40 protein-coding genes (1 of these 40 only partly in view) are annotated in these 57,671 nt (G+C 40.2%); 23 read left to right on the forward strand and 17 right to left on the reverse strand.

Translation table 11 applies throughout. The features are described from left to right. Positions 1-4: 4 nt before the first annotated feature. The 3 genes from F565_RS0106450 to F565_RS21275 all read left to right on the forward strand — a co-directional run bounded on the left by F565_RS0106450 (position 5) and on the right by F565_RS21275 (position 3,304). Positions 5-1,087, forward strand: a complete 1,083-nt coding sequence (locus tag F565_RS0106450; RefSeq protein WP_020212384.1) for a sensor histidine kinase — start codon at positions 5-7, stop codon at positions 1,085-1,087. After that, positions 1,084-1,764 carry a LytR/AlgR family response regulator transcription factor gene (locus tag F565_RS0106455; protein WP_020212385.1) on the forward strand — a complete coding sequence of 227 codons (681 nt, stop codon included), beginning with the start codon at positions 1,084-1,086 and terminating at the stop codon, positions 1,762-1,764. The genes F565_RS0106450 and F565_RS0106455 overlap by 4 nt, the downstream gene beginning before the upstream one ends. Before the next feature lie 145 nt (positions 1,765-1,909). Continuing rightward, the gene (locus F565_RS21275) at positions 1,910-3,304 is read left to right on the forward strand and encodes a M43 family zinc metalloprotease (protein ID WP_020212386.1); all 1,395 of its coding nucleotides are present in this window, start codon (positions 1,910-1,912) and stop codon (positions 3,302-3,304) included. 140 nt (positions 3,305-3,444) lie between these two features. Here the strand turns inward: F565_RS21275 and F565_RS0106465 are convergent, their stop codons facing one another. The 3 genes from F565_RS0106465 to F565_RS0106475 all read right to left on the reverse strand — a co-directional run bounded on the left by F565_RS0106465 (position 3,445) and on the right by F565_RS0106475 (position 7,357). Further along, positions 3,445-5,541 (reverse strand): glycoside hydrolase family 97 protein, encoded by a 2,097-nt coding sequence (locus F565_RS0106465; RefSeq protein WP_020212387.1) that lies wholly within the window; start codon positions 5,539-5,541, stop codon positions 3,445-3,447. Between the two features lie 303 nt (positions 5,542-5,844). Then, a complete protein-coding gene (locus tag F565_RS0106470) occupies positions 5,845-6,642 on the reverse strand; it encodes an alpha/beta fold hydrolase (RefSeq protein WP_020212388.1) in 798 nt (265 codons plus the stop codon). A gap of 1 nt (position 6,643) precedes the next feature. Beyond that, the gene (locus F565_RS0106475) at positions 6,644-7,357 is read right to left on the reverse strand and encodes a pyridoxine 5'-phosphate synthase (RefSeq protein WP_020212389.1); all 714 of its coding nucleotides are present in this window, start codon (positions 7,355-7,357) and stop codon (positions 6,644-6,646) included. Positions 7,358-7,457: 100 nt separating this feature from the next. On the opposite strand from F565_RS0106475, the gene F565_RS0106480 reads away from it, so the two are divergent. The 8 genes from F565_RS0106480 (at position 7,458) to F565_RS21285 (ending at position 16,853) form a co-directional block, all read left to right on the forward strand. Next, complete coding sequence (locus tag F565_RS0106480) at positions 7,458-8,117, forward strand: CBS domain-containing protein (protein ID WP_020212390.1); 660 nt, start codon at positions 7,458-7,460, stop codon at positions 8,115-8,117. A 5-nt stretch (positions 8,118-8,122) separates the two neighbouring features. Beyond that, positions 8,123-9,007 carry an NAD kinase gene (locus tag F565_RS0106485; protein ID WP_020212391.1) on the forward strand — a complete coding sequence of 295 codons (885 nt, stop codon included), beginning with the start codon at positions 8,123-8,125 and terminating at the stop codon, positions 9,005-9,007. A gap of 157 nt (positions 9,008-9,164) precedes the next feature. Continuing rightward, on the forward strand, positions 9,165-9,851 hold the full coding sequence (gene porG, locus F565_RS0106490; protein ID WP_020212392.1) for a type IX secretion system protein PorG: 687 nt from the start codon (positions 9,165-9,167) through the stop codon (positions 9,849-9,851). Between the two features lie 3 nt (positions 9,852-9,854). After that, complete coding sequence (locus tag F565_RS0106495; protein ID WP_020212393.1) at positions 9,855-10,595, forward strand: undecaprenyl pyrophosphate synthase; 741 nt, start codon at positions 9,855-9,857, stop codon at positions 10,593-10,595. Then, positions 10,528-13,260, forward strand: a complete 2,733-nt coding sequence (locus tag F565_RS0106500) for a BamA/OMP85 family outer membrane protein (RefSeq protein WP_020212394.1) — start codon at positions 10,528-10,530, stop codon at positions 13,258-13,260. Before F565_RS0106495 ends, F565_RS0106500 begins: the two co-directional genes overlap by 68 nt. Positions 13,261-13,298: 38 nt before the next feature. Next, positions 13,299-14,435: an OmpH family outer membrane protein gene (locus F565_RS21280; RefSeq protein ID WP_020212395.1), complete on the forward strand. Its 1,137-nt coding sequence runs from the start codon at positions 13,299-13,301 to the stop codon at positions 14,433-14,435. 39 nt (positions 14,436-14,474) lie between these two features. After that, positions 14,475-14,984, forward strand: a complete 510-nt coding sequence (locus F565_RS0106510) for an OmpH/Skp family outer membrane protein (RefSeq protein ID WP_020212396.1) — start codon at positions 14,475-14,477, stop codon at positions 14,982-14,984. A gap of 267 nt (positions 14,985-15,251) precedes the next feature. Next, positions 15,252-16,853, forward strand: a complete 1,602-nt coding sequence (locus tag F565_RS21285) for an ELWxxDGT repeat protein (protein WP_020212398.1) — start codon at positions 15,252-15,254, stop codon at positions 16,851-16,853. A 72-nt stretch (positions 16,854-16,925) separates the two neighbouring features. On the opposite strand, the gene F565_RS0106520 is transcribed toward F565_RS21285, so the two are convergent. The 4 genes from F565_RS0106520 to lacZ form a co-directional block, all read right to left on the reverse strand. Next, on the reverse strand, positions 16,926-18,860 hold the full coding sequence (locus F565_RS0106520) for a glycoside hydrolase family 43 protein (protein WP_020212399.1): 1,935 nt from the start codon (positions 18,858-18,860) through the stop codon (positions 16,926-16,928). A gap of 6 nt (positions 18,861-18,866) precedes the next feature. Next, the gene (locus tag F565_RS0106525; RefSeq protein WP_020212400.1) at positions 18,867-21,470 is read right to left on the reverse strand and encodes an alpha-L-arabinofuranosidase C-terminal domain-containing protein; all 2,604 of its coding nucleotides are present in this window, start codon (positions 21,468-21,470) and stop codon (positions 18,867-18,869) included. A 57-nt stretch (positions 21,471-21,527) separates the two neighbouring features. Continuing rightward, a complete protein-coding gene (locus F565_RS0106530) occupies positions 21,528-23,930 on the reverse strand; it encodes a glycoside hydrolase family 31 protein (RefSeq protein ID WP_020212401.1) in 2,403 nt (800 codons plus the stop codon). Positions 23,931-24,150: 220 nt separating this feature from the next. After that, positions 24,151-27,276, reverse strand: coding sequence for a beta-galactosidase, LacZ type (gene lacZ, locus F565_RS0106535; protein ID WP_020212402.1), 3,126 nt, complete (start codon positions 27,274-27,276; stop codon positions 24,151-24,153). A 455-nt stretch (positions 27,277-27,731) separates the two neighbouring features. On the opposite strand from lacZ, the gene mgrA reads away from it, so the two are divergent. Further along, positions 27,732-28,724 carry an L-glyceraldehyde 3-phosphate reductase gene (gene mgrA / locus F565_RS0106540; protein WP_020212403.1) on the forward strand — a complete coding sequence of 331 codons (993 nt, stop codon included), beginning with the start codon at positions 27,732-27,734 and terminating at the stop codon, positions 28,722-28,724. Between the two features lie 700 nt (positions 28,725-29,424). On the opposite strand, the gene odhB is transcribed toward mgrA, so the two are convergent. Continuing rightward, positions 29,425-30,690, reverse strand: a complete 1,266-nt coding sequence (odhB, locus tag F565_RS0106550; RefSeq protein ID WP_020212405.1) for a 2-oxoglutarate dehydrogenase complex dihydrolipoyllysine-residue succinyltransferase — start codon at positions 30,688-30,690, stop codon at positions 29,425-29,427. A gap of 51 nt (positions 30,691-30,741) precedes the next feature. Further along, the gene (locus F565_RS0106555; protein ID WP_020212406.1) at positions 30,742-33,552 is read right to left on the reverse strand and encodes a 2-oxoglutarate dehydrogenase E1 component; all 2,811 of its coding nucleotides are present in this window, start codon (positions 33,550-33,552) and stop codon (positions 30,742-30,744) included. 115 nt (positions 33,553-33,667) lie between these two features. Between F565_RS0106555 and F565_RS0106560 the strand changes: the two genes are divergently transcribed. Then, entirely contained in the window at positions 33,668-34,219 is a 552-nt protein-coding gene (locus F565_RS0106560) for a hypothetical protein (RefSeq protein ID WP_020212407.1), read from the forward strand. A gap of 199 nt (positions 34,220-34,418) precedes the next feature. Here F565_RS0106560 and F565_RS0106565 read toward each other — a convergent pair whose 3' ends face one another. Together F565_RS0106565 and F565_RS0106570 are read right to left on the reverse strand one after the other, a co-directional pair. Continuing rightward, the gene (locus tag F565_RS0106565) at positions 34,419-34,772 is read right to left on the reverse strand and encodes a hypothetical protein (RefSeq protein ID WP_020212408.1); all 354 of its coding nucleotides are present in this window, start codon (positions 34,770-34,772) and stop codon (positions 34,419-34,421) included. A 39-nt stretch (positions 34,773-34,811) separates the two neighbouring features. After that, the gene (locus F565_RS0106570; protein ID WP_020212409.1) at positions 34,812-35,786 is read right to left on the reverse strand and encodes a polyprenyl synthetase family protein; all 975 of its coding nucleotides are present in this window, start codon (positions 35,784-35,786) and stop codon (positions 34,812-34,814) included. Positions 35,787-35,934: 148 nt separating this feature from the next. Here F565_RS0106570 and F565_RS0106575 point away from each other — a divergent pair, with 148 nt between their 5' ends. The 9 genes from F565_RS0106575 (at position 35,935) to F565_RS0106615 (ending at position 48,795) form a co-directional block, all read left to right on the forward strand. Next, positions 35,935-36,549, forward strand: a complete 615-nt coding sequence (locus tag F565_RS0106575) for a TetR/AcrR family transcriptional regulator (protein ID WP_020212410.1) — start codon at positions 35,935-35,937, stop codon at positions 36,547-36,549. Positions 36,550-36,624: 75 nt separating this feature from the next. After that, positions 36,625-37,221: a TetR/AcrR family transcriptional regulator gene (locus tag F565_RS0106580; protein WP_020212411.1), complete on the forward strand. Its 597-nt coding sequence runs from the start codon at positions 36,625-36,627 to the stop codon at positions 37,219-37,221. Between the two features lie 35 nt (positions 37,222-37,256). Beyond that, the gene (locus tag F565_RS0106585) at positions 37,257-38,633 is read left to right on the forward strand and encodes a TolC family protein (protein WP_231559601.1); all 1,377 of its coding nucleotides are present in this window, start codon (positions 37,257-37,259) and stop codon (positions 38,631-38,633) included. 7 nt (positions 38,634-38,640) lie between these two features. After that, on the forward strand, positions 38,641-39,702 hold the full coding sequence (locus F565_RS0106590) for an efflux RND transporter periplasmic adaptor subunit (RefSeq protein ID WP_020212413.1): 1,062 nt from the start codon (positions 38,641-38,643) through the stop codon (positions 39,700-39,702). 63 nt (positions 39,703-39,765) lie between these two features. After that, a complete protein-coding gene (locus tag F565_RS0106595; RefSeq protein WP_020212414.1) occupies positions 39,766-42,936 on the forward strand; it encodes an efflux RND transporter permease subunit in 3,171 nt (1,056 codons plus the stop codon). Between the two features lie 127 nt (positions 42,937-43,063). Continuing rightward, positions 43,064-44,056 carry a hypothetical protein gene (locus F565_RS0106600; RefSeq protein WP_020212415.1) on the forward strand — a complete coding sequence of 331 codons (993 nt, stop codon included), beginning with the start codon at positions 43,064-43,066 and terminating at the stop codon, positions 44,054-44,056. 278 nt (positions 44,057-44,334) lie between these two features. Further along, positions 44,335-46,818 carry a TonB-dependent receptor gene (locus F565_RS0106605; RefSeq protein ID WP_020212416.1) on the forward strand — a complete coding sequence of 828 codons (2,484 nt, stop codon included), beginning with the start codon at positions 44,335-44,337 and terminating at the stop codon, positions 46,816-46,818. 61 nt (positions 46,819-46,879) lie between these two features. Continuing rightward, entirely contained in the window at positions 46,880-47,614 is a 735-nt protein-coding gene (locus F565_RS0106610; protein WP_020212417.1) for a DUF4198 domain-containing protein, read from the forward strand. A gap of 11 nt (positions 47,615-47,625) precedes the next feature. Beyond that, positions 47,626-48,795, forward strand: a complete 1,170-nt coding sequence (locus tag F565_RS0106615) for a PepSY-associated TM helix domain-containing protein (RefSeq protein WP_020212418.1) — start codon at positions 47,626-47,628, stop codon at positions 48,793-48,795. 89 nt (positions 48,796-48,884) lie between these two features. On the opposite strand, the gene F565_RS0106620 is transcribed toward F565_RS0106615, so the two are convergent. The 6 genes from F565_RS0106620 to F565_RS0106655 all read right to left on the reverse strand — a co-directional run bounded on the left by F565_RS0106620 (position 48,885) and on the right by F565_RS0106655 (position 56,734). Then, positions 48,885-49,232, reverse strand: a complete 348-nt coding sequence (locus F565_RS0106620) for a toxin-antitoxin system YwqK family antitoxin (protein WP_020212419.1) — start codon at positions 49,230-49,232, stop codon at positions 48,885-48,887. A gap of 218 nt (positions 49,233-49,450) precedes the next feature. Further along, a complete protein-coding gene (locus F565_RS0106625; RefSeq protein WP_026299922.1) occupies positions 49,451-51,061 on the reverse strand; it encodes a Na+/H+ antiporter in 1,611 nt (536 codons plus the stop codon). Between the two features lie 332 nt (positions 51,062-51,393). Continuing rightward, positions 51,394-53,064 (reverse strand): sodium:solute symporter family transporter, encoded by a 1,671-nt coding sequence (locus F565_RS0106640; RefSeq protein WP_020212423.1) that lies wholly within the window; start codon positions 53,062-53,064, stop codon positions 51,394-51,396. 130 nt (positions 53,065-53,194) lie between these two features. Then, a complete protein-coding gene (locus F565_RS0106645) occupies positions 53,195-54,244 on the reverse strand; it encodes a UDP-glucose--hexose-1-phosphate uridylyltransferase (protein ID WP_020212424.1) in 1,050 nt (349 codons plus the stop codon). After that, on the reverse strand, positions 54,231-55,415 hold the full coding sequence (gene galK / locus F565_RS0106650; RefSeq protein ID WP_020212425.1) for a galactokinase: 1,185 nt from the start codon (positions 55,413-55,415) through the stop codon (positions 54,231-54,233). The genes F565_RS0106645 and galK overlap by 14 nt, the downstream gene beginning before the upstream one ends. A gap of 263 nt (positions 55,416-55,678) precedes the next feature. Continuing rightward, positions 55,679-56,734, reverse strand: a complete 1,056-nt coding sequence (locus tag F565_RS0106655; protein ID WP_020212426.1) for an aldose epimerase family protein — start codon at positions 56,732-56,734, stop codon at positions 55,679-55,681. A gap of 103 nt (positions 56,735-56,837) precedes the next feature. On the opposite strand from F565_RS0106655, the gene F565_RS0106660 reads away from it, so the two are divergent. Continuing rightward, positions 56,838-57,671, forward strand: the 5' portion of a protein-coding gene (locus F565_RS0106660) for a GntR family transcriptional regulator (RefSeq protein ID WP_020212427.1). It continues 165 nt past the right edge of the window; 834 of the gene's 999 nt are visible here — the first part of the coding sequence; the start codon lies at positions 56,838-56,840; its stop codon lies off the right edge, out of view.

The following is a 57,671-nucleotide window of genomic DNA, read 5'->3' on the forward strand; positions in this document are numbered from 1 at the left end:
GCAAATGGCAACAAAACCACAAAACTACGTACTGCATATATTAGGATGCCTCTTATTTATAAGCATTCCCATACTTTCATCTCCTGATCTTGATTCAAACAGAGAACTGTTCGATCTTGCCCCTTTTCGCAGTAACTTCCTGGCATACCTGCTATTGCTTGGTTTTTTTTACTGCAATTACCTGTACCTTATACCGCGTTTTTATTTTACCCACAAATACCTTCTTTTTTTTATAGGCATTGCCCTTTGCTTTGTTGCGGTTTCTTTTTTGCCAAACCTGCTCATGCCCGACATGCGTGATGTTATACCCATGCCCAATATACACAGCATACCCTCTACCGACGATATACCGGGAGGTATGACACCCGATGGTATAAGACCTAACGGGGCTACACGCTTTTTCTTTTTGCCCTCTATGCAGGGTGGCTCGCTATTGCAGTTTTTACTGGTATTTTCTCTATCCTTTTTTTTGAGGGTAAACCAGCGCCTGGCCCATATACAAAGCGAAAAACTTAAAACAGAGGTATCTTACCTACGCGCCCAGATAAATCCGCACTTTTTGTTTAACACCCTTAACAGCCTGTATGCTCTGGCACTCGAAAAATCGGATGCAGCGCCCGAAGCTATTTTAAAATTATCGTCTATGATGCGCTACGTTGTTACAGAGAGTGGCCGCGACCGTGTAGCGCTCGACAATGAAATTAATTACATTAAAAATTACATTAACCTGCAACAGCTTCGCATGGATGGCAACATCCCTTTTACCTTTACCGTTACAGGCAATACTGCAGGCAAAAATATTTCGCCTCTACTGCTTATACCTTTTATAGAAAATGCTTTTAAGTATGGGCTTAACCCCGAAGAAAACAGTAATATTGCTATACATATAAATATTACAGATGTACAACTGGAGCTTAAAGTAAAGAACAACAATGTAAACATAAGCCTGCCACCCGACGAGGAAAGCGGCCACGGCATTACCAACACCCGCCAGCGGCTTGAATTCTTATACCCTGAAAAGCATAAATTGCATATCTTTGATGTAGAAGAATATTATGAAGTACAACTAATACTTACCCTGGTATGATAAAAGCAATAGCAATAGACGATGAGCCACTTGCGCTAAAAATTATTGCACACTTTTGCAGCCAGGTAGACTATATTTTGCTTGAGAAAACGTTTACCAAAACCGACGAGGCATTACAGCACCTTACAAAATTTCCTGCCGACCTCCTTTTTCTGGATATACAAATGCCGGGAAAGAATGGCCTGGATTTTTACCGCATGCTCGGCCCCGAGGTTATGGTTATTTTTACAACTGCCTATAGCGAATATGCTGTAGAAGGGTTTAATGTTAATGCTGTTGATTATTTATTAAAACCTTTTTCTTTTGAACGTTTTTTAAGCGCAGTAGAGAAAGCTTTAAAAGAAAAAAAATCGCGGCAGTTAACACCTGCAAATAACCATTTGCTTATTCGTGCCGATTACAAACTGCACCGCCTGGAGCTGGACGATATATTGCTTATAGAAGGCTTGGACGATTATATACGTATACACCTTAAAGGTAAAAGCCCCATAACTGCAAGGCTTTCTATGAAAAGTATACTGGAAAAACTGCCATCGCCCGATTTCATCCGCGTACACAGGTCGTATATTATACCCGTTAAAAAAGTTAAAAGCCTTTACAATAAAACCATACAGATAGAAGATTTCGTAATTCCTGTAGGCGACACCTATAAAGATAGTGTGAACAGGCATTTTTAGCATCTATGCTTCACAGCAACAGATTGTTAAGCAAACATTTAACAACTTATGCCGTCCTGATTATTAATTTAACTCAAAACTTTTTTTCTTTGGGTTGAATTATAATAACTTGCGAGACTTTTTATTAAACTTTTATCAACCCAAAATGAAAAACAATACTCTTTGCAAAACTTTTTTGTTTGCAATGCTTTTCTCAGCAACCTGCTTTACATCTAATGCACAGGAACTACCCAAGGTTTTTGGCAGGACCGTTAAAAGTGTAAATCCTGAAAATGGACAAATACGCTGTGCATCTGCCGAATATGAAGAATACCAGCAGGAACATAACTCTAAAAAAGACACCCGCGCGCAATTTGAAAACTGGCTTGCAAAAAAAATACAGGAGCGCAAGGCACAACGCAGCACTGCAAATGTTGCAGAGGTAATAACAATACCTGTAGTAGTACACGTTATACACAATGGTGATGCTTTAGGAGTTAACGAAAACATTCCTGACGGGCAGGTTCAGTCTCAAATAGAGGTACTTAACCAGGATTACAGAAGAATGGCAGGCACTAACGGATACAATTCTCTTGCTGTGGGTGCAGATGTAGAAATAGAATTTTGCCTTGCACAAACAGATCCTGATGGTAACCTTACAAATGGTATTGACAGGATACGCAGGACATCTGCTACTTACAATAGTATTGAAATTTTTGATAGTTCTGTAAAGCCTGCTACCTCCTGGGATCCTGAACAATACATGAATATATGGACATGTTCTTTTGGAGGCAGCAGCAGCGGCCTTTTAGGGTATGCACAATTCCCTGACTCTTCGGGCCTTGGCGGCTTAGACGAGATAGGTGGTAATGAAGGTACAGATGGCGTAGTTATAGGATACCAGTATTTTGGGTCGGAAGATATATTCCCGGAAGGTAATTATGGCTCAGATAGTAACCAGAACCGCTATGGCCGTACTGCAACACACGAAGTGGGCCACTTTCTGGGTTTAAGGCACATTTGGGGAGATAATGATGATTGCAGGGTTAACACAACAGATTCATTTAAAGATTACTGCCCTGACACACCTGCTGCAAGCGAAGAGCATTATAACTGCCAGACTTATAATTCATGCCCTACGGCTCCCGGAAATGACATGAAAGAAAACTATATGGATTACACTAACGACCTTTGTTTGAATATTTTTACTCAAAATCAAAAAACAAGGATACGTACCGTAATGGAAAACTCTCCCCGCAGGGCATCCCTTGTTACTTCTACAGCATGCCAGGCTCCTACAGGTGGCGTTAATAAATATAAATTACAGGGATTAAAGGTATTCCCTAACCCTGCACAAGGCGAACTTACAATAGATATACCTAACGGCGACCTGCCGGACAGTTATACTATTTACAATAGCGTAGGCCAGACTGTAAGTACTGCAAAAATAAACTCTAATGCTAACCTTACCATTAATACCGGTAACTACAGTAACGGCGTATATTTTATTAAAGTTAATAAAGGCAGCGAGTCTAAAACACTTAAGTTTATTAAAAACTAAATTAGTTTTTGTCATAATTTAAAAAAGCGGGATTCTAATAAGATTCCCGCTTTTTTTTATAGAATAATACATGATAATAAAACAAAAAAACCGGCAGCGAACTTAATCCCTGCCGATTTCTATTTTTAAACTAAGTATAATTATTTAATGCTTATTGCAGCGCCACCACCCGGAGCGAGCTTTTGGGTAAGCTTAGTCTTGCTTGTAACTTTTATAGTGCGTATGGCATAGCTCTGTGGGTTTTTGTCAAAACTTGCATCGGCGCCGTCGGCATAAATGGTTGCTGTAAAGGTTTTACCTTTAGGCAGGAAATCAAAATTTATGGTTGCTGTACGCGCATTCTCATCGGTAATTGCCCCTACATACCATTCATCTTTTCCTTTCGCTTTACGCGCCATGGTAATATAATCGCCGGGTTCAGCCTCAAGCACGTAGGTAGCATCCCAGTCTACCGCTACATCTTTAATAAACTGAAAGGCATCCATAAATTTATTATACGTTTCAGGCAGGTCGGCAGCCATTTGTAACGGGCTGTACATAGTTACATATAATGCTAACTGCTTTACTAATGTTGTATGCACATAACTGCTATTTTCAGGGTTATAAGCGTTTATCCTTGTCTGGAAAATACCGGGGGTATAATCCATAGGCCCACCCATTAAACGTGTAAATGGCAATATGGTAGTATGGTCTGGGTTATTACCACCAAAAGATTCATACTCTGTACCACGCGCAGCTTCATTACCTATAAGGTTAGGATAAGTACGCGCCAGGCCTGTGGGACGCACTGCCTCGTGGGCATTAACCATAATTTTATATTTGGCAGCCTCTGTAACAGCGTACAGATAATGGTTAACCATGAACTGACCGTAATGGTATTCGCCACGCGGAATGATATCGCCCACGTAACCACTTTTTACGGCATTGTAACCGTTATCTGCCATAAACTGGTAGGCTTTATCAAGGTGCCTTTCGTAATTACGTACAGATCCTGATGTTTCGTGGTGCATGATCATTTTAATACCTTTAGATGCCGCATAACGGTGCAGTTCCTGTACATCAAAATCAGGGTAAGGCGTAACAAAATCAAACACATAGTCTTTAGATTTGCCAAACCAGTCTTCCCAGCCTTCGTTCCAGCCTTCTACCAGTACGCCATCAAAACCATTTTTTGCAGCAAAGTCTATATATTCTTTTACATGCGCCGTGTTTGCCGCATGCTTGCCGTTAGGTTTTGTTTTGCTGTAATCAAGATCGCCAAGGTGTACATTAGTAAGGTCATTATAAGCCCAGGTACTTTTGCCTGTTATCATTTCCCACCACACGCCTACATATTTTACAGGTTTTATCCACGATACATCCTTAAATTTAGTAGGCTCGTTAAGGTTAAGAATAGTTTTAGACAGCAGGATATCGCCGGCCTTATCGCTAACGATTACAGTTCTCCACGGCGATTGTGCCGATGCCTGTATGTAACCCTTGTTACCTACAGCATCAGGTGTAAGCCACGACTCTAACACCATATTCTTATCATCCAGGTTAAGCGAAAGGCATGAATAATCTACCAGTGCTGCCTCATGAATGTTTATGTATAATCCGTCTTTACTTTTTAGCATTAGCGGGGTTTGCAGGCCGGTAGGCGAAAAAGTTTCCTGAGAAGCGTTTGGCGTTACAGCAGTTTTCATTTTGCCGCGTACTTCGCTAAGATTAGATGTTGTAGTACTGTATTCCTGTGTATCATAATCGCCCGGAAGCCAAAATGCTTTATGGTCTCCTGCAAGGGCAAACTGTGTACGCTCTTCTTTTATAATAAAATAGTTAAGGTCTTTTTGCTCAGGAAATTCATACCTAAAGCCAAGGCCATCGTTAAACACCCTGAAACGTATACGTATGTACCTCCCGCCTACAGCTTTTTGGCTGAGTGTAACAAGCAGCTCGTTATAATTATTACGAATGCTTTTTTGCTCGCCCCATACCGGCGCCCAGGTTTCATCAAACGTAGCAGTTTCGGTTTTATCTATAGCAAAACCATCAAGCATGGCAGGTATATCTTTAGTATCTATACCCAGCTTACTGGTTTTAATAACGGGTTTATTTTTATACGTTAAAGCATACACAGGCTCACCTTTAGCCGATAACGAAAACGTAAGGGACACGTTCTTATCCGGAGATGTTACCTGCTGGGCATGCAAAGACATTCCGGCAAATAATATCAGGGCCGATAATAGTTTTTTCATGAGGTTTGGGTTTAATTATTACGTTATAGTGGCAATAAAATTACCCAATTATAGAGTATAAAAATAATGAATTAGCAATTCTGCTTTTATACAACGTTTGCGTGTTGACAACTTTATTTTTTTGAAGCGAATATTTTGTGAATTGTAAAGATTTTACCTGAGCGCGAATTTCACTAATTATTTAATCTTTTACCACATAGGCACATAGTTATTACAACGTTAGTTGGCATAGAATAAATTTAAACATAGATTATTGAAGCGGAGCTTCATCTATGTAATCTATTGTAGACTTTAAAAAGCAAACTAAGCTATGTCTCTATGTGGTAAAATTTTCAAATTAGCTTTCAAAAAATCAAGTGTAAAATCTAAAAACTCTTTAGGATTTTCGGCATGCACCCAGTGCCCGGAGTTACTTATCGTTTTAAAATCTGCATTGGTAAAAACAGATTTTATAAAATCTATATCTTCATCTTTAATGTATTTTGACTTGTCGCCACGAAGAAAAAGCGTTGGCCCGTCATAGTGGCTACCCTCAGGAACTGCTTGCCCAATATTATCTATAGACGCATTAAAAGCAGCAAGGTTAAACCTGAAATCAAGCTGGCCCGGTTCTTTCCAGTACAGGTTCTTCATGAGGAACTGGCGTGTACCTGCATCTTTAATATATTCAGATAGCGTAGCCTCCACAGCAGCGCGATCCGGTTTTACTGAAAAATCTACCGCGTTAAGCGCAGCTAATTCGGTTTGATGGTGCGGTGCATAGTATTTAGGGCCTATATCTGCCACTACAAGCTTGTCCAGTTTTTCGGGATGCTGTACCGCAAAGAACATTGCAGCCTTACCTCCCATAGAGTGGCCTATAATATCTACTACGCCTAAATTATTTCCGTCAATATATTCAATAAGGTCCTGCACCATGGCATCATACGTAAAAACATCCGAATGAAAACTCTTACCATGGTTACGCATATCTATGGCATGCACCTGGTAACCCTGTGCAGCATATTGCCCGCCAAGTGTTTTCCAGTTATCGCCCATACCCATAAAACCGTGAATTATAAGTAGTGGCTTTCCTTCCCCTTCTATTCTTGAATGCAGCATATTATTTTAATTTTTGCAGGTACATATTTACAACATTATCCAGCCCTAAGTACAACGCTTCGGCTATAAGCGCATGCCCTATAGATACCTCCAGCAACCCGGGGATATTTTGTTTAAAGAACTGAATGTTATCAAGGCTAAGATCGTGCCCGGCATTAAGGCCTATATGCAGTTGCTCTGCAAGCACGGCCGCCTGTGTATACGGTTTTATACCGTCATAATTACCCAGGCCGTATTGGTGTGCAAAGGCTTCGGTGTACAGTTCTATCCTGTCGGCACCCACTTCTTTTGCCCCTTCCACCATTTTAAGGTTTGGGTCTACAAAAACTGATGTACGTATGCCGTTATTCTTAAACTCCTGTATTACTTCTGTTAAAAAGCTTTTGTGCTTTATCGTGTCCCATCCTGCATTGCTTGTTATGGCATCGTCGGCATCGGGCACCAGGGTAACCTGAGTGGGTTTTGTTTCCATTACAAGGTCCATAAAACTTTGTATGGGGTTGCCCTCTATATTATATTCGGTGTACACAACAGGCACAAGGTTGCGGGCATCCTGATACCTTATATGCCTTTCGTCCGGGCGTGGGTGTATGGTAACGCCCTGCGCCCCAAATTTTTGAACATCTGCTGCCACCTTTAGCAGGTTAGGCACATCGCCTCCTCTTGAATTTCTTAAAGTGGCTATTTTATTTATATTTACGCTTAGCTTGGCCATATTGTTTGCAAAATGTTATTTCAATCACAAAAATACAAAGTAAATAAAGGGTAGTCTCCTTATTTTTGATTATTTTGCATAATATTTAGTTGCATCCCCCATGACAGAAATTACAGACTTTTTAAATACTAATATTAAGGCACTGAGGACCACCGACTCTGTTGCCGATGCTCAGGACCTTTTTGCCGAGTACCCTTTTTCTCATTTTCCGGTGCTGGAAGATGGTGTTTACATAGGCTGTGCCGATGCCGAGGATACCGAACTGATGGATATAGAAAAAACCATAGGCGATATGCGTTACAGCTTCGACAGGTTTTTTGTGCGCGACACAACTATATGGCTTGATGTTTTAGAGGTTTTTGCTAAGAACGAAACTAATTTAGTTCCCGTGCTTAGCGACGAAAACAAGTATTTGGGCTATTATGAAATTACCGATATTATTAAGTTTTTTGACCAGACTCCTTTTCTTAAAGAGCAGGGCGGTATACTGGTTGTAGAGAAAGGCGCTCTGGAATACAGCATGAGCGAAGTTGCACAGATTGTAGAGAGTAATAACGGCAGGCTGTTGGGCCTTTTTATATCTGAAGCCAGCATGCATAAAGTGCAGATAACCGTAAAAATAAGCATGGGCGGGCTAAGCGAAATCATCCAGACGTTTAGGCGCTACAACTACGACATTATAACAGAGCATCAGGAAGATGCCTACATGAATACGCTTAAAGACCGATCTGATTATCTTGATAAATACCTCAATATCTAACAAACATGAAAATTGCTGTTTACGGCCAATATTACAAAGATAATACAGACGATATTATAGAAAAGCTGTTGCGCGTTTTTGACAGCTATAACCCTGAAATTGTTTTTGAAAGTAATTTTTACAACGTACTAAACGAAAAAGGCCTGCTCGACAAGCCTTTTAGTGTTTTTACAGGGCACGAAGAACTGGATGAGGGTTACAGCATGTTTATAAGCATAGGCGGAGACGGCACTATGCTGCGTGCCGCCACGCTGGTGCGCAATAAAAACATTCCTATTATAGGTATTAATGCAGGCCGCCTTGGTTTTCTTGCCACTATACAGGAGGAAAATATAGAAACACTGCTGCCGCTTATTTTTGAAAATAATTACAAAATATCTCCGCGAACCTTGCTTACCATAGATTATGAAGGCAAAGACCCGGAAATGCATGACTTAGATTATGCCCTTAACGAGGTAACCGTAAGCCGCAAAGACACCACCTCGATGATTACCATAGAAACCCGCCTTAATGGCGAATATTTAAACTCTTACTGGGCAGACGGGCTTATAATATCTACCCCTACCGGCTCTACAGGATACTCTCTTAGCTGTGGCGGCCCGGTGCTTATGCCCGATGTAAACAGCCTGGTTATAACTCCCATAGCCCCACACAACCTTAATGCCCGCCCACTGGTTATACCCGATGATACCGAGATAGAACTACGCGTAAGCAGCCGCGAAGAGCAACACCTTATATCGCTCGATTCGCGCATAGTATCTGTAGCGGTAGAAACGGTACTGCGCATTAAAAAAGGTGGCTTTAAAATAAACCTGGTAGAATTTCCGCAGGAAAAATTCCTGGTTACCCTTCGTAAAAAGCTTTTATGGGGTGAAGATAAACGAAATTAATTTTACCATTTTTCCCTCTGCCTGCATACTACATTTAAACTTCTTCCGTTTTCAAGTCTATATATTTTGCATTTGTGCAATTTATAGCCGGTAAAATGTCTAATTGTAAGGCAATTTAGAAATCTATATTGCTATATTTGCAGCCAATTTTCGTTTAATGAAGCGTATATTCCTTGTTTTACTATTAATAGCAACGTCTTTTATGGCTGATGCCCAGATAAATGAGCTGGGTATTTTTGCCGGTGGGGCTAACTATGTGGGCGATGTGGGTTCTACAAACTACATTGCCCCTAAAGACCTTGCACTGGGAGTGCTGTATAAATGGAACCGCAGCCCGCGCCATTCCTGGAGGGCTTCGTTTACGTATGCCCGCATAAGCGGAGACGATGCCGACTCTAATGTTGAGGGTCGTAAGCAGCGCGACAATAAATTTAAAAATACTGTAAAAGAATTTTCTGCCGGTATGGAGTTTAATTTTTTCGATTTTAACCTTCACGAGTCAGGATTTAAGGTTACACCGTATATTTACAGCGGCCTTAGCTACTTTTGGTATGATGAAAAATACATAGACAATAACCGCGAAGCCACAGATTATGATAATGGCAGCAGCCTTGCCATACCCATGACAGTAGGTGTTAAGGCACATATAGCCCAGGACTTAGTGTTAGGGTTTGAGGTAGGCGCTCGTTACACATTTACAGATAACCTTGATGCCAGCAACCCGAGCGACAACGCTTATGCAGGCAGGCGTTTTGGTAATCTTGACAGTAATGACTGGTATGTATTTACCGGTTTTACCTTAACATATACCTTTACTAATAAACCTTGTTACTGTTCGCAATAATTTATGGATATAACAACTACTATAAATACCGATAACCTGCCAAGACACCTGGCTATAATTATGGACGGCAATGGCCGATGGGCCAAGCAGCAGGGTATGCTACGTGCTTTTGGGCACGAAAACGGTGTTAAATCAGTAAGGGTTACTGTAGAGGCATGCGCAAAACTGGGCATTGGGTACCTTACCCTTTATGCTTTTTCTACAGAAAACTGGAACAGGCCCAAGCTGGAGGTAGATGCATTAATGAGCATCCTCATGAATTCCCTTAAAAAGGAAATTCCTACCATGCAAAAAAATAACATAAGGCTTAATGCCATAGGCAACACGGCATTGCTGCCCGACAGGGCCCGCAAGCAGTTGCTGGATGTTATAGAACAAACCAAAACCAATACCGGAATGACCCTTACCCTGGCATTAAGCTACGGTAGCCGGGAAGAAATAATCGCTGCAATAAAACAAATTAGCGAGAAAGTAAAAAACAACCAATTAAACGTAGCTGATATCAGCGAGTCTTTAGTTACAAGCCACTTATATACCCACGACCTGCCCGATGCCGACCTTGTAATACGCACAAGCGGTGAGCATCGTATAAGTAACTTCCTGCTATGGCAGGCAGCTTATGCAGAGTTGTACTTTACAGATGTTTTGTGGCCGGACTTTAGAGAAAAAGACCTGCATGATGCAATTATCAACTACCAAAAAAGAGAACGTAGATTTGGAAAAACCAGTGAACAAATTAAATAACACAAAGATGCTTTATAAGAGCATTGTATTGCTTTTTGGCCTTTTTATTACTACTGGTGCTTTGGCACAAAATGGTAGCAGGCTTGAGTCCGGCTCTTATGTTTTAGCAGAAATATCCGTAACAGGAAAAATGAGCTATAACGAGCAAACCGTTATACAATTTACCGGGCTTGAAAAAGGCCAGGCTATAAATGTACCCGGCGAAGAAATAAGTGCTGCCATAAAAAAGCTATGGAGACTGGGTCTTTTTAGCGACGTAAACTTTTATGTAAATGAAATTAAAGGTGATAGTATTTACCTGGAGCTTGCCATTAATGAGCTGCCAAAGCTTAGCGATGTAAAACTGCAGGGTGTTAAAAAAGGTAAAAGCGAAAGCCTTATAAAAGATACAGGCCTTACAAAAGGCAAAATTGTAAACGAAAACCTGCTTACAACTACTAAAAACTATATAGAAAACAAATACAAAAAAGATGGTTTTTATAATACTAAAGTAGCTATAAACGTAGTACCGGATAGTACTAACACTGTGAAAATGGTTGTTAATATAGATAAAGGTAAAAAAGTAAGGATAAGTTCGATAAACTTTACAGGCAATCAGCAAATATCGTCGGGCAAGCTTAAAAAAGCCATGAAAGATACTAAGGTTAAGGCATTCCCTAACCCGTTGCGCATCTTTAAACCGTCTAAATTTATTGCAGATAAGTATAAGGAAGACCTTGGTAAAGTAATAGATAAGTTTAAAGAAAAAGGATATCGCGATGCCCGTGTTATTGAAGATACTGTTGTATACAACCCTAAAAAAAATACGGTAGCCATAGACATTAAGGTAGAAGAAGGCCACAAATATTATTTTGGCGATATAAAATACATTGGTAATACCGTTTACACCAACCAGCAGCTTAACCTTATACTTGGTATTAAAAAAGGTGAGGTTTATAACGGTGTAATGCTACAAAAAAGGATTGCCGACCCTTCTAAGCCTGATGGTGAAGACTTGACTAACCTATATCAAAATAATGGTTACCTGTTCTCTAACATTAATGCCGTAGAGGTAAAAACAGCGAATGACACAATTGATTTTGAAATTCGTGTTGTAGAAGGCCCTATTGCTTATTTCAACAAAATATCTGTAGTAGGTAATGATAAAACTAACGACCGTGTTATTTACCGTGAGTTAAGAACAAGGCCGGGACAAAAATGGAATAAAGAAGATGTTGTAGGTACCATTCGCGAGCTTGGTGCATTAGGCTTCTTTGATGCTGAGGCTATTCGCCCGGATGTTAAAAATGCAGATCCTGCATCGGGTACCGTGGATGTAGAGTGGCATGTGGCAGAGAAAGGATCGAGCCAGATAGAACTACAGGGTGGTTATGGCGGTGGTGGCTTTATAGGTACGCTGGGGCTTTCTTTCAACAACTTCTCTACAAGAAACATGTTTAAGAAAAGCGCCTATACCCCACTACCTATGGGAGATGGCCAAAAACTGGCACTACGCCTTCAGGGTAGTACCTATTTCCAGACCTACAGCCTCTCTTTTACAGAGCCTTGGTTTGGCGGCAGGAAACCCATCCAGATGTTTACGTCATTGTCTCAAAGTAAGCAATTTTCTTACAACTACTCGAGCAGGGATGTAGACAGGAACAAAAGTTTTACGATATCATCTATAACCGTAGGGGTATCTAAGAGGTTAAGCGACCCGGATTATTACATGAGGTTATCGCATTCACTTACATTTCAGTACTACGACTTAAATAATTATAACGTAGGATTGTTTACCTTTGGTAATGGTGTATCTAAAAACCTTGCCTATACATTAGAGCTTACAAGGGACAACAGGGGCCGAAACCCTATTTACCCTACCTACGGTTCGTTATTTAGTGCAAGTTTCAGGACAACATTCCCTTACTCGTTTGTAAACGGTATAAATTATGAAGCAATTAAAAATGAGCAGGCTTACAAGTTAAGCAACGAAACCGGAGCTCCTATTACAGGAACTAATGGCGAGTCTATCTCTACAGGAGAATATATTGATGCTAACGGTAATGGTGTAGGCAACAATTTTGAAGCAGCCGCACTAAACCAGTCTAAATATGACCAGAAAAGGTTTAACTGGCTGGAGTACTGGAAAGCTAAGTTTAAAGGAGACTGGTATACAAAACTTGCAGGGCAGCCACAACACGAGCTTGTATTGCGCTCACTGGCAGAGTTTGGTTTTATGGGTGCTTATAATAACGCAAGGGGCCTTGTACCATTCGAACGATTTTATGTGGGTGGAGACGGTATGGCTAACTACGCGCTCGATGGCCGTGAGGTTATTCAGTTAAGGGGTTACCCTAACCAGTCGTTAAGCCCGGTAGATGCAAACGGAACACAAATTGGGGCAACAATTTATAACAAATTTTCGTTAGAGTTGCGTTACCCTATTACATTAAAACCGCAGGCATCTATATTTGCACTAACGTTCCTGGAGGCAGGATCATCTTACGATGGGTTTAAAAATTACAATCCATTCCAGCTTAAGCGCTCGGCGGGCTTTGGCCTTAGGGTGTTCATGCCGGCCTTTGGTTTGCTTGGTATAGATTTTGGTTATGGCTTTGATCCGCTTCCCGGGTATCAGCAAAAAAATGGCTGGGAAACACATTTTATCATAGGCCAGCAGTTTTAAAAAATTTGGCATGATATTTTCTAATACGTAAAATAGTTATGAAGAGATATTTAGTTGTACTACTTACCGTTTTTGTAAGCCTTATGGCAAATGCCCAGGGACGTGGCATTAAAATTGCCTATATAGATATGGAATACATCCTGGACAAAGTGCCGGATTATGCCGAAGCAAAAAGCCAGCTTGAGCAAAAAGCGGCAAAGTGGAAGCAGGAAATGGATGTAAAGCGCAACGATATTACAAAGCTTAAGGAAAGCCTGCAGGCAGAAAAAGCCTTGTTGACTAAAGAGCTTATAGAAGAACGTGAAGAAGAAATAGCGTTTCAGGAAAAAGAACTTATAGACTACCAGGAAAAAAGGTTTGGCCCTAAAGGCGACCTTATTACCCAAAAGTCGGTTATGGTGAAACCAATCCAGGACCAGGTTTTTAATATTGTTCAGGATCTTGCCGAAGTGAGGAAATACGATTTTGTGTTCGACAAATCGTCAGACCTTACATTGCTTTTCGCGGCTAATAAATATGATATAAGCGACCTTATTGTAAAAAGGCTGAGCAGGACTGCTAAACGTGAAAAACTAAGCAGTAAAGAAGTTAAGAAACTTGAGGAGCAGGAAAAACAGGAAGAGGAAGATTCTGACCCGGATAAGATAGATAAAGCCAAAAAGCTTGAAGCCAAAAAAGAAGCGCGCCAAAAAGCGATAGACGACAGGAAAGCTGCCGCTGATGCTAAAAGAGCTGCTGCATTAGAAAAGCGTGACCAGTTAAGGGCAGAAAATGCTGCCAAAAGAAATGGAACAACTGCCCCTAAAACAACTCCTGCCAAAACAGAAGGTAAAGCTGCAGATACCCCTCCAACAGATGGCGACGATGATACTCCTGCCACGGCTGCAACTGCAAACAAATCTGCTAAAACAGAAGAGGCAAAAACAGAAGCGTCTGAGAAAAATGCTGAAGCTGCCGCTAAGAGGCAAAAAGCTGCCGAAGATGCAAAAGCAGAACGCGAAAGAAAACTCGAAGAACGCAGAAAAGCTATAGAAGACCGTAAAAAACAGGTTCAGGAACAAAGAGAAGCTGCACAAAAAGCACGGGAAGAAAAATTAAAGGCTAAAAACGGCACACCCGCTACAACTGAGCCAGAAGCAACACCATCTCCCACTAACACCCAGGGAGAGGATTAAACTAAAAACAAAAATTAATATTTTAAAACCTTGAATGTGATGAAACAATTGAAATCTTTATTAATCGCTGCATTATTATTTGCCGGAGTTAACCAGGCTGCACATGCACAGGCAAAAGTAGCGCACATTAATGTAAGTGACCTTATGGCTGCAATGCCCGATATGAAGGCTGCACAGGCACAACTTGAAAAAGTGACTAAAACGTACGATACAGAGTACAATACAATGGTTGAAGAGTTTAGGAAAAAAGTAGGTCAGTATGAAAAAGAAGCTTCTACTGTTACTGATGCTGTAAACGATACACGCAGCAAAGAAGTTCAGGATATGCAAAAAAGAATACAGGATTACCAACAAAATGCTTCAAAAGAGCTTCAGGCTAAACAAGAGGCTATTTACAAACCTATTCTTGAAAAATCAAGGCTTGCTATACAAAAAGTAGCTAAAGCTAAAGGATACCAGTATGTACTTGACGCTTCTACAGGAAGTGGTGTATTAGTAGCTGATGGCCCGGATTTAATAGCTGACGTTAAAAAAGAGCTTGGTTTTTAATCAGCACTTTTAAAATTATAAAGAACTGGCTGCCTTAACGGGCAGCCAGTTTTTTTATACCCCATACTTAGTGAAACTGTACAAACATTTTGAAAATTAAAAACCAACATTTTAAGTCGATAATGTTATTTTTAAACAAACAGATAGCTACTTCCGGCTAATTAAAGTATTTTTAGCAAAAACACCAAAACAATAAATTAATCATTGACTTTGGGCGTATTTTACCTTATTATCATCATCAAAAAGAATTTTAAACCAATTTTAAGTATGAAAAGAAAAATTACTACGCTACTTCTTTTAGTAACAACAGGTTACTTTGCACAGGCACAAACCGGAGCACAATTAGTTAAAGACATTAATACCTTTGGTGACTCCGGAACATTAGAACTTACAGAGGTTAATGGAAAACTATACTTTACGGCTAATGATAATGTACACGGCAGTGAGTTATGGGTAACAGATGGTACCGAAGCAGGAACATCTTTAGTTAAAGATGTATACACAGGCCCAACAGATGGATCTGTTACAGAAATTACCGCCCTTGGCGAAAAATTCGTATTCTCGGCAGGTGACGAAGCAAGCGGTTTAGAACTATGGGTAAGCGACGGTACAGAGGCCGGAACAACAGTACTTAAAGATATTAATCCCGGAGCTGGCAGCAGCGTGCCGCTATACTTTAAAAAGATAGGCGATAAAGTAGTGTTTCAGGCAAATGACGGTACGTCCGGATATGAACTTTGGGTAACCGATGGTACAGCAGCCGGTACTGTATTGCTTAAAGATATTAATGCCACAGCAGATTCTTATCCTTATGGCTTTACAGAATATAATGGCAAATTATATTTTCAGGCAGATAATGGTACCGATGGTATTGAATTTTGGGCTACTGACGGTACAGAGGCCGGAACTACACTTATAAAAGATATTACAACTTTAGAAGGCGGCTCTAACCCACGCGGGTTTGCAGTATATAATAATCAACTTTATTTTAGGGCCGATGATGAAAGAGGCGACGAAATATGGGTAAGCGATGGCACTGAGGCCGGTACGATTTTTTTTAAAGACATAAACCCAACAGAAGGTGAAGGCAGCCGTGCCAATGAATTTACAGAGGCCGGCGGTAAATTATTCTTTAGGGCTAATAATGGTGTTAACGGTAACGAGCTATGGGTAACAGACGGAACCGCAGACGGTACGGTAATGGTAGCAGATATTTATCCCGGCATTGATGAGTCGTTCCCCGGTGCTATAACTGCCTTTAATGGTAAAGTATATTTTCAGGCAACGGATGGTGTGCATGGTGTAGAATTGTGGTCATCTGACGGTACAGCGGCAGGAACATCGCTGGTTAAAGATATCAGGACTGTAAACTCTTCACTACCTAATTATTTTTTTGCATTTCATGACAAGCTGTACTTTACAGCTAATGATGGCACAAATGGTTTTGAACTATGGGAAACTGATGGCACTGCAGATGGCACTATAAAACCTATTACAAGCCGTAATGTGGTGGACCCACTTTACTATATACCTTTTTTTAAAATATTTAATGATGAGCTTTATTTTAAGGCAAATTATACTTTTTACGGATTTGAGCTTTATAAACTAACCGAGGCATTAGTTGGTATAGATGGTGTTGTATCTTCTAAATTTAAAGTATACCCTAACCCGGCAACAGATAGAGTAACTATACAGCTAAAAGATGCTGCTTTAACATCTGTATCTATAATTTCTATTACCGGAGAAAAAGTTCTGGAAAGCAAAGGGGCAACAACAATAGATATTTCGCAGTTAAGCAGCGGCATGTATATTATGAAAATAGAGAACGATAAAAATGAGATTTTCTATAACAAAATAGTAAAGAAATAAACCTCATTACTATAAATATCAAAGGCTGCCTTAACCGGGCAGCCTTTAATTTTAACTAACTCTAACTCAACTTTATTTTTTTACCGGCTGTATACCTTCAAGAGTAGGTTTAACGGTAATTATGTTACCTTTCTTATCAAAGTAAAGCCTGTCTATACATACCTCCCTGTTATATCCTGCAGCTTCGCCCAGTTTATAACCATTAGGATATGCAAACCTATGGTATACAATATACCACTCGTCTTTACCGGGAACCTGCACAACAGAATTGTGGCCCGTACCAAAAAGCATTTTATCGGCATCCTGCTTTAAAACAATATTGTCTTTAGGAATAGTAAATTTACCAAGTGGCGATTTTGCCGTTGCATACCTTACTTTATAGTTAGGGCTGCGGGTATCGTCTTCACTCCACATAAAATAATACACACCATTACGATATATTACGTAAGTACCTTCACGAAAAGTAGCATCGGGCTTAAGCAGTGTAAGTGTTTTTTTGTTTATAGATATCATGTCGTCGTTAAGCTCTACCCCTGCCATGTGGCCATTGCCCCAGTACAGGTAGCTTTTGTTTGTTTTAGGGTCAGTAAAAACATCAGGGTCTATTTCCTGACCTCCTTTTACACCTTCCGGCGCCGAATCAATCAAAGCTTTTCCGCTATCCTTAAATGGCCCTGTCGGGCTATCGGCTACAGCAACACCAATTTTTTGGGCAGCAGTAAAGTAGTAGAAATACTTATAAACACCATTTATTTTTTTCTCTACAATACATGGTGCCCATGCATTGCGGTTAGCCCAGCTAACGTCTTTTTTAAGGTCTAAAATTACACCCTCATCTTTCCAGTCGGTAAGATCGTCAGATGAAAATACTTTAAAGTAATAACCACCCCAACCATCAAAACCATCGCTTGTAGGGTATATATAGTACTTACCCGTATTGTTAGAGTATAAAACTTCAGGATCGGCATAATGGCCCGGCAGCGCTGGATTGTTATTCAGGGCAGGAAAATCTTTTGGCGTGCCCCACTTTTTCATAAGCGCTTTAAGTTCACTGCGGGTTACAGGCATAATAGTACCATGGCGTGGTTTAAAATCCATTGTAACCTGGTTATCTATAACCGTAAAATGGTTAAGGTCGCTGCTTTTTGTAAACTGATATGCTCCTTTTTTATACACATCGTACATCAGGATATATTCGTCAGAGTTATTCAGCTTAAACACGCCTGCACCTTCTACACTTTCCGGAGTTTGCTGTTTGTAATCATCGCTCTCCTCCCATTTGCCAGAAGTAAGATTTTTTGTAGTGGCAACTTTAATACCCGGCTTATCGGTTTCTGTTTTATAAAAAAGGTGGTAAACACCATCTTTTTCTATAATGTCACCATCTATACAAGGCACTTTAGATTTTGGAATGAACAACTCTTTTGGAGCCGCTTCAAGCGCAGTAAAATCAGCATTTGCGTATGCATAATAAATTTTGTCAGGGTCGTTGCCATGCTTCATAGAAAAGTACACCATGTACTTTCCGGCAGCGGCATCATAAATAGTTTGTGGTGCCCATACCCTTTTCAGGTTTTCATTGCCCGGAAATGCAGTCTGGATATTTACTACAGACGATTTCCAGTTAACAAGGTCGGTTGATTTTAGCAACACCATGGCACGGTTAGAATCCCACCCTTTAGATGATGTCATATCGGTTACCACCATGTAAAATGTTTTACCGTCGTGCCCACGAAGTATGTGCGGATCGCGCACCCCGCCTGTTGAACTTATATTTTTAGAATCTATAACGGGTTGGTTACCATTTAAGGCCTTATAGTTGTAACCATCTAAACTAATGCCAAATTTTATAGCCTCGTCTTTTACGTCATTACCTGTAAAGTAAGTGAACAGGTAGCCCACGTAATCTTTATCGGCAGGGCCGGTTTTGTATTGTGCTATAGCACCTGTACTGCAGGTTGCAGCGGTAATAAAAGCAATGAATAATTTACTAAATACTCTCTTCATACTTAATTATTTGGTTTTTATACGGATAAGGGTAAATGAATATGCGGGTACAGCACATGGGAAAGTAGTGCCCACAGTAATAGTATCGGCTACAGGTTTTGCAGTTTTACTATCGGGAGTTCCGGTAAGTACATAACGCTTAGCCGATGGTACAAAAGCACCCGCACCTTCAAGGTTTACGATACTATTTACAGCTACCGGCAGCATGTTTACAATTTTTACAATAAGGTCCTTGCTCTTGCTATCACGAACCACAGATACTGCTACCCGATTGCTCACTTCTTTGTTAGCATCCTTAAGGGCAACATCGCTTGGCAAATATACATCGCCTGCATTTTGCCCATATAGCTGTTGTGTATAATAACCCACGGTAGGCTTTACCTCAGTATTATTAAAATAAATAAGGTCGGGGTTCCATTGTGTGTGGTTTTCCTTGGCAAGCATAGGTGCATACGACGTCATGCTTACTACATCGCCATTACGCTCTAAAGCAGTTAAATATAATGCTTCGGCAAGGGCGGTTTCTATATTATTAGGCCTACCCGGAAGGAAAGCCGCATATTCGCCCAAATACACTTTAGATTTAGAACGGTCATACCTGTCATAATAATCCTGATTATTAATAAACCAGCCTACCGGCTGATAGTAATGCTCATCTACCATCGGTATGTCCAACTTATCAGCAAGAGCCCATCCTTCTTCATAATCTGTACCTTCTGCCGCAGGCCCTACCGTACCAATTACCGTAATTTCAGGATGTTTATCTTTCATAGCTTTAACTATCATGGCATAACGCTCCTCAAAAAGATCGGTAATAAGGTCTTCATTACCTATACCAACATACTTAAGATTAAACGGCTTAGGATGTCCTGCCTCCGCACGAAGCTTACCCCATTTAGATGTCACAGGTCCGTTGGCATACTCTACAAGATCTAAAATATCCTGAACGTACTGTCCCATTTCTTCCATAGGCACGCCACATTGCTGTCCGCCAAGGCCAATGTGCTCATCTATAGCCGAATTTTGGCATGGTACACCCGCCGCAATTACAGGCAGTGGAGCAGCGCCCATATCTTCGCAATACTGAAAATACTCAAAATATCCAAGTCCGGTAGTTTGGTGATATCCCCAAAGATTACGCAGCGGTTTTCTGGATTCTAATGGCCCTATGGTGTTTTTCCAACGGTATATGTTACCAAGGCCGTCGCCGTGGGCAACACAGCCCCCGGGAAAACGCATAAATTTAGGATGAAGGTCGGCTACTGTTTGAGCCAGGTCAGCACGCAAACCATTTTTGCGGCCTTTGTATGTTTTTTGTGGGAAAAGTGATATCATATCCACCGCTAGAGTGCCATTTGTTTGCGGCACTACTTCAAGCCGCGCATCGGCAACTGTTTTAGTAGCCTTAAGTACAGCGCTAATTTTTTTCCATGCAGTAGAAATCCCCTTTACAGATGTTTCTCCATATACTTCGCCATTTGCACCAATAAGACGCACTTTAATGCCTGATGCCTTACCATCGATATTTTTAGCAAAAATTGAAAAATCGTAACTATCGCCGGCTTTTACAGCAATACCATCGTACCCGCTGTTAATTATTGCAGCACCCGATTTTAATATTGCATAATGCTTATTGTTTGCATGTATGGGCTGCACACTATCTATGGCAAGTGTGCCTTTACCCCCACTCAGGCTCCAGGCTGTAGTACTGTTCCAGTCTTTGTCCCTGCCTTCTTTATCGCTAAGGGCATACTCAAAATCGCGGTTTTGAACAAGCTCTGCATATAGACCGCCATCGGCAGCATAATTAATATCTTCAAAGAACACGCCCACAAGCATATCGCTTATTTTTTTGCTCTCTGCAGCTTTTAAAGTAATAGTCCCTTCAACAGGTTTAAGGTTAGCAAAACGCACGGCATCATCTTTTGATGATTCGTCATTTTGTTTATTCTTAAATACCGAAAGGTTATGGGTTTTTATAAGATTTTCTGCCGTTTGCCATGAAACTTCAGTAACAGTACCGGTTTCTGTTTTGCCAGATATTGAAGCAGTAACCTTAGCTGTTGCCGGTTTTGTAGCCGGCGTTGTAGCAGTATAATTTTTAAAATCTTTGGTGGTGGCAGTATAAAATTTCGAATCGGCAGTATTAAGACACGTTACCGTAAATACACCATTTTTTTCTGAAACTTCCGGCTGGGAAATACTACTTCCCACAGGCATCATTATTGGGTAGGATTGCCTTTTCCAGTTAATTAAATCGGCTGAAGCTGCATGTGCAAAAGCATTGCTTTTTTCGTTAAGCGCCCATACCGCATGCCACATACCATCCTGTGCTTTAAAAAGGTATGGCGCAAGCATTCTTTTTTCAGATCCCCACCTGCCGTAGTCGCAGCGCAAAAAGCTATGTTCAGGCCCTATGGCATGCCAGTTCTTTTTGTCGCTGCTCCAGGCAAAGTGTAAGCCATTGTGGCCCTTATCTTTATCAGTGGCATAAGCAAACAGGAAAACCTTTTCCGGTTTTGTATTTGCCTTATGCCCGCCCGCAAATGCCGATAACGACATGAGCAAAGCCAGTAAAATTGTGGTTAATTGTTTTTTGCTGGTTATCATATAGTAATAATAATTAAAGTGTAAATATAACACTTATATCATCACTATAACGTTTTACTATAACTTTATCGTCAGTTTTTTGCCAGTATATGTTACCGTTTTATCTATTTTTGAAGATTTCGCATTACCTGTTCCTTTTTGCGGTGTAACCAATACCACATTAAATTTACGGGAAGTAAGCATACCCGGAAACTTGCCCTCAACATCATTTATAGTAAGTGTTTTATTCTTATCACTCCAGTTAAATTTAATAGTTGCAAAAGCACCTTTCTCGTAATTATAGTTATCATTCTCATCTTCATACAATGTAAACTCACCATCGGCTCCGGCATAAACCCTTAGCTCCAGATCATCCCATTTCTTCTCTGTAGCATATTGCACTTTAGGGCCAAATGGAAGTATTGTACCGGCTTTTATGTAAAGCGGAATAATATCTACCGGTACTTCTTTAGTTACCGTTGTCCCGCCATTATGCGTTTGCCCGGTCCAGAAATCATACCAGCCTGTCCCTTTAGGTAAGTAAACATCCTGCTTACCCGTTTTAGAAAAGTCATTTTTACCGTCTTTATTAGTGTACATAGACTTTGTAACCGGAGTAACAAGTATAGAATTACCCAGCATAAACTCTGTATTAAGGTCCCATACTTTCTCGTCCTGCGGGAAATCCATAACCAGTGCACGCATCATTGATGCCGATGACGATGTTACCTGCCACGCATTAGCGTAAATGTAAGGCAACAGGCTATAACGAAGGTTAATATATTTTTCTATACCATCATAAATCCATTCGCCTTTTTTACCAAAGTTATAAATTTCGCGTGGTGTATCTGTACCGTGAGATCGCATCATTGGGGTAAAAGCACCAAACTGCGCCCATCTTAAATACAACTCTTTATATTCCGGATTTTGATTCCCACCTTTAAAACCACCTGCAAAAAAGCCACCTATATCTGCATTCCAATACGGTATACCTGTGAGCGAAAAGTTTACACCCGCAGGAGTTTGTTTGGCAAGGGTTTCCCAACTTGATACGATATCACCGCTCCAGGTATTGGCACCATAACGCTGCTGCCCGGCAAATGCCGAACGTGTAAGGATAAACACACGCTTATCTGACGTTGTTGCACGCTGATGGTCGTACACGCCGCCTACTGTCATTAACGGGAATGCATTCCTTACTTTCCTGAAAGACCCGAGGTAGGTCTTATTATCAAAGTCACTTTCTTTTACGTCCAGGTGGTCAGGATCTGTAGAGTCCATCCACCAGCCGTCTACACCAAGCGAAAAGATGCCTTTATTAAGATATTCCCAGTAAATATCACGCGCTTCTGGATTGTAAGGGTCGTATACCTTTACACCCGATACCGGATCTGTAGGTTTTGCAGGCCATGTATTTACAGCACGCGGCGGCCATGTAACAAAATCCATAAGCATACCTTTATCTTTCATAACCTGGAAAGGTTTTGTTTTTGGACCAAAAGACGCCCAGATAGATATAATCATGTGGGCATTCATTTTATGCACATCATCAACCATTTTCTTTGGGTTAGGAAATTCAGGGTTTAAAAATTCCATAGAGTTCCACTCGTAGTTGTCGCCCCAGTATTGCCAGTCCTGTATAATACCATCTAATGGCACTTGCAGTTCACGGTATTTTTTAACCACATCTACCAGTTGCTTCTGGCTTTCGTACCGTTCCCTGCTTTGCCAAAAACCGTACGTCCATAATGGGAACATAGGTACCTGACCTGTAAGGCCACGCATTTGGCCAATAACGCCGTCGGCATTTTTACCATACATAAAATAGTAATCTACCCCATCGCCCACTTCACTCTCAAAAGAGGTTTCGGCGGTATTATCATTAAAATAAGTAGGCGAATAGTTATCCCAAAAAATACCATACCCTTTAATAGATTGCATTACAGGTACAGCATCTTCAAGGTTATCCTGCCTTAAAAGTAACTTTTGGTTTCTTTGAGACATCTTTGCCCTTTGGTATATACCTAAGCCGTATATAGCTTCATTAGGGTCTAACCTGAAAGCCTGGCGTACTATAAATGTTTTTGAGCCGGCATCGTTAGTAGGGGTAAATTGCGAACCATAATCTTTTTCAGAAAGAAGCGCCTTGCCTGCTAAATCTAAAAATGTTACTGCACCGGTTTTCTGGTCAACGTTTACTTGTACAGCTTTACTTTTCAGGATTAGTAAACTGCCTTCCTGCTTTACGTCTACCGCCGTTTTTTGCGCCTTTGCTATAACCGACAGGCTTTCCTTTTTAAAAGTGCTGCCCTGCGGATGTTTTATTATTCTAACTGTTTCCGGAGTGTAAAACTGTATTTCCACATCCATATTAGCGGTTGTGGCATTTACACCAAGATCTGTTTTCTTGTAGTTTTGTGCAAATAGTACTGTTCCACTAAACAGCCCTATTGCCAAAAAAAAGAATGATTGTTGTTTCATAATATAATTGGTTTATCAGACTTAATCGTTTGCGATAAAATCTAATGGTTTATATGACCACAAGTTTACAGAATATTTTTAAATTAATAAAAAAAATAAGTGTAAATTTTTGTTTTATTATTTTATATCAAATATAAATGCATTATAAATCAAAAACACCCTTCTAAAACAAATAGAAGGGTGTTAATAACAAACGTGTTTAGTGTAATTTATTTATAAACTATTTAGTTTGCGGCACTAAGCTAAGCGTATATGTATACGTGTATTTAGGCGCAGTAAGCATATACTGGGCATGAGGTAACGCACCCCAGCTTGTATCTCCGCCCACGCCGCGTTGTGCAAGGTCTACATGCACATACACTTTATCTTCAGGATGGATATCATTAATATGGGTCTGCGATTTTTTAGGGCCTGCATCAAACCCTTCGGTAGGAACATTAAGTGCACTAAAACCTAACGGCTGGTCTCCCGTAATTTTTAATCCTGTGCCGTTTGCACTTTGTAAAGTTATCCAGCGAACTTCGGTCTTATATCCGTTTTCCTGCGGACGGATATATTGCATAGTAACCTGGTTGGCTACTTTATCATTATAAGTACCTACAAATGATGCCGTATTTCTGTCAGAATAATTTTCCCATGGGCCACGGCCGTAATAGCTAAGGTTATCATAAGCCCCAGGAAGTTCTAAACGCATACCAAAGCGAGGCATTTCCGGCAGGTCTTTACCTGATTTATCTATGCTTGCTGTTACTTTAATACTACCGTCATTTTGTATTAAATAGTTTACTGTGTAAGGAACATCTGCTCCCGATAAAACATATTTAACATCTACAGGCACGCCTGCTGCAGTTTGTTTGCCTACAGTAACGCTTTGTACTTTAGGGTTTTTATTGGCATCTTTCCATACGCCAAGTTTTTTAGGCATATCATTACCAAAATCGTTATCTGTTGGAGCCCTCCAGAAGTACGGAATCGGGAAGTTACTTATAACTTCTTTCTTGTCACTTTTAAGCGTATAACTTTTAATTTCTCCCGTTGCTAAGTTAAATGCTCCTGCAACAGCATCGGTTTCAAAGCTAAGAACGTTGCCGCTCTTTTTAGTTTTAAGTTTGCTTTTTACTTTAGCATCTGCCTTTGTGGCAAAATAATTACCGTTACCAAGTTTAAACTGCTCTCTTGCAATTTCATGGTTAGCAGGTATCATGGCCGTAGCTGCTTTTGTATAAGCATATACATTAAGGTAATATTCTGCATCCGGAGATAGTTTGTCTAAAGCTACATTTTCAGTTTGTATATGCTGTGCATCTGCAATACCTTTAAATATACCTTCTTTAACCTTTACACCATCTTTAAGTAGTTCCCATTTAAAGTTAAACTGGTTTAAATTTGTATAAAAGAAAAGATTTTTAACCGTAAGCTGGTTTTCGCCCTTAAGACTAAATTTTATATCCTGGTATACTTTTTTTACTTCAGCTAAGCCGGGGTGCAAAGTACGGTCGGCACTTATAAGCCCATTGGCACAAAAGTTTTCATCGTTATGCAGGTCTTTGCTGCCAAGGTCGCCACCGTAAGCCCAATAGTGGTTCCCATTAGCATCTTTAGCATCCATACCCTGGTCTACCCAGTCCCAGATAAAACCACCCTGCATGCTTGGGCTTTTAGCCATAATATCGTAGTATTCCTGAAAGTTACCGTTACTGTTGCCCATAGCATGAGAATACTCACACATAATGTAAGGCCTTTTTTTGGTCTTATCATCGGCATACTGATGCATGTGCTTAATTTCAGGGTACATAGGGCACACAATATCAGTATCCTCATTTTCTCCTGCCTGCTCAAACTGAACCGGGCGTGTATTGTCGTGCTCTTTAAGCCATTTGTAGGCATCATAAAAAACCGGGCCGTTACCACACTCATTACCCATAGACCATATAATAATAGCCGGATGGTTTTTATCAACCTCCATCATACGTTTTATACGGTCAAGATGTGCCGGGGCCCATTCCGGCAAATAAGCAGGGTGCTTTGTTTTATCAAATGCCCTTTGCAACTCTGCCCCCATACCGTGGGTTTCTATATTGGCTTCATCTACCATATACATACCATACTCGTCACACAGCTCATATAAATAAGCATCGTGAGGGTAGTGGCACATACGGATAGCGTTAATGTTGTTCTGCTTCATCAGCTCAAGGTCCCTGCGCATTGTTTCGCGGTCAGGTACGTGGCCCTTAACAGGATGGTGCTCGTGTATATTTACTCCGTTTACCATTATGGCATTGCCGTTTACTAACAGCTGCGCATTTTTAATTTCAACTTTCCTAAAGCCTGTCCTGCCCGAAATAACCTGGGCATCATTTTTATTATCACCATCCCAGGCAATAGTATAGCGGTACAGGTTTGGAGTTTCGTTACTCCATTTTTGTACATTATTAATAGTAGTATTAAAATCTACACTTACGGTTGTATTGGTAACCGGTTTTGTAGCCGTAAATACTTCTTTACCACTTGGATCAAGCAGCGTAAATGTAAGGTTCGATTTTTTTATGGTATTTCCTTTAAACTGGCGAAGGTTAACCGCAGCGGTAAACACACCATTTTTATAAGCAGCATCAAGATCGCTTTTAATAAAATAATCCCACACAGCAAGCTTAGGCATAGCCTCAAGGTAAACATCGCGCTCTATACCGCTTAACCTCCAGAAATCCTGATCTTCCAGGTAACTTCCGTCATGCCATCTAAACACCTGCACTGCTAAAAGGTTCTCCCCTTTTTTAAGCAACGATGTAATATCAAACTCGGCAGGGGTTTTCGCTGCTTTGGTCATACCGGCTTCTTTACCATTTACAAACACACGGGCATAACCACTGATAGAACCAAAATGAAGCATCACCTCTTTAGTTCCCCAATCTTCGGGAACGGTAAAAGTTTTACGGTACGTTCCTACCGGATTGTAGTTATTATCAACAAACGGCGGGTTTGCCGGGAACGGATAAATAATGTTTGTATAAATAGGAATATCATAACCCTGCATTTCCCAGTTAGAGGGCACAGGAATGTCTTTCCAGTTTTTATCGTTATAGGCTACCTGGTAAAAATCCTGCGGACGCTCTGCAGGAGTCTTTACAATATTAAATTTCCATGCACCATTAAGGCTTTTATAATATGGCGAACTTTCCGGTTTTTGTGCCGCGGCAGATGCAGCATCTTTATAAATTACAAATTGCGTATGCCCTGCTTCTTTGTTTCGCTCAAATACCGATGGGTTTTCCCATTCGTTCTTTGCCTGCTGCGCAACGAGTACCTGCATACCCAGTAAAAATGCAACTGATAATGTTTTTTTCATATAATTAGGTGTAATTTTTCAATTTATAATATGTAATAATACGGCAAAAAAACTGTCTGCGGAGATAGCTATATTCTTCGCAGACAGGTGTAAAAAACAAAACATAAACTAACCAAAGTTTAACTTTACAATATTTATAATGATAGTGCCACGCTTAAATAAACCTGCGCAACACTAAAACGTTTTAGTAATTTAGGTAATTGCAAATTAAAAGATATATAATAGAAAATAAAGGGGGCAAAATTGAAAAAATAGTGTGGTAAATTTGTAAAATGATATTTCAACAGATATAAAAGGCGTGACATGATAATTTGCATGTTTGTAGAGGCACAGTGAGTAATTTAACAAACAGTAAGATTAAACTTAGTTTACAAACAAAACATTAGTGCGCTGCTTTAATGCAGAAATGCTTTTTTAAGTATATTTATACCTGCAAATAACAAACATTTTAGTACATGAGTTACCAGCCATCTCCTACACGCTACCAAAATATTGAGTATCGCCGTTGCGGCAAAAGCGGCCTTAAACTGTCTGCCCTGTCGCTTGGCCTGTGGCATAATTTTGGTTTTGTTAACGATTTTGAAAACAGCCGAAACATAATACATACTGCTTTTGACAGCGGCATTACCCATTTTGACCTGGCAAACAATTACGGCCCGCCACCGGGATCTGCCGAAGAGGTTTTTGGAAAAATACTGCATAGCGACCTGCAGGGCTATCGCGATGAGCTTATAATCTCGACTAAAGCCGGATACACTATGTGGGATGGGCCTTATGGCGACTGGGGTTCTAAGAAATATTTGGTATCGAGCCTGGACCAAAGCCTTAAGCGCATGAAACTGGATTATGTAGATATTTTTTACCACCACCGCCCTGATCCTGAAACTCCCATTGAAGAAACTATGGCTGCACTCGACCTTATAGTACGCCAGGGTAAGGCACTGTACGCAGGTTTATCTAACTATAATGCGCAGGATGCCCAAAAAGCAATAACAATACTTAAGGAGTTAGGCACGCCATGTTTAATACACCAGCCTAAATACAGCATGTTTGTGCGAGACCCTGAAAACGGGCTTCTTGATGTACTGGGAAATAATGGTGTGGGATGTATACCATTTTCTCCGCTGGCACAGGGATTGCTTACCGATAAATACCTTAACGGCATACCGGCAGACTCCCGAGTGGCTACGAGCGGCGTTTTCCTGAACGAAAGCCACATAACACCTGAAAGGGTTGAAATACTTAAAAAATTAAACGGGGTGGCACTACAGCGTGGCCAGAAACTGGCACACATGGCACTATCGTGGCTGCTTAAGGACAGCAGGGTAACATCTGTACTTATAGGCGCCAGCAGGCCTGAGCAGGTAACAGATTCGTTACAGAGCTTAAAGAATACTGCCTTCAGCAATGAAGAAATAAACGCTATAGAAGCAATCTTAAAACAATAAATAACAAAGCTTTCCTCAACGGAGAGCTCGTTATTTTAACCGGTTAAAGATGGCATTGCTGTTTTTAAAATAAGAATAACTGCCTTGTTTGCCATTAAATTTATGCGCATTCCTTTTTATTATAACACGTATAAAATTAAGCACAAACAACAACAATGCGAGCGAAAGGAATGAGGCTATCCACATAACATTATTTTTTTGTAAAGTTAATTTTCCAACTTCATACAACGATTATACAATATTACGAAATAGTTGCATAATTATGTTTTGAATAAATAACCATTTAGTAACTAAACCTATAACGGTGGTGAAATTAATAAATTGCATACACTTAAAAAATACCTATAATTAGGTATTTTTTAAGTTGTACTTACCTATGAAAACATTTTGAAAAAAATTTATTCACGGGCGTAACAAAATTCCAATTTCTACGTCATATAGCCAGAAGCATACATCAATCAAAAAAGCAAGCAAACCTGTTTTACAGCAGCTTCTAACTGTAAAACAAATGTGCAGTTACTAAAACCATGGTAGCCACACTATGATTTCACCAAAATTAAGGAGTTAGTTATTGGTACAGCCCTGTCCTCATGCAGGGCTTTTTTTTTGCGCAATAAACAGCCTTTTAAAAAAAGTATATAATAAAAATCCCGCTTAGAAATTTCTAAGCGGGATTTTATATATCTAAACTGACTGCTTACTAAAGCTCCAGTGCTTTTTTAGGATTGTTGTCCATTAGCAATTCTAAAGGTTTTTCAAGACCTTCTTTAACTGCTACAAGGAAACCAACAGACTCACGGCCATCAATGATCCTGTGGTCATAAGAAAGTGCCACATACATCATTGGGTGAATTTCTACCTTACCGTTTACAGCAATAGGGCGCTCGATAATATTGTGCATACCTAATATACCAGACTGAGGAGGGTTAATGATAGGTGTAGAAAGCATACTGCCAAACACACCGCCGTTAGTAATGGTAAATGTACCACCTGTCATATCATCTACAGTAATTTGTCCGTCGCGGGCACGAAGCGCAAGACGTTTAATTTCTGCCTCAATACCACGGAAGGTAAGCGTTTCTGCATTTCTTACCACAGGTACCATTAAGCCTTTAGGGCCGGATACTGCAATAGAAACATCAACAAAATCGTAAGCTACCTTATAATCGCCATCCATCATAGAGTTAACATCAGGGAACAATTGTAGTGCCCTTACAACAGCTTTAGTAAAGAAAGACATATAGCCTAAACCTAAACCGCCGTGTTTTGCTTTAAAAGCATCTTTATACTCGTTCCTTATGTTATTTATAGGGGTCATGTTTACTTCGTTAAACGTAGTAAGCATAGCTGTTTCGTTCTTAGCGGCAACTAAACGTTCTGCAACTTTCCTGCGTAGCATAGAAAGCTTAGTACGCTCAGAGCTGCGGTTACCGCCTGTAGGCGTACCCATAGATGGCACCTGGTTAGCGTTAACAGCATCATCTTTAGTAATACGGCCACCTTTACCGGTACCGCTTACTGTAGCTGCATCAATACTTTTTTCGTCTAATATTTTGCGTGCTGCCGGAGATGGCGTTCCGCTTGCATAGCTCTTTTCTGCAGGGGCTTCCTGTTTAGGGGCCTCAGCTTTTGGAGCGTCTGCTTGAGGTGCTTCTTTTTTCTCTTCAGCCTTAGGAGCCTCTTCTTTCTTTTCTTCTTTAGCAGGCGCTGCACCACCATCTGGTTTTGCACCATCAGTATCTATAAGGCAAACTACCTGCCCTACTTTTACTGCATCGCCTTCTTCTGCCTTAAGTGTAATAATACCCGCTACTTCGGCAGGAAGCTCAAGGGTTGCTTTATCAGAATCAACTTCGGCAATTGCCTGGTCCTTCTCTACATAATCTCCGTCTTTTACCAGCCATGTTGCAATTTCAACTTCTGTAATCGATTCCCCGGGAGAGGGAACTTTCATTTCTAAAATCATGTCAGTATAATTTTATTGGTGTTGCTATATTATTGAAAATCAAAAATACAATTAATTAAACAAATCTTTATTAAAAACCATGGCAATAGCGGCGGCATGGCGTTTTTTAGAACGGGTATAACTACCCGCAGCAGGCGCGCTGTATGCCTTAAGCGATGCAAGGCGCAGTTTAACCTCATTAAAGTTCATAAGCATGTAGCTGTAAGCACCCATATTTTTAGGCTCTTCCTGTGCCCATACATAATCATCTGCATTAGGGTATTTTGCAATGATAGCCTTAAGCTGCTCTACCGGTAAAGGGAACAGTTGCTCTATCCTTACAAAAGCCACATCATCACGTTTAAGGTTTTCTCTCTCTGCAATAAGGTCATAATAGAATTTACCTGTACAGAATACTAAAGTTTTCACTTTATCTGCTTCTGCAGCAGGGTCGTCTAATACTTCCTGGAATGTACCGTTAGCAAACTCCTCTACCGTACTTACCACAAGTGGGTGGCGCAGTAAACTTTTAGGAGTAAATACTATAAGCGGTTTGCGGTAGGTTGTTTTCATCTGCCTTCTTAAAAGGTGGAAGAAGTTAGCGGGTGTAGTACAGTCGGCCACAAACATATTGTGGTTTGCGCAAAGCTGCAGGTAACGCTCCATACGGGCACTACTGTGCTCAGCACCCTGGCCTTCATAACCATGTGGCAGTAACATTACAAGGCCGTTCTGGTTGTTCCATTTATCCTCTGCTGCAGATATGTACTGGTCTATCATGATCTGGGCACCGTTAGAGAAATCTCCAAACTGTGCTTCCCAGATAGTAAGCGCTTTAGGGTTAGCAAGGGCATAGCCATAATCAAAGCCCACTACAGCATACTCTGACAGTAATGAGTTAAAGATATTGAATTTACCATTTTGCTCTTTAAGCTGTGTAAGTGCCACATATTCTTCTTCACTGTCTTCTACCTTAACAACGGCATGGCGGTGAGAGAAGGTTCCTCTCTCTACATCCTGGCCAGACAGGCGAACGTCGTACCCTTCGGTAATCAGCGACCCATAAGCAAGCAATTCGGCCATGGCCCAATCCAGCTTATCGGTTTCAAAATACATGTTTTTCCTGTCGTTAACAAGCTTTTGAACTTTGTTCATAAACTTTTTATCCGTAGGAAGCTCTGTAATAACCTTCGCAATATCATCAAGCATTTCCCTTGAGAAAGCTGTATTTACTTTTTGAAGCATTACATCGGCATCAGCCTGTGCAAATCCTTCCCATTCATTTTGCATGAAAGGGGTAATTACTGTAAGGTCTTTTTTACGCGATGCTTCAAGGTTTTCTTCAAGCTTAGCTTTATATTCTTTTTCAAGTGTGCTTACATAATCGCCATCTATAACACCGGCAGCAACAAGGCTATCGGCATACAGGTCTCTTGGATTTTTATGTGTAGCAATAATTTTATATAATTTAGGCTGGGTAAAACGCGGTTCATCACCTTCGTTATGGCCATATTTACGGTAACCTAACAAATCTATAAATACATCTGTACCAAACTCCATCCTGTAGTCAAGCGCAAATAACATGGCATGTACCACAGCTTCGGCATCGTCTGCATTTACGTGCAGTACCGGCGAGAGCGTAACCTTAGCCACATCTGTACAATACGTACTTGAACGTGCATCAAGATAATTGGTTGTAAAACCTACCTGATTGTTAACCACAAGGTGAATGGTACCCCCTGTTTTATAACCGTCAAGCTTTGCCATTTGTACAATTTCGTACACAATACCCTGACCTGCAATAGCAGCATCGCCATGAAGCGCAATAGGAAGTACTTTGCTAAAATCATCAGGATAATATTTATCCTGCTTAGCACGGGCAATACCCTCTATAACAGCACCTACCGTTTCCAAGTGAGATGGGTTTGGCGCAAGGTTAAGGTTAACCTGTTTACCACCTTTAGTCACTTTTTGAGATGTAAGGCCTAAGTGGTATTTAACGTCGCCATCAAAAAGGGCATCGTCATCATAGTCTTTACCGTCAAATTCACTAAAGATATCCGATGTTGATTTGCCAAACACATTTGCAAGCACGCTAAGGCGGCCCCTGTGCGGCATACCCACTACAAACTGCTCTACACCTTTATCGGCAGCAGCCTCAATAAGTGCATCAATAGCAGGTATTAAAGACTCTCCACCTTCCAGCGAAAAACGTTTTTGGCCTACATATTTTGTATGAAGGAAGCTCTCGAAAGAAACTGCCTCGTTTAATTTAAAAAGAATGTTCTTTTTCTGCTCTGCATTAAAATCAGGCTCATTGTTATTTACAGACAGCCTGTTTTGTATCCACTTCCTGGTTTTAGGATCGCGAATGTACATGTACTCTATACCAATGTGGCCACAGTACACTTTTTGCAGATGGTCTACAATTGCCCTTAAAGACGATGGTGGCAAGCCCACTTCTTTACCTGCATCAAATACAGTGTCAAGATCGGCATCGTTTAAGCCAAAGTTAGAAAGGTCCAGTGTAGGAGAAAAATTCCTGCGTTCCCTAACAGGGTTGGTCTTGGTAAAAAGGTGTCCGCGGGTACGGTAACCTTCAATCAGGCTAAGTACCTTAAACTCTTTTTGTAGTTTTTCGGGGATGCCCGAATAATCAGAAACCGGTGCCTGCGGGGCCGAAGCCTGCGGAGCACTTGCAGTTTGCTGTTGTGGCGCAGCAGCTTCTGTAAAGCCTGATCCGTAGTCGGACGCTGCAAAATCAAATCCCTGGAAGAAGCTTCTCCAGCTTGGCTCCACGCTATCGGGATTCTCAATATATTGATCGTATAAATCTGCGAAAAAAGCAGTATGTGCTGCATTCAAAAAGGAAAACCTGTCCATACTTATATATTTGCGAACTTGTTTTTAATAAATTTTGTACAAAAGTACACCAATTATAATAATCTTTCAACGTTTTTTATATATTTATGCTTACTAACTATACACGCACCCCTGTATGCAACCACGCTTTATCATTTTTTTAACAAAAAGACTCGCACTAATCGCAATCTGCTTACAATTTGTAAATGCTAATGCGCAGGACAGCGTTAATTTTTGGCAAAAGGTGCGTTTTGGAGGTTCGGCAGGTGTGGGTTTTGGCAGCGGCTATACCGATGTAAGTTTAGCACCGGGAGCCATATACCAGTTTAACCAGTATGTAGCCCTTGGCCTTGGCGTTCAGGGTACTTATGTGCACCAACGCGATTATTATGATTCGTTTATTTACGGGGGATCTGTGGTGGTGCTTTTAAACCCAATTCCACAGGTACAGCTATCGGCAGAGTTGGAGCAATTGCGCGTTAACCTTGATGTTGACGAAAGGTTTAATGACCGGTATTTAAATACCCTTAATTATAGGGATCGCGATTTTTGGAATACCGCCCTGTTTCTTGGTGCCGGTTACCAAATGGAAAACGTTACCGTAGGGCTGCGTTATAATGTGCTTTTTAATAAACGGGATTTGGTGTACAGTGATGCGCTGATGCCGTTTATCAGGGTTTATTTTTAGATATAGTTATTGCTAATTATTTACACATCGGGTTAGTCATTACGGAGTTAGTAATAACCTAAGCTCAAACACACCCCCAACCCCTCTCAAGAGGGGAGCCAGCAACACTCGGCCGTGAAAAGATCTGTGAAAAAATCCGTGTAAATCCACGTCATCCGCGTTCCATTTTCCAAATCAACAAATCAATGCATTAACAAAACTAATATTTATTCCTAAACCATACTTTTTGCCATTCCCTTTTAAGTATCAGGAATGAAACCTCTTCGGATAGTTGGACCAAATCTGAGCCGTCGAGCTTTTTCATTTGCTCCTCAGACACATCGATGATGTAAAGCAGGTTTAAGTATTCGGCAAATTTGTAGTGCAGCATACGGTATATTTTTTCATGCAGCTGTACTTTAAGTTCGTAAGGCGTGGTGCTTTTAGGAAAATCTATAGGCTCATTAGCGAGGTTAAAATCTTTGTTTATCTGTTCTAAAAGCTTTGAATAAAGATTTTCACCTTCGGCTTCGGCAAGCAAAAGATCTGTAGTTTGGGGAGCAATAAATACCATTATAAATCTATTTTTTTCTTTCTTTTCCTAAATAGGCGCTTACACATTCCTACCCATAAGCTTACTCCCAAAATCTTTAAGAGCCGCCTTTTTATCCTGAGATATATCAAGTTTTTCTAAAGTTTTAAAAGCTTTAAAGGTATATTCTTCAATCGCTTTTTGCGTAGCTAAAGATGCACCTGTAGCATTAAAAATCTCTTTAACCGCCGCTATTTTATCAGAGCTATCCTCAGGGTGTGCAGAAAATAAACCCTGCAATTGTATTGCCTGTTCCGGCTGGGCAAACTCCTTGGCCTTAAGGTAAAGGTACGTTTTTTTATTTTCTATAATATCGCCACCTACCTGCTTGCCAAAGGTTTCAGGGTTACCAAAAGCATCCAAGTAATCGTCCTGCAACTGGAAAGCAATGCCCAGGTTAAGCCCGAAGTTGTAGATTAAATTGCAATTTTCCTGAGATGTTTTAGCCACAATAGCCCCCATTTGCATGGCCGCCCCCACTAAAACCGCAGTTTTATATTCAATCATTTTAAGATATTCCGGAATAGTAACATCTGTACGCTCTTCAAAATCGACATCCCACTGCTGGCCTTCGCAAACCTCAAGAGCAGTTTTACTAAAAAGTTTTGCAAGCGAACGGAATGTTTCCGGCTCATATTCTTCAAAATGCCTGTATGCCATAATAAGCATGGCATCTCCCGATAATATGCCTGTATTAATATTCCACTTTTCATGCACCGTCTGATTGCCGCGGCGCAGGGGCGCATCGTCCATAATATCATCATGCACCAGCGAGAAGTTATGAAATATCTCAACCGCCACTGCTGCCTGCAACGCCTCATGGCAATCTGTATTAAATATTTCGGCGGCCATGAGCGTGAGCACGGGGCGCATCCTTTTACCGCCAAGCGATAATATATAACTTATAGGATCGTAAAGATTTGCGGGTTCTTTTATAATTGTTGCGGTTGCAAAATATTTTGAGATAACTTCCTGGTAATACCCTATGGATTGCATGTAGCTAAATTTTTTTTGCTAAAGTAAAGCATTCCGCATTCTTATCAAAGCATGTTAAGATACCGTAATATTAAACAAAAACTTTGGAAACTTTTTTTGTTTATAAAGTTTCCTGATTATCTTTGCACCCTGAAAATGAGGTAAGATAATGAAAGAACAGATATTAAATAAAGCCACAGAAATGTTTTTAACCCTTGGTTACAAGAGCGTTACTATGGATGAAATTGCTACAGAAATGGGCATCTCTAAAAAAACGATCTATCAGCATTTTGCTAATAAAAACGATTTGGTAGAGGCAAGTGCCATGCTTTTGTTTCAACGGATATCTGATGGAATCGATTTAATAAGGGCTGAAGAACACAATCCTATTGTAGAATTTTTCATTATAAGAAATTTCCTTTCCCATATTTTAAAAGACGAAACCTCTTCTCCCCTGCACCAGTTACAAAAGTTTTTCCCTGTTATATTTAAAACACTTCGGGATTACCAGTTTGATAAAATGCACGACTGCATGTACGAAAATATTGAACGCGGTATCGCATCCGGATTTTACAGGCCTGATATTAATATAGATTTTGTGAGCCGCATTTATTTTTCGGGCGTGGTTGCAACTAAAGACGCACAAATATTTCCGGAGAATTTGTACAAGATGGACAACTTAACACTTCAATTTCTTGATTATCACTTACGATCGTTAGTTACAACATCAGGCTTAGCAGTACTTACGAAAACAATTGCGGAAAATTTGTCAAAAAAAAATTAAGATTTTAATTGTGTTTAACAAAATTGTCAATAAATTTGCGTTGACAAAAATGTCAAACAAAATAGTTAAACAAATATGTCAGCTAAAATAACCGATCAGGATACAGAGCAGTTGATAAAAGATACCGCCAAGAGGGTTTTCTTTGGCGAAGGCCGATTTAATGCCACAACACAGGAAATTGCCGATGCAGCCGGAGTAAACCGTACTCTTATAAATTATTATTTCAGGTCAAGGAACAATCTATTTGATATAGTATTTCAGGATGCGCAGGAACAGGAGCATAACATTTTAGAAGAAATTGTTTTTGCAGATATTTCTTTTAAGGAAAAAATAAGCCGTAACCTGGATGCGTTTTTTGAACAGAGTAAAAAATATCCCTATCTGGAAATATATATGGTAACCCAAATGAACCAGGGCAACTGTTATAAAGACAAGGAACACATGAACCTACTGCTCGACAAGTTTTACCTGGAGGTAGCACTGGAAATGGAGCGGGGCAACATACATAAAATGCGCCCTGAGCAATTTGTACTCAACTTTGTGTCGCTTATGTCGTTTCCGGTATCTATGAGGCCACTGCTGCAGGAAACTATGGGGTTTACAAAAGAGAGTTACGACACCCTGTTAGAAGAAAGAAAAGACGTGATAATGAACACGTTATTTATTAAATAGAATTCATCAATCAATTAATTAACAGTTACACACACATGAAGACCACACGTAACAAGATGCGCATTTTCCTGCAAAGGATGGTTCTGCTCATGGTTCTTTTAGGAGCTCCTGTACTGCATGCTCAAGTGCCTGCAAAGGAGCTTACCCTTAAAGATGCCATTACCTACGCGCTCGAAAACAAGGCCGACTCTAAAAAGGCAAAACTATCTGTAGAGAACAGCGAATACCAGATACAGGAAGTTCGCGCCCGTGCTTTGCCTACCATTACTGCTAACGGTAACCTTACCTTTAACCCTATATTACAGCTTAATGCATTACCCGGCCAGTTTTTTGGCGGGCCGGAAGGATCTGTTATCCTTGCACCACTGGGGCAAAAATGGAGTTCTACAGCAGGTGTAAACCTTACGCAGAATATTTTTGACCAGTCGGTTTTTACAGGACTTAAAGCAGCAAAGACCACACGCGAATTTTACCAGGTTAACGCCCAGCTTACAGAAGAGCAGGTTATAGAGCGAGTTGCCAATAACTACTACCAGGTGTACGTTCAGCGCCAGAAACTTACTGTTATAGACAGCACCCTTAAAAATACTACCGAGGTTAGGGATATTATAAAAGGCCAGTATGACAGCGGCCTTGCCCGTAAAATAGACCTTGACAGGATGAATGTTAACCTAAGCAATATAAAAACACAGCGCCAGCAAATTGTTAACGCTGTAGTGCTACAGGAAAACACGCTTAAGTTTTATATGGGTATGCCTATAGAAACAAAAATTGTTATCCCTAAAACAGAGTTTAATGTTACACCCTTAAACATTAACGAAACTCCGGATGCCACAAACCTTACACAATATCAATTGCTTAAAAAACAGGAGCAATTGTATTATTATAATAAAAAGGCAATGCAGGCAGAGTACTACCCTACACTTGCACTTACGGCAGGTTACAATTACATTGGCCAGGGACCGCAATTGCCATGGTTTGCAAAATCGTCGGATAATGTATATTGGTCAGATTTCTCCACTATAGGTGCTAATATAAAAGTACCAATTTTTAACGGTTTTGCAACCCGCTCGAAAGTTCGCCAGGCGGATATTGACCTGAGAAAAACCAAAGAAGACCTTATAGATACCAAGCTGTCTTTAGACCTTGCTTTCCAAAATGCAAAAACGCAAATAAGCAACAGCCTTATTACCATTAGCAACCAAAAAGAAAACGTGCAGCTTGCACAGGACGTTCTGGATAATACCCAAAACAATTATCAGCAGGGGCTTGCCACCTTAACCGACCTTCTGGATGCAGAGAACTCTTACATTGAGGCACAAAATAATTATAACACTGCGCTGCTTGACTTTAAACTTGCAGAAGTACAGCTAATAAAATCAAAAGGCGAATTAAAAACCCTTATAAACTAACCATAAGATGAAAAAAGTATTATACGTAGTAGTAGGCATAGCTGTTATAGGGCTTATCGCTTTTATACTTACTAATAACAAAAAGAAGAACGAGAACGAAACAGAGCAGATATCTAAAACGAACAGCACTGTTGCCGTAAGGATTGATACTGTTAAAACCGAAGTACCTAACCTTGATTATATTGCTAACGGCACGTTTGCACCTTCTCAGGAGCTAAGCTTCCCGTCTGAAAATTCAGGGCGTGTAATAAGAGTACTGGTAGATGAAGGAGATGTTGTGCGCAAAGGACAGGTGCTTGCCGTTATAAAAGGCGACCAGTTAAATATAGAACTTAGCAACGCGCAGGCAGCTTATCAAAATGCACAGTCTGACAGCCAGCGTTATGAAAATGCATTTAAAACAGGTGGTGTTACAAAACAACAGGTAGACCAGGCCAAGCTTGCGCTTGTTAATGCTAAAGCACGTGTAGACCAGGCTAAAATAAACTATGGCGATGCAAGCATTAAAGCGAGCATAAATGGTATAGTAAACAAGCGTAACATAGAGCCGGGTAGCGTTGTTGCCCCGGGAACTGTATTGTTTGACCTTGTAGATGTATCTACCCTTAAGCTTAAGGTTAATGTAGATGAGCAGCATGTTGCAGGCCTTAAAACAGGTACAGCCATTAAAGTAAAAGCAAGTGTTTACCCGGATAAGGAATTTAACGGCAAGGTTACATTTGTTGCCCCTAAGGCAGACGGATCGTTAAACTTTCCTGTAGAAATTGAAGTTGCCAATAACCCTAATAGCGAAATTAAGGCTGGTATGTATGGTACGGCAAACTTTACAGCAGGTGCTGCACAAAAGGTTGCTGTTAAAACCATTCCTCGGGTAGCTTTTGTAGGCGGTGTGGCAAACAACCAGGTTTTCGTGGTGAAAGACGGTGCCGTTACACTTGTAAAAATTGTATCAGGACGCATATTTGGTGAAGAGGTGGAAGTACTTGACGGCCTTAATGAAGGTGATATTGTAGTAACCAGTGGCCAGATTAACTTAACAAACGGCTCTAAAGTAACGCCTATTAAATAAGTCTTAAGGATTGTTTTCAAAGAACTTGAAACTTTTAAACCTTAAACTTTAAACAAAGAATTAATGAAAATAGCAGAAATATCCATAAAACGGCCAACGCTTGTAATAGTGTTGTTCATAATACTTACGCTGGGTGGGCTTTTTAGCTACAACAGCCTGAGTTACGAACTTATCCCTAAGTTTGAGATAAACGTAGTTACCATTTCTACGGTTTATCCGGGTGCTTCGCCCGGCGAGGTAGAGAACACGGTAACCAAGAAAATTGAAGATGCGGTATCATCGTTAGAGCTGGTAAAAAAAGTAGAGTCTAAATCGTATGAAAGCCTCTCGATAGTAGCCGTTACGCTACAGCCGGAAGCCGATGCTGATTACACCCTTAATGATGCGCAGCGTAAAATTAACGCTATCGAAAAAGACTTACCGGAAGATGTAGACCCGCCTTCGTTAAGTAAATTTTCCCTGAGCGACTTACCAATCATTACCATTGGCGCTACAGCAAAAATGGATGAAGTAGCATTTTACGACCTGCTTGATAAAAAAATCGAGCCTATACTTGCCCGTGTAAACGGCGTGGCACAGGTAAACCTTGTAGGTGGCGAAGAACGTGAAATACAGGTAAGCCTTGACCAGGCAAAACTAAAGGGTTACGGACTTTCTATACCTGATGTTCAGGCAGCAATATTAAGCTCTAACCTGGATTTCCCTACAGGTAACATACAAACGCGTGAAAGCTCTATGCTGGTACGTTTATCGGGTAAATACCGTAACGTAGAAGAAATGCGTAACCTGGTCGTATCGTCTAAAAACGGCATACAGGTGCGCCTTGGCGACATTGCCGATGTACAGGATTCTACTAAAGAAGTAGAAAAAATTTCGCGAGTAGACCGCAGCAGTGCTATTGTAATACAGATCATTAAACAAACCGATGCCAATGCGGTATCTGTAAGTGAGGAAACAAAAGTTGCCCTGGCAAAGATTGAAAAGGATTATAAAAATTATGGCCTTAAGCTGGTAATTGCCGATGACAGCAGCGAGTTTACACTGGAAGCTGCCAGTGGGGTAATACACGATTTATTTATCGCGGTTTTCCTTGTGGCATTTGTAATGTTGTTCTTCCTGCACAGTTTGCGTAATGCGCTTATAGTAATGGTATCTATCCCGGCATCGCTTATCGCTACGTTTATTGGTATTTACCTTATGGGTTATACGCTAAACTTAATGAGTTTGCTTGGCTTGTCGCTTGTGGTAGGTATCCTTGTGGATGATGCTATTGTGGTTTTGGAAAATATTTACCGCCACATGGAGATGGGTAAGAACAGGGTGCGTGCTGCATACGAAGGTACTGCCGAGATTGGTTTTACCGTAACTGCTATTACAGTTGTAATTATAGTAGTGTTCCTTCCCATAGCCATGAGTACAGGCCTTGTAAGTAACATTATATCGCAGTTTTGTGTTACGGTAGTAATTGCTACTGCCCTATCACTACTATCATCATTTACATTAATACCATGGTTGTCTTCACGTTTTGGTAAACTGGAGCACTTAACCGGTAAAAATTTCTTCGAAAAAATCATTCTTTCTTTTGAAAGAGGCCTTGAAAAATTTACACATTGGGTAACTGATATTTTAAAATGGTGCCTTGGCCACAAAAGGTGGACTATACTTATTGTTGTTGTTTTATTCTTCTCGTCTATAGGATTATTGATAGGCGGATTTATTGGTGGAGAGTTCTTCCCTAAGATGGACAGGGGCCAGTTCCTTGTACAAATGGAATTACCTAAAGACGCCTCTGTAGAGCAGTCTAACCTTTCTACACAAAAAGCCGAAGATTACCTAAGCGGCCTAAAAGAAGTAGAAGGCCTTATTACCACCGTGGGCCAGACCAGTGAGGGTATGGGCGCTACACAAAGTACAGCGTATAAGGCAGAAATAAAAGTTACACTGGTAGATCGTAAAGAACGGGCAGATAACACTTTTGTGTTTGCAGCTCAGGTAAAAAGAGATCTTGAGAAAAAACTTGTGGGCGCAAAAATTAAAACGGTGCCTGTAAGTATAATGGGTGGTGCAGATGAAGCCCCTATAGCATTAACCGTTACAGGCCCTGATTTAGAGAGCGCCATGAAGTTTGCCCAGGATGCGGCTAAAAACCTTGCAAAAGTTACCGGTGCTACAGCCATCAAGCTAACATCTGAAGGAGGTAGCCCCGAAGTAAATGTGCAGGTAGACCGCGATAAAATGGCATCGCTTGGCTTGTCGTTACAAACGGTGGGTATGACCATGCAAACCGCTTTTAATGGTAATACCGATGGTAAATTCCGTGCAGGTGAGTATGAATACGATATCAATATCCGTTTTAATGAGTACAACCGTTCGAGTATTAACGATGTAAAAGACCTTGTGTTCCTTAATACAGACGGCCAGCAGATCAAACTATCCCAATTCGCATCGGTAACAGAAGGTTCGGGTCCAAGTTTCCTGGAGCGCAGAGATAAAAGTGCCTCTGTAACCATTCAGGCTCAGGCTGCGGGTGTACCAAGTGGTACCGTGGCAGACAACTGGGAGAAAACCTACCTTGAAACCATGAAACGCCCTACAGGTGTAAATTATGTTTGGGGTGGCGATAAAGAAAACCAGGCCGAAGGTTTTGGTACCCTTGGTTTAGCATTGCTTGCGGCTATTATATTGGTTTACCTTGTTATGGTAGGCCTTTACAACAGCTTTGTATATCCGTTCGTGGTATTGTTCTCTATACCATTATCGTTTATTGGGGCACTGGTAGCACTGGCACTAACTAACAATACACTAAACATCTTTACTATATTAGGGGTTATTATGCTTATTGGGCTTGTGTGTAAAAATGCAATATTACTTGTAGACTTTACCAACCACCGTAAGGAACATGGCGAAACTACATTTAATGCACTTATACAGGCTAACCATGCGCGTCTTCGCCCTATCTTAATGACAACTATAGCGATGGTGTTTGGTATGTTGCCCATTGCACTTGCAACAGGTGCAGCAGCAGCCATGAACAACGGCCTTGCATGGGTAATTATAGGTGGCCTTACAAGTTCGTTATTCCTTACCCTTATTATTGTGCCGGTAGTATACTCTATATTTGATAGTGCTATAAACCGCTTTAGCAAAGGTGAGCCTAAAGACTATGAAGCTCTAATGGTTGAAGATTATGACCACAAAGAATTAAGTGAAGACGGTTTTACAACCAAGCACTAATGTAGTACGTATTTTATCATTTAAAAAGCTGCCTAAGAATTATTTTTTAGGCAGCTTTTTTTGGTAAAATTTAAAGCACATAGTAAGTTACTAAAAATGCGTACTTTTCAATCAGCAATTACCATATATGAAAAAGCGGTTTATAATCGTTGTTACCCTTGTATTTACAGCCCTGTTTTACATGCAGGGATGTTCTGGCAGATACCGGGTTAATAATAACAGGGGCATTGTGCTCACAGCAGCAGACTCATTAAAAATTGTTGCCGATTCGCTGATGCGCATTTCGAAACCCATAATGGGCTACCGCTTTAAAATTACTGGTGATTTTGACGGCGACCATAAAACTGATGTACTGCAGGAGCACTATACCGATTCTTTATATTTAAAGGAAGCCGCTAAATATTACGTAAGTACCGACACTATGTTTGAATATAGTGATGTATCGTTCCTGAACCGGTACTTTAACAGGCAATCATTTGTTGAGTGGAATGAAAAACAAATTAAACTACCGGGTGGGCAGCTTGGATTTCATTATATAGAAAATTGTGGCGATATAAATGATGATGGTAAAGATGAAATTTTAATAGTTAACCAATGGGACGACTATTCGAGTACAAATACGGCTTATATATATACTTTTACTAATGGTGCCTGGTTAGAAGTATATAAAACACCTGTGTGGGAATGGCAATTTCCGCCAACGCCTTCGGGCAGTATGATTCCGGGGCTTTTTGGAAATTTGGAGTACGGGACTACAGAAGACGGTGCCGACAATGCCGCGTTGGAGAAACAATTGAAAGCTTATAAATTTATAAAGTATTATCCGGACAGATCTATAGAATTTAGCGGCAGGAATGCCATTGGCATTTTTGATGATGATGAGGCCTTACAGGAACTGGAGGAAATTGGAGACAGGGAATACATAAAAAAACACTATAAGGCTGCAATGATTAACGATTCGCTTTACTTTAGCCCAATTAAAAATCCTTCAATTTACTACAAGGCTATTAAAGGTGCCAGTTTGCAGGACACTGCTTCATACCTTTTACCGCTTGATGATGGCGCGTACAAAATTACTACCCGCATTTTTATAAGTCATCCTCAGTCGCCATTCAAATAGTATCCAGCTTATTATAAGCTCCCAATTTTACAGTTGGGGCTTTTTTATTTCAAAATTCTTAAAAAATGTTAAAAATTTGACACCTAATTTAGAGTCATTTTTTGAATATAATTTTAAAATTCTACTTTATAATTTTTAATACCTAAATTATATTCTAAAATTCGCCCATTAAAATCATTTTAAGTACGCCTTTAATCTTATTTAGAATAAATAAGAATAATGTTGCGTAATCCTGTTTTTGATTTTACATTTGCCGCAGAAAAATCCAAACAAAAGAAATGAACACATTTAAACAAATTTTATCATGCCTTTTACTGTTGTGCACGTTTACAGCGTGGGCGCAGGACAGAGCAACTTTAAGCGGTACTATTACGCTGAGCGACAACACACCTGCCGAAAACATATCGGTAGCATTAAAAGGCACGTCGCATGCATCTGTTACAAGTGCAAGCGGTACTTACGAAATTAAAAATGTTAAACCGGGCAGTTACATCTTAGTGGTATCTGCAATAGGTGTAGCATCTGTACAGGAAACAATTACCCTTGCAGCCGGCGAAAAAGCTACTAAAAATGTAACCCTTTCTGAAAGCCAGGAGCAGCTCAAAGAGGTAATTATCGAGGCTAATAAGGCCAGTTTTGTAAAGACAACAAGCGAAGTGGTTTCTAAAATGCCTTTAAAAGATATCGAGAACCCACAAGTTTATAATACAATATCTGCTGAAGTTTTAAAGCAGCAGGTAATTACAAATTTTGACGATGCCCTTAACAATGCACCTGGACTTGCCAAACTTTGGGAATCGACAGGCCGTGGCGGAGATGGTGCCGGTTATTTCTCGCTAAGAGGCTTTGCTGTGCAACCTACAATGATTAATGGTGTGCCGGGCTTAACAACCGGCAGCCCAGACCCGGCAAACATTGAAAGAATAGAGGTTATTAAAGGCCCATCAGGCACGTTATTTGGGAGCAGCCTTATTTCTTATGGTGGTTTAATTAACGTAAACACTAAGAGGCCTTACGATACTTTTGGTGGTAACGTATCTTACACCGGCGGTACTTACGGCTTAAACCGTTATACTATAGACGTAAACACGCCATTAAATAAAGAGAAAAAAGTGTTCTTCAGGCTTAATGCCGCTTACCATACAGAGGACAGCTTTCAGGATGCAGGTTTTAAAAAATCACTTTTCGTAGCCCCTTCACTTTCATACGAAGTTAATGACAAATTATCTTTCCTTGTAAACACAGAGTTTTACAATGGCAGAAGCACTAACCCAACTATGCTTTTTCTAGACAGGGGCGCACCATCGCTTAAGGTACACAACATGAAAGAACTTGGATATGATAACCGTCGATCTTACACAGGTAATGACCTTTATATAGAAACGCCTACGTTTAACTTTCAGGGGCAGATGAATTATAAGTTTAGCAGCGAATGGAGATCTCAAACCATACTCTCAAGAACATCTGCAAAATCTGACGGATATTATTCTTATCTTTATGAAGGCACCCAATACTACCCAAGAGTAACAAGTGGTATTATCCTTGGCCGTTCTATGAATAAACAAAACTCTGAAACTACAGGTACAGATATTCAGCAGAATTTTATCGGCGATTTTAAAATTGGCAACATGCGCAACAGGGTTGTAGCCGGTTTAGATTACTTTAATAGAAATGTTGTAGATAACAGTTCAGGATATGTATCAAATGGTGCTGTATACATAGGCAACAATCTTCGCCAATTTAACAATGAAGTATTAGGCATTACAAACGAGGCCGAATTTACTGATGATAGTGGTATACTTACCCAGGCAGGAACAGATGCACTTTTAGCCACTACACCAATAAACCAAAGTAAAACAAAACAGGAAATATACAGTGCTTACGCGTCTGACGTGTTTAACTTTACCCCAGCATTATCTGCAATGGCAAGTTTAAGGATAGACCATTTTAGTAATGATAACGGTAATCAAACTGCACTATCTCCTAAATTTGGTGTAGTATACCAGCCAATACTGGATAAACTCTCGTTGTTTGCTAATTATATGAATGGCTTCTCCAATACAGATCCTACGACTAATACCCTTGCAGGGGTTGTAACGGCGGTATCGTTTGATCCTGAACATGCCAACCAGTTTGAAGCAGGTGCAAAAGTAAACCTCTTTAATAATAAGGTTACAGGATCTGTTAGTTATTACGAAACTAAAGTTAGCAATTCTGTTTACGCAATATATTCAACACAGCTTAACCCTGATGGTACTCCGGCACTTGATGATGAAGGAAATCCTTTGCCTCAAAATGTTGCTAATTATAACGACGGTGGCCAGAAAAATAAAGGTATCGAATTCTCTGTTACAGCTAATCCTGTAGAAGGCCTTAATATACTTGCAGGTTACAGCTATAATGACAGCAGGCTAACAGCAGGCGATCCAACTTTTGTAAACTATAGGCCGGAAAGCGCAGGACCGCAAAACCTGGCTAACCTTTGGGCAAGCTACAAATTTAGCAATGGTATACTTAATGGTTTTGGCTTAGGCTTTGGAGGAAACTACGCAAGCAAAAACAAGATATACAACCGTACTAATGGTAACTTTACCGTGTCTGAATATACAGTATTAAATGCTTCTGCTTTTTATAACGTAGATGCATTTACAATAACTTTAAAAGTAGACAATATTACAGATAAAGAATACTATAAGGGATGGAGTACAATTAACCCGCAAAGGCCAAGGATATTTGCAGCCAACCTATCATATAATTTTTAATAAACATTAAAATACATCTTTCTTTCAACAGGAAGATGTATTTTGATTTAACAACATCAGCATGAAAAAATGTATCTTATTACTGGTAACACTAATGGCATGCAGCAATGCTTTTGCACATTTTATGTGGATAGAAACTGCCACTACAGGTAAGGCAGGTAAAAAACAGGAGGTAAAAGTTTTCTTTGGAGAATACACCTATGGGCTTCAGGAAAAAGTGGCGGGTGATGCTTTTGCTAAAATGAAAAATTTTGAAGTTTGGGCTATTGCGCCTAACGGAGAAAAAACGACACTTACACTACAGCCCGGCGAAGACTTTTACAGCGGTTATTTTACACCCGCAACTAATGGTACCTATACCCTTGTACTAAACAACAATAAAATTGATGTTGTAGATTACACCCAGTACAACTTTGGCATTTTTAAAACCCATTATCATAGTACTGCAAAAGTTGTTGTAGGAGACAAAGTTGCCGATACTGCATCTTTAAACCCAGATGGGCTTACCATTGTTGATGCTACTAAAAAATTATCTGCACATAAGGCAGAAACTACACTAACCGTACTTTACAAAGGGCAACCCATAAAGGAAACAGAAATAACTATTTTTGTAGCCGACCAGTGGAGTAAAAAGTTAACTACCGATGAAAATGGCACTGTAAAGTTTACTTTGCCATGGAACACTAAATATGTTGCAGAGGTAACAAAAAAAGAAGAAGTGCCGGGTACTTATAATGATAAAGAGTACCAGTTTATATACCACTGTGCCACTTATGCCCTGCCCTTAGGCAAATAAAAAGCAGGCTGATGACAAAAAAGAAAAAGAAAAAAGATGTAAAACACTGGGTAGGCAAAGCCCATTTATGGCTCGGGTTAACATCCGGGCTTGTTGTTTTATTGCTGGCTGTAACGGGATGTATCTACGTTTTTAGTGTAGAAATTACAGCATGGCTGCGCCATGACGAAATGTATGTAAAAGAGGTAAAGCAGGAAAAGCTGCCCATGACATTTTTATGGGAGCAAACCCAAAAAGCAGTAGGCCCCGGCAAAAAAATCACCAGTGCACAGGCATATAATGATCCAGAAAAGGCCGTTGTGTTTACCTGCTACAAAGCGGGCAATGCAGATGCTATACTTTATTTTAATTCTCTGGATCAGTATTACAACATTTATACAGATCCTTACACAGGAAAAGTATTGGGCATTTATGACGAGGAGCTGGACTTTTTTAATATTGTAAAAATGCTGCACTGGAGCCTCTTGCTTAATGCTCCTGTAGGCCAGCAGATAATTGGCTGGAGTACTTTTATATTTGTTGTAATGCTTATTACAGGTATAATACTATGGTGGCCTAAAAACAAGGCAGCACGCAAACAAAGGTTATGGTTTCAGTGGAAAGACACTACCAAATGGCGCCGCAAAAACTACGACCTTCATAACATTCTTGGTTTTTATGCAGCCACTATTGCACTAATTATTGCTTTTACCGGTATGGTATGGGCATTTACATGGTTTCAGAGTTTAGTATATGTTGCAGGATCGTTGAGTGTAACACCTCCCAAAGAACTGGCAGCGCAATCTAAAATTGCTAAAACCAGCAATAAAGACCTTGCTTTTAACAATGCTCTTACCGCAGCTATGAGTATGCATAAAGATGCCGCAGGTTTTTCTATAAGTAAACCTGCCGACAGTATTGCTGCTATAGATATTTATGTAGGCCAATATCCTGACGTGTATTATGTATCGCACCAAATGAAGTTTGATCAGTATACCGGTAAGCTCTTGGCTGAAAAGAAACATGATGAAAAGAACTTCGGCGAAAAGCTTATTACGGCTAACTATGATATTCATGTGGGTGCTATACTTGGGCTTCCCGGTAAGATACTCGCTTTTATAGCCAGCTTTATATGTGGCTTGTTGCCCATATCGGGTTTTCTTATATGGTACGGCCGCACCTATAAAAAAGGGAAGGCATAATTTAAATGTAAACACTAAACAAAGATGCCCCGAAAATATTTTCGGGGCATCTTTTATAAAATTTGAGTTAGTCCTTTATTAAGTAAGGCTTATTTATTAACGGCTACAGCACCGTTAGACCATTTTTTCACATCGGCAATCCTGCTGTTGCTATAGTCTACTTCGTTTAATGTAGCACCGGTCCAAAAAAACCATTTACCGGTTTTTTCCCCATTCTGGTATTCGCCCATGCTCTGTTTAGTACCATCTTCGTTATAGGCAACCCATGCTCCGTGCAATTTGCCATCTTTATAAAAACCGGTTTGTTTTACATTGCCATTATCATAATAGTAAGTGCTTTTTATGATCTGGTTTTCTATTTCGTGTTTAGGTTTTATATTTTGGGCAGATAAAACACCTGTTATAAGGAACAATCCGGCTATAATAATCTTTTTCATATCTGTTTATTTTTTAGCGTTATACATATCTATATAACAAATGTATAAAATTTATTTACATAAAAAACATGTTTACGTAACAATTTGGTAACATTGAATAAAACTTAACATTGGAATATGAAAAATCCCGTATAAACACGCATTTTTAAAAGTGAAGTCTTTTTAAAATTTTAACATTTGTATGTTTAGCATTTTAAGCTCAGCTAAAGTTTGCAGCATTAATGTATATGCCCACCACTTATTTTTAACTCTTCAAGGTCTATTTGCATATCCATTCGCCTTATCTCTTCGTCACTATAGCTTTTATTCCTGCGCAGTTTAGACAGTTCTTTGCGCTGCTGTGTATAGATTTCGTTGAGTACCTTATTGTACAGGTCTATTTCATGCTTTTTAGTATCGCCAAATTCAAGACACTCCAGTCTTTGCTGTGTAGCATTTACGTCGTTAAGTAAATGGTCTTTAAATATACCCAGGAGCTCATTGCTTTGTGTTTCGGATGAATATTTTTCGTCCAGAATTTTTAGTGCCACATCATCCAGTTCTAACTTCAGGCTTGCCTGTTGTTGTTCCGGTGGCAACTCGCCATCTATATCTTTTATATCAATGAGTTTAATAAGCAACGGAAGTGTAAGCCCCTGAATCACGAGCGTAATAAATATTACCACAAAGGTTATAAATATTATAAGGCTGCGAAAAGGAAAGTGCTCGTTATTTACCATTAATACCGGAACAGAAAGTGCCGTAGCCAATGATACCACACCGCGCATACCTGCCCACCCTACCACGAGCGGAAACTTCCAGCCGGGGTTGGGTTCGTTAATCCTTATTTTTTTATTAAGCCTTGCCAAATGTGTAGATGCAAATACCCATGCAAAGCGTACCGCAATGGTTACAGCACTTATTATAAGTCCGTAGCCCAAGGCTTCGTTTATAGAGTGCTCACCCAGGCCATTTATAATAGTAGGAAGTTCCAGCCCTATTAATATAAACACTATGGCGTTCATAATAAAAACAAGGGTGCGCCAAACACTCATCATATTAAGCCTTGTTTCGCCGGTTGTAAATATTTCGTGCGATCTGTATGATATAAACAAACCACCCGAAACAACGGCTATAACACCCGAGAAATCAAAATGCTCTGCAGTAAGGTAAATAATGTAGGGCGCCATAAGCGTTAAGGCAGTATCCATTGCTGCCGTAGTGGGTAAAAACCGATGAACAACATACATAACATGCCCTATGGCAACGCCCGTTACAAGCCCCATACCTGCCGCAAGAAAAAAATTACCCACGGCTACCTGCAACGAAAATGCCCCTGTAATTACAGCCGCCAGCGCAAACCTGAATACTATAAGAGAAGATGCATCGTTAACAAGGCTTTCGCCTTCCAGTATGGCAATTACACGCCTTGGAACCTTAACGCCCTTTAATACTGTTGATGCCGCAACAGCATCTGGCGGAGATACAATACCTCCAAGCAAAAAACCTAAGGCAAGTGTAAAACCCGGTATTAATGCTACCGATGCATAAGCTACAATAATAGATGTAGCAAATACCAACCCAAAGGCGTAGAGTGCTATAGGCCGTTTCCAGTGCCAAAAATCTTTCCAGGAGGTGTACCAGGCCGCCTCATACAATAATGGCGGCAAAAAAATAAGGAAAATAATTTCCGGGTTTAGCCCTATATGGGGGATACCCGGTATAAAACTAATGCCCAGGCCGGCTACAACCAAAAAAATAGGATAGGCAATTTTAAGCCGCTGTGCCAGTAAAACCAGCATCATGACCACAAATAACAAGGCAAGTATAATAAGGAGGCTGTTTTGCAAAAGGAATAGTTTTTTGGTAATAATTTTGTAAATCGCTCGCCTATAAAAATATGAAACCTGAAAACAACATACAAGTATCAAACAAACAACAATATAATTTTCAAAATTTTCATTATCAAATATTTAACACGTTTAATGCAGACTTAAACCTGGGTAATGTAAATCTTGGTTTAGTTTATAAGTTTTAATTAGTTGTAATCCTTTTTTCACACATACCTCTGGGCTTCGGCATGGAGGTTTTTTGTTTCATAGCAAACGCATATAAAAAAAGCACGGCCAGGTGGCCGTGCTCAGGGTGTGTAAAAAAATACAATTAGTAAACTAACCAAAATTTACCAAAGTACTGTATAAAGGGCTGCTATTATAGCTGTAATAATTAGCGACCCTACCATAAAAGATGGTGTAACCTTAAACATAGATGTATCTACTTCAAGCCCATTTGGCTTAGTGCCCAGGCGTGTTTCTTTTTTACTTATAAAGAACATCCCTACAACACAAATTACAAATACCATTGCCATCCTGTCAAGGAAAGGTATCTCATAAACGCCGGCTGCATTAGGCACCGCAAAGCCCCATTCATATAAGAATGAAAGATCTACATAAGCCGGAATAAATTTAAAGAATATAGAGAACAGGAATCCGCCGATGGTTGCAAACAAAGCTGCATTTGATGTGGCTTTTTTCCAGAAGAAACCAAGAAGGAACATGGCAAATATGCCCGGACTTACAAAGCCCGTATATTCCTGTATAAACTGGAAGCCTCCTTTTTTATCGATACCTAAAAATGGCGCAATAATAATGGCTATTATCATTGCTGCAACTACGGTTATCTTACCTACCTGCACCTGTTTCTTTTCAGATGCTTCTGTGTTTAGGGTTTTTTTGTAAATATCTAATGTAAATATAGTGGCAATACTGTTTGCCTTACCTGCTAACGATGCTACAATAGCCGCCGTAAGCGCTGCAAACGACAAGCCTTTTAATCCTGATGGTAACAGGTTAAGCAATACCGGGTAAGCCCTGTCCGGGTTTACGCTGCCATCCTGCAACATTTCTGTCTGGAAACCACCATGCTGATAAAGTACATAAGCCGCGATACCAGGTATTACAACAATAAGTGGCATAAGTAATTTTAAGAATGCTGCAAATAATAATCCACCACGGGCAGTTGGTAAATCGGCACCAAGGGCACGCTGGGTAATATATTGGTTACAGCCCCAGTAGTTAAGGTTAACGATCATCATACCACCAACAAGTACAGATATTCCCGGTAATTCGGCATAATTTTCATTATCCTTAGAGAATATCATGTGGAAATGGTCCTGGGCTTTGGTGGTCATTATAGAAAAACCATCCAATACTCCGCTTCCGCCAAATTCATCAGATACAAGGCTTAGTGCAAGATAGGTTGTAATAAGGCCACCCATGATAAGGAAAAACACCTGTATAACATCCGTAAAGCCAATAACCTTCATGCCGCCAAGGGTAATCATGATTGAGAATATAGCAAGGAAACCTATACACAGGTTAAAGTCTAAGCCTGATATACTGCTTATGGCAAGAGCCCCAAGGTAAAGTATAGAGGTAAGGTTTACAATAACATACAGCAACAGCCAGAACACCGCCATGATCATGGCTACAGTGCCGTTGTACCTTTGATTAAGGAACTGGGGCATGGTAAATATCTTGTTCTTAAGATATACCGGTATAAAAAACACGGCAACAATAATAAGGGTAAGTGCTGCCATCCACTCATAAGTGGCAATGGCAAGGCCCAGCTTAAAGCCACTGCCGCTCATGCCTATAAATTGCTCTGCACTAATGTTACTGGCAATTAAAGACGCACCAATAGCCCACCATGTAAGCGAGCCTTCGGCTAAAAAGTAATCATTACTGCTTTCTGTTTCTTTCTTTTTGCGGTTGTATATCCATAATCCGTAGCCTACAATCAGTATGAAGTAGCCCAGGAAAACGATATAGTCCGCAGTAGATAATGCTTTCATAAAGGTTTAAATGTGTTTGGGTTTGGTTAAAAAATTTTGGGGCGCAATTACTATTGCACCTAAAAAATTCAACCTGCAGGTTGCTTTTACATGGGACTGTTGAAGCAACCTGCAGATTAAATAATTTGTATTAAGACTGAGCCTGTTTGTAATGCACTTCAGATAATTCCCTAAGTACGGCGGCACTCTTCTCGGGAGATATATCCCTTTGCGCCTCGGCCATCATTTCGTACCCTACCATGAATTTCTTTACGCTCGCAGATCGTAATAATGGTGGATAGAAATGCATGTGTAAATGCCATTCCGGGTGCTCTTTACCATCGGTAGGTGTTTGGTGTATACCGCTTGAATATGGGAAAGATGTATCAAAAAGATTGTCGTATTTTACAGTGATGCTTTTAAGGGCATCGGCAAAAGCTACAGTTTCTTCCGCTGTCATTTGTGTAAGGTTGCCAAAATGCCTCTTGCTTACAACAAGTGTTTCGTAAGGCCATATTGCCCAGAAAGGTACGAGTACAACAAAGTGGTCATTCTCTACCACAATGCGCTCTTTGCGTTCCAGTTCTTCGGCAAGATAATCAGACAGAAGGCTGCGGCCGGTTTCGTTGTAATATTTTTCAAGGTGTTTCTGGGTCTTGTCTACCTGCGTAGGTAAAGACGATTGTGCCCATATTTGCCCGTGCGGGTGCGGGTTGCTGCATCCCATAACGGCACCTTTGTTTTCAAAAATCTGTACGTGGTTTATAAAGTCTTTGCTGCCTAAATCAACATATTGCTCTTTCCAGGCTTCAACAACCTTTTCTATCGCACTCACTTCCATTTCTGGAATAGTAAGGTCATGCCTTGGCGAAAAACAAATTACCCTGTTTATACCCCTTTCAGGCTTTAGCTGAAATAGCGGGCTTGTTTGTACCGGGGCAACTTCTTCCTGCAATAATGACGGAAAATCGTTTTCAAAAACGTACACATCTTTATAATCAGGGTTACGGTCGCCGCTGGTGCGCTCGTTGCCTGCACAAAGGTAGCAGGTAGGGTCGTAAGCCGGAAGGTTTAAATTTCCTGCACTTTCTTTTTGTCCCTGCCACGGCCTTTTAGCCCTGTGTGGCGATACGAGTACCCACTCGCCTATTAGCGGATTATAACGCCTGTGCGGGTGCTCGTTGTTATCAAATGCCTGCATGTTCTTCTTTATATAAGGTTGTGCCTTTAGCTACTTTTACTTTGTATGCCTTAAGCGTAATATTGTATTTTTCTTTGTATTCTTTACTTACACGCTCTATAAGGCCATTTACAGCTTCCTTTTTTACAAGGTTGATAGAGCAGCCGCCAAAACCGCCACCCATCATTCGGGCGCCAATTACGTTTTCGTCTTCACGAACAGCATCAACTAAAAAGTCGAGTTCTTCGCAGCTTACTTCGTAGTTTTTAGAAAGCCCGTCGTGGGTTTTAAACATAAGCCCGCCCAGCTTTACAAAATCGTTAGCTTCTAATGCAGCAACAGCATCCAGCACACGCTGAATTTCCCTTACTACAAAAAGGCAACGACGGTATATAACATCGCCTAATTCGTCTTTAACGGCAGTAACCTGCTCTTCGTTAAGGTCGCGAAATGTTTTTACCTCCGGATAATGCTGTTTAAGTATGGCAAGGCCTTTTTCTACCTCGTTCCTGCGGTCATTATAGCCAGATGTTAAATGGGTGTGCTTCACTTTACTATCTAAAAGCAGCAGTGCATATTCTTTAAAATCGGCTTTGTGGTATTCATACTCAAGGGTATTGCAATCCAGTTTAATAACCTGGTTCTTTTTACCAAAAACACTGGCAAACTGATCCATAATACCACAGTTTACACCTACAAAAGTGTGCTCTGATTTTTGTCCTATAAGTGCAATTTCCTGTTTGGTAAGCTTAAGGCTGAACATTTTATTAAGTGCATAAGCAAAACCACACTCTACCGCCGCCGAAGACGATAGCCCGGAGCCCATAGGTATAGTACTGCTAAATACAATATTGAAACCTGTCATTGCAAAATCCCTGTCTTTAAGCTGCTGTAGCACCCCAAGGAAAAAGTTAACCCACATTTGCTCTACAGGCTGCAGGGTATCGTTAAGGTTAAAGCTATAACTCTCGTCAAGGTCTTTAGCATAAAGGTTTATTTGTCCGTCTGTATTTTGCGATGCGGCAAAAGCTACATATTTGTTTATGGCAGCCGGCAGTACAAAACCATCGTTATAGTCTACATGCTCGCCTATAATATTTATGCGCCCCGGAGAAAGTATGATATATCCCGGTTCAGCAGCAAATCTTTCTTTAAAAGAGGCAGTTACCTGCCCTATTAATCTTTTTTTCATTGTTAAATCAGATAAAAAGCCGCTGGCACCTGGCCATAAGCTGTTAATTATTATTTTAACACAATCGTTTTCGTAGTTTAGAAGCAGTTGTCCCCGGCTTTTGCAGCAAATATTTGTTTACGTTAGTGCTTAGAATCAACCCAAACTCAACCCATTTAACATTTTACATAAACAAAGGCCCGTTTTTACTTCTCCGGCCGGGCAACAGCTTCATCTCAAACCCAAATTTTTAACTGTGTATAGTATCTTTTTATACCTTAAAACTATTTTGCCTTTTCAAAAGCAAACTTTGTTTTATGGTTATATTGCTCCCCTTTTCTTAATACAGAATTAGGAAAATGTGCGTGGTTAGGAGCATCAGGAAAGTTTTGGGTTTCAAAGCAAATACCGCTCGTGGTATGGTATGAAGCACTTTCTTTTCCTTGTATGCTGCCAAAACAGTTACCGCCTACATATATATGTACCGATGGCTGATTTGTATAAACCGTCATCTTAAGCCCTGTTTTTGCGCTGTAAAGCGATGCCGCAGGCTCATCATTATTTTTTAAAACAAAAGAAGTATCTATAGATGCCGGAACATATCCGACTTTATTAAAATCTATCGCCGTATCCTTGACAGCTATAAACTCTCCTGTTGGAATATTGTCTTCGTTTAATCTCAGCACTTCATCCGCATTTACAAGCAGCTCCTGGCCAGAAACCGTTTGCGCGTGGCCATCTAAATTAAAGTAGCTGTGCTGTGTTAAATTAATAACCGTATCTTTAGTTGTAGTAGCTGTGTAATCTACTAAAAGTTCATTGTTCTCTGTAAGGGTATAAGCAACATTAATAGTTAACTCACCCGGAAATTGCTCTTCGCCATCACGGCTGGTGTATGTAAAAACTATAGATGGGTTAAGGCCTCCCTTAAGTTGTTTCATTTGCCAGAAACCACGGCCAAAACCACTATTACCACCATGAAGGGTATGCACCCCATGATTTTTGTTTAGCTGATAGGTATCGTTATTTATGGTAAACGTACCCTTATTAATACGCCCCGCATAGCGTCCAATTACCGACCCAAAATAAGGAGCACTTGGCAGGTTAAAAGCATCTATGTAATCATCAATATCATTAAACCCTAAAACAACGTCGGTCATTCCACCATTTTCATCTGCTATTTTAAGCGATGTAATTGTAGCACCATAGTTAATAAATGTAACCTCCATGCCATTGCCATTGCTTAACATATAGCTGAATACCTGCTTACCATCTGGCAGGGTGCCAAATAATTTCGTAATACAATTAGCTGTAAAATGGGAAATATTACTTTTTTGCATTGGTTTATTAAGAATTACACACCAAAAGTAAAAATTAAAAACACTTAACCATACCAGTACCCACCAGTTTTTGTATATTAGCCACCAGTTTAAACGTTGTAGTATGAAGTTAATTAATATAGACCCCCGCAAAAGCCTGCCTAAGTATAAGCAGATTATACTATCTATAGAAACCGCAATTGCCGATAAACGCCTTAAGCGCGGCGACCACCTGCCCTCTGTAAATAAAATAGCTTTGGAGTTTTCGCTATCGCGGGACACTGTATTGCTGGCTTATGACGAATTAAAGAAACGCGGCATTATTTACTCCCGTCTTGGCAAAGGGTACTATATTAAAAGTGAAGACTTTGCTTTTGAGCAGCGTATATTTTTATTATTTGATGAGCTTAACTCTTTTAAAGAAGACCTTTATAACTCTTTTAAGGAGACCATTGGCAACAATGCCCAGATAGATATTTTTTTTCATTACTTTAGTCCTGATGTATTTAAAAAACTTGTAAACGAAAACAACGGCGACTACACTAAGTACATTATAATGCCCACTACACTAAAGGATGCACCGGCTGTTATAAAAACACTGCCTAAAAACGATGTATATATTTTAGACCAGACTAATGCCGAACTTGAGGATTACCCATCTATCCATCAAAATTTTGTAAATGATATATATAAAGCATTAAAGGCCGGGCAGCAAAAACTAAAAAAGTACAATAACCTCATCCTTATATTCCCACCTTTCAGGCAGCCGCCGGGCATGCAGGAGGGTTTCATTAAATTTTGTAAAGAATATAATTTTAACTACGAGATTATTCCCGATTTTGAAAATCACGGCATAGAACCCGGCGATGTATATATAATTCCTAACGACCGCGACCTTGTTAATGTTATAGAAAAAGCCAGAAATCAAAAATTAAAACCGGGAAAAGATGTAGGTATT

The organism is Flavobacterium rivuli WB 3.3-2 = DSM 21788 (genome assembly GCF_000378485.1).
GTDB lineage: Bacteria > Bacteroidota > Bacteroidia > Flavobacteriales > Flavobacteriaceae > Flavobacterium > Flavobacterium rivuli.

What these genes read in the sequence shown, in the direction of transcription:
- odhB (WP_020212405.1), bottom strand. Translation starts at nt 30,690, where the DNA reads ATGATTTTAGAAATGAAAGTTCCCTCTCCCGGGGAATCGATTACAGAA.
- F565_RS0106565 (WP_020212408.1), bottom strand. Translation starts at nt 34,772, where the DNA reads ATGGTATTTATTGCTCCCCAAACTACAGATCTTTTGCTTGCCGAAGCC.
- F565_RS0106495 (WP_020212393.1), top strand. Translation starts at nt 9,855, where the DNA reads ATGGATATAACAACTACTATAAATACCGATAACCTGCCAAGACACCTG.
- F565_RS0106450 (WP_020212384.1), top strand. Translation starts at nt 5, where the DNA reads ATGGCAACAAAACCACAAAACTACGTACTGCATATATTAGGATGCCTC.
- F565_RS0106570 (WP_020212409.1), bottom strand. Translation starts at nt 35,786, where the DNA reads ATGCAATCCATAGGGTATTACCAGGAAGTTATCTCAAAATATTTTGCA.
- F565_RS0106585 (WP_231559601.1), top strand. Translation starts at nt 37,257, where the DNA reads ATGAAGACCACACGTAACAAGATGCGCATTTTCCTGCAAAGGATGGTT.
- F565_RS0106560 (WP_020212407.1), top strand. Translation starts at nt 33,668, where the DNA reads ATGCAACCACGCTTTATCATTTTTTTAACAAAAAGACTCGCACTAATC.
- F565_RS0106530 (WP_020212401.1), bottom strand. Translation starts at nt 23,930, where the DNA reads ATGAAACAACAATCATTCTTTTTTTTGGCAATAGGGCTGTTTAGTGGA.
- F565_RS0106475 (WP_020212389.1), bottom strand. Translation starts at nt 7,357, where the DNA reads ATGGCCAAGCTAAGCGTAAATATAAATAAAATAGCCACTTTAAGAAAT.
- F565_RS21275 (WP_020212386.1), top strand. Translation starts at nt 1,910, where the DNA reads ATGAAAAACAATACTCTTTGCAAAACTTTTTTGTTTGCAATGCTTTTC.
- F565_RS0106605 (WP_020212416.1), top strand. Translation starts at nt 44,335, where the DNA reads ATGAACACATTTAAACAAATTTTATCATGCCTTTTACTGTTGTGCACG.
- F565_RS0106575 (WP_020212410.1), top strand. Translation starts at nt 35,935, where the DNA reads ATGAAAGAACAGATATTAAATAAAGCCACAGAAATGTTTTTAACCCTT.
- F565_RS0106640 (WP_020212423.1), bottom strand. Translation starts at nt 53,064, where the DNA reads ATGAAAGCATTATCTACTGCGGACTATATCGTTTTCCTGGGCTACTTC.
- F565_RS0106610 (WP_020212417.1), top strand. Translation starts at nt 46,880, where the DNA reads ATGAAAAAATGTATCTTATTACTGGTAACACTAATGGCATGCAGCAAT.
- mgrA (WP_020212403.1), top strand. Translation starts at nt 27,732, where the DNA reads ATGAGTTACCAGCCATCTCCTACACGCTACCAAAATATTGAGTATCGC.
- F565_RS21285 (WP_020212398.1), top strand. Translation starts at nt 15,252, where the DNA reads ATGAAAAGAAAAATTACTACGCTACTTCTTTTAGTAACAACAGGTTAC.
- F565_RS21280 (WP_020212395.1), top strand. Translation starts at nt 13,299, where the DNA reads ATGAAGAGATATTTAGTTGTACTACTTACCGTTTTTGTAAGCCTTATG.
- F565_RS0106555 (WP_020212406.1), bottom strand. Translation starts at nt 33,552, where the DNA reads ATGGACAGGTTTTCCTTTTTGAATGCAGCACATACTGCTTTTTTCGCA.
- F565_RS0106465 (WP_020212387.1), bottom strand. Translation starts at nt 5,541, where the DNA reads ATGAAAAAACTATTATCGGCCCTGATATTATTTGCCGGAATGTCTTTG.
- F565_RS0106470 (WP_020212388.1), bottom strand. Translation starts at nt 6,642, where the DNA reads ATGCTGCATTCAAGAATAGAAGGGGAAGGAAAGCCACTACTTATAATT.
- F565_RS0106525 (WP_020212400.1), bottom strand. Translation starts at nt 21,470, where the DNA reads ATGATAACCAGCAAAAAACAATTAACCACAATTTTACTGGCTTTGCTC.
- F565_RS0106600 (WP_020212415.1), top strand. Translation starts at nt 43,064, where the DNA reads ATGAAAAAGCGGTTTATAATCGTTGTTACCCTTGTATTTACAGCCCTG.
- F565_RS0106615 (WP_020212418.1), top strand. Translation starts at nt 47,626, where the DNA reads ATGACAAAAAAGAAAAAGAAAAAAGATGTAAAACACTGGGTAGGCAAA.
- F565_RS0106520 (WP_020212399.1), bottom strand. Translation starts at nt 18,860, where the DNA reads ATGAAGAGAGTATTTAGTAAATTATTCATTGCTTTTATTACCGCTGCA.
- F565_RS0106645 (WP_020212424.1), bottom strand. Translation starts at nt 54,244, where the DNA reads ATGCAGGCATTTGATAACAACGAGCACCCGCACAGGCGTTATAATCCG.
- F565_RS0106455 (WP_020212385.1), top strand. Translation starts at nt 1,084, where the DNA reads ATGATAAAAGCAATAGCAATAGACGATGAGCCACTTGCGCTAAAAATT.
- F565_RS0106580 (WP_020212411.1), top strand. Translation starts at nt 36,625, where the DNA reads ATGTCAGCTAAAATAACCGATCAGGATACAGAGCAGTTGATAAAAGAT.
- porG (WP_020212392.1), top strand. Translation starts at nt 9,165, where the DNA reads ATGAAGCGTATATTCCTTGTTTTACTATTAATAGCAACGTCTTTTATG.
- F565_RS0106510 (WP_020212396.1), top strand. Translation starts at nt 14,475, where the DNA reads ATGAAACAATTGAAATCTTTATTAATCGCTGCATTATTATTTGCCGGA.
- F565_RS0106500 (WP_020212394.1), top strand. Translation starts at nt 10,528, where the DNA reads ATGATGCAATTATCAACTACCAAAAAAGAGAACGTAGATTTGGAAAAA.
- F565_RS0106480 (WP_020212390.1), top strand. Translation starts at nt 7,458, where the DNA reads ATGACAGAAATTACAGACTTTTTAAATACTAATATTAAGGCACTGAGG.
- F565_RS0106620 (WP_020212419.1), bottom strand. Translation starts at nt 49,232, where the DNA reads ATGAAAAAGATTATTATAGCCGGATTGTTCCTTATAACAGGTGTTTTA.
- F565_RS0106485 (WP_020212391.1), top strand. Translation starts at nt 8,123, where the DNA reads ATGAAAATTGCTGTTTACGGCCAATATTACAAAGATAATACAGACGAT.
- lacZ (WP_020212402.1), bottom strand. Translation starts at nt 27,276, where the DNA reads ATGAAAAAAACATTATCAGTTGCATTTTTACTGGGTATGCAGGTACTC.
- F565_RS0106595 (WP_020212414.1), top strand. Translation starts at nt 39,766, where the DNA reads ATGAAAATAGCAGAAATATCCATAAAACGGCCAACGCTTGTAATAGTG.
- F565_RS0106655 (WP_020212426.1), bottom strand. Translation starts at nt 56,734, where the DNA reads ATGCAAAAAAGTAATATTTCCCATTTTACAGCTAATTGTATTACGAAA.
- galK (WP_020212425.1), bottom strand. Translation starts at nt 55,415, where the DNA reads ATGAAAAAAAGATTAATAGGGCAGGTAACTGCCTCTTTTAAAGAAAGA.
- F565_RS0106590 (WP_020212413.1), top strand. Translation starts at nt 38,641, where the DNA reads ATGAAAAAAGTATTATACGTAGTAGTAGGCATAGCTGTTATAGGGCTT.